This is a genomic window from Bacillus sp. LK2 (genome assembly GCF_001043575.1).
GTDB classification, from domain to species: domain Bacteria; phylum Bacillota; class Bacilli; order Bacillales; family Bacillaceae_G; genus Bacillus_A; species Bacillus_A paramycoides.
This window is the reverse complement of sequence record NZ_LDUK01000013.1, coordinates 57,672-104,695: the sequence shown is the minus strand read 5'-3', so window position 1 is coordinate 104,695 and position 47,024 is coordinate 57,672. Positions and strand designations below refer to the sequence as shown.

Annotated in this window: 50 protein-coding genes and 4 pseudogenes (1 of these 54 only partly in view); 15 read left to right on the top strand and 39 right to left on the bottom strand. The window is 36.1% G+C overall.

Annotated features, from left to right (window positions below; genetic code table 11):
• Window positions 1-109 precede the first annotated feature (109 nt).
• From VK90_RS09230 to VK90_RS09205, 6 genes and pseudogenes are all read right to left on the bottom strand, one after another.
• Window positions 110-1,303, bottom strand: a complete 1,194-nt coding sequence (locus VK90_RS09230; protein WP_048372226.1) for an IS110 family transposase — start codon at window positions 1,301-1,303, stop codon at window positions 110-112.
• 282 nt (window positions 1,304-1,585) lie between these two features.
• Window positions 1,586-2,014 (bottom strand): annotated as a pseudogene (locus VK90_RS09225) (MaoC/PaaZ C-terminal domain-containing protein); the annotation flags it as partial.
• A gap of 216 nt (window positions 2,015-2,230) precedes the next feature.
• Window positions 2,231-3,169: a malate dehydrogenase gene (mdh, locus tag VK90_RS09220; RefSeq protein ID WP_002173715.1), complete on the bottom strand. Its 939-nt coding sequence runs from the start codon at window positions 3,167-3,169 to the stop codon at window positions 2,231-2,233.
• A gap of 19 nt (window positions 3,170-3,188) precedes the next feature.
• A complete protein-coding gene (gene icd / locus VK90_RS09215) occupies window positions 3,189-4,481 on the bottom strand; it encodes an NADP-dependent isocitrate dehydrogenase (RefSeq protein WP_002173716.1) in 1,293 nt (430 codons plus the stop codon).
• Window positions 4,482-4,641: 160 nt separating this feature from the next.
• A complete protein-coding gene (gene citZ / locus VK90_RS09210; protein ID WP_116500351.1) occupies window positions 4,642-5,790 on the bottom strand; it encodes a citrate synthase in 1,149 nt (382 codons plus the stop codon).
• A 387-nt stretch (window positions 5,791-6,177) separates the two neighbouring features.
• Window positions 6,178-6,639: a DUF441 domain-containing protein gene (locus VK90_RS09205; protein WP_002173718.1), complete on the bottom strand. Its 462-nt coding sequence runs from the start codon at window positions 6,637-6,639 to the stop codon at window positions 6,178-6,180.
• A gap of 423 nt (window positions 6,640-7,062) precedes the next feature.
• On the opposite strand from VK90_RS09205, the gene ytvI reads away from it, so the two are divergent.
• Window positions 7,063-8,181, top strand: coding sequence for a sporulation integral membrane protein YtvI (ytvI, locus tag VK90_RS09200; protein ID WP_002173719.1), 1,119 nt, complete (start codon window positions 7,063-7,065; stop codon window positions 8,179-8,181).
• Window positions 8,182-8,672: 491 nt separating this feature from the next.
• Here ytvI and VK90_RS09195 read toward each other — a convergent pair whose 3' ends face one another.
• The 8 genes from VK90_RS09195 to dnaE all read right to left on the bottom strand — a co-directional run bounded on the left by VK90_RS09195 (window position 8,673) and on the right by dnaE (window position 19,549).
• Window positions 8,673-9,062 (bottom strand): FxsA family protein, encoded by a 390-nt coding sequence (locus VK90_RS09195; protein WP_048372222.1) that lies wholly within the window; start codon window positions 9,060-9,062, stop codon window positions 8,673-8,675.
• Window positions 9,063-9,305: 243 nt separating this feature from the next.
• Entirely contained in the window at window positions 9,306-11,063 is a 1,758-nt protein-coding gene (pyk, locus tag VK90_RS09190; RefSeq protein WP_048372220.1) for a pyruvate kinase, read from the bottom strand.
• A 53-nt stretch (window positions 11,064-11,116) separates the two neighbouring features.
• Entirely contained in the window at window positions 11,117-12,076 is a 960-nt protein-coding gene (pfkA, locus tag VK90_RS09185; protein WP_002173722.1) for a 6-phosphofructokinase, read from the bottom strand.
• A gap of 128 nt (window positions 12,077-12,204) precedes the next feature.
• Complete coding sequence (gene accA, locus VK90_RS09180; protein WP_048372219.1) at window positions 12,205-13,179, bottom strand: acetyl-CoA carboxylase carboxyl transferase subunit alpha; 975 nt, start codon at window positions 13,177-13,179, stop codon at window positions 12,205-12,207.
• Window positions 13,167-14,036 carry an acetyl-CoA carboxylase, carboxyltransferase subunit beta gene (gene accD / locus VK90_RS09175; protein ID WP_002173724.1) on the bottom strand — a complete coding sequence of 290 codons (870 nt, stop codon included), beginning with the start codon at window positions 14,034-14,036 and terminating at the stop codon, window positions 13,167-13,169. The genes accA and accD overlap by 13 nt, the downstream gene beginning before the upstream one ends.
• Window positions 14,037-14,221: 185 nt before the next feature.
• Window positions 14,222-14,866, bottom strand: a complete 645-nt coding sequence (locus VK90_RS09170; RefSeq protein WP_002173725.1) for a FadR/GntR family transcriptional regulator — start codon at window positions 14,864-14,866, stop codon at window positions 14,222-14,224.
• 14 nt (window positions 14,867-14,880) lie between these two features.
• The gene (locus VK90_RS09165) at window positions 14,881-16,089 is read right to left on the bottom strand and encodes an NAD(P)-dependent malic enzyme (RefSeq protein WP_178938881.1); all 1,209 of its coding nucleotides are present in this window, start codon (window positions 16,087-16,089) and stop codon (window positions 14,881-14,883) included.
• A 133-nt stretch (window positions 16,090-16,222) separates the two neighbouring features.
• Window positions 16,223-19,549: a DNA polymerase III subunit alpha gene (dnaE, locus tag VK90_RS09160; protein WP_048372215.1), complete on the bottom strand. Its 3,327-nt coding sequence runs from the start codon at window positions 19,547-19,549 to the stop codon at window positions 16,223-16,225.
• A gap of 42 nt (window positions 19,550-19,591) precedes the next feature.
• On the opposite strand from dnaE, the gene VK90_RS09155 reads away from it, so the two are divergent.
• Window positions 19,592-20,005 (top strand): YtrH family sporulation protein, encoded by a 414-nt coding sequence (locus tag VK90_RS09155; RefSeq protein WP_002034291.1) that lies wholly within the window; start codon window positions 19,592-19,594, stop codon window positions 20,003-20,005.
• Entirely contained in the window at window positions 20,002-20,505 is a 504-nt protein-coding gene (gene ytrI, locus VK90_RS09150) for a sporulation membrane protein YtrI (RefSeq protein ID WP_002173728.1), read from the top strand. The genes VK90_RS09155 and ytrI overlap by 4 nt, the downstream gene beginning before the upstream one ends.
• A 57-nt stretch (window positions 20,506-20,562) precedes the next feature.
• On the opposite strand, the gene VK90_RS09145 is transcribed toward ytrI, so the two are convergent.
• A complete protein-coding gene (locus VK90_RS09145) occupies window positions 20,563-21,495 on the bottom strand; it encodes a DHH family phosphoesterase (RefSeq protein WP_048372212.1) in 933 nt (310 codons plus the stop codon).
• 315 nt (window positions 21,496-21,810) lie between these two features.
• On the opposite strand from VK90_RS09145, the gene VK90_RS09140 reads away from it, so the two are divergent.
• On the top strand, window positions 21,811-22,116 hold the full coding sequence (locus VK90_RS09140; RefSeq protein WP_002173730.1) for a YtpI family protein: 306 nt from the start codon (window positions 21,811-21,813) through the stop codon (window positions 22,114-22,116).
• Between the two features lie 7 nt (window positions 22,117-22,123).
• Here VK90_RS09140 and VK90_RS09135 read toward each other — a convergent pair whose 3' ends face one another.
• From VK90_RS09135 to VK90_RS09125, 3 genes are all read right to left on the bottom strand, one after another.
• The gene (locus tag VK90_RS09135; RefSeq protein ID WP_025147574.1) at window positions 22,124-22,387 is read right to left on the bottom strand and encodes a DUF3949 domain-containing protein; all 264 of its coding nucleotides are present in this window, start codon (window positions 22,385-22,387) and stop codon (window positions 22,124-22,126) included.
• Window positions 22,388-22,476: 89 nt separating this feature from the next.
• A complete protein-coding gene (locus VK90_RS09130; protein WP_048372211.1) occupies window positions 22,477-23,418 on the bottom strand; it encodes a phosphotransferase enzyme family protein in 942 nt (313 codons plus the stop codon).
• A 119-nt stretch (window positions 23,419-23,537) separates the two neighbouring features.
• Window positions 23,538-24,851 (bottom strand): CBS domain-containing protein, encoded by a 1,314-nt coding sequence (locus tag VK90_RS09125; protein ID WP_002173733.1) that lies wholly within the window; start codon window positions 24,849-24,851, stop codon window positions 23,538-23,540.
• Between the two features lie 244 nt (window positions 24,852-25,095).
• Between VK90_RS09125 and VK90_RS30220 the strand changes: the two genes are divergently transcribed.
• Window positions 25,096-25,257 (top strand): hypothetical protein, encoded by a 162-nt coding sequence (locus VK90_RS30220; RefSeq protein ID WP_053081396.1) that lies wholly within the window; start codon window positions 25,096-25,098, stop codon window positions 25,255-25,257.
• Between the two features lie 40 nt (window positions 25,258-25,297).
• Here the strand turns inward: VK90_RS30220 and VK90_RS09120 are convergent, their stop codons facing one another.
• Window positions 25,298-25,981, bottom strand: coding sequence for a metal-dependent hydrolase (locus VK90_RS09120; protein ID WP_025147575.1), 684 nt, complete (start codon window positions 25,979-25,981; stop codon window positions 25,298-25,300).
• A gap of 149 nt (window positions 25,982-26,130) precedes the next feature.
• Between VK90_RS09120 and pepQ the strand changes: the two genes are divergently transcribed.
• Entirely contained in the window at window positions 26,131-27,228 is a 1,098-nt protein-coding gene (pepQ, locus tag VK90_RS09115) for a Xaa-Pro dipeptidase (protein WP_048372208.1), read from the top strand.
• Window positions 27,229-27,258: 30 nt separating this feature from the next.
• Here the strand turns inward: pepQ and VK90_RS09110 are convergent.
• Window positions 27,259-27,621 (bottom strand): annotated as a pseudogene (locus VK90_RS09110) (DUF3221 domain-containing protein).
• 105 nt (window positions 27,622-27,726) lie between these two features.
• On the opposite strand from VK90_RS09110, the gene VK90_RS09105 reads away from it, so the two are divergent.
• Window positions 27,727-28,554: a DUF2785 domain-containing protein gene (locus tag VK90_RS09105; protein WP_048372206.1), complete on the top strand. Its 828-nt coding sequence runs from the start codon at window positions 27,727-27,729 to the stop codon at window positions 28,552-28,554.
• Window positions 28,555-28,566: 12 nt separating this feature from the next.
• On the opposite strand, the gene VK90_RS09100 is transcribed toward VK90_RS09105, so the two are convergent.
• The 6 genes and pseudogenes from VK90_RS09100 to VK90_RS09075 form a co-directional block, all read right to left on the bottom strand.
• On the bottom strand, window positions 28,567-28,773 hold the full coding sequence (locus VK90_RS09100; RefSeq protein WP_002173739.1) for a hypothetical protein: 207 nt from the start codon (window positions 28,771-28,773) through the stop codon (window positions 28,567-28,569).
• Window positions 28,774-28,836: 63 nt separating this feature from the next.
• Window positions 28,837-29,136, bottom strand: a complete 300-nt coding sequence (locus tag VK90_RS09095) for an anti sigma factor C-terminal domain-containing protein (protein ID WP_082147855.1) — start codon at window positions 29,134-29,136, stop codon at window positions 28,837-28,839.
• A 235-nt stretch (window positions 29,137-29,371) separates the two neighbouring features.
• Window positions 29,372-29,827, bottom strand: coding sequence for a GNAT family N-acetyltransferase (locus tag VK90_RS09090; protein ID WP_048372204.1), 456 nt, complete (start codon window positions 29,825-29,827; stop codon window positions 29,372-29,374).
• 70 nt (window positions 29,828-29,897) lie between these two features.
• The gene (locus tag VK90_RS09085) at window positions 29,898-30,245 is read right to left on the bottom strand and encodes a DUF6176 family protein (RefSeq protein WP_048372201.1); all 348 of its coding nucleotides are present in this window, start codon (window positions 30,243-30,245) and stop codon (window positions 29,898-29,900) included.
• A 2-nt stretch (window positions 30,246-30,247) separates the two neighbouring features.
• Window positions 30,248-31,042: pseudogene (locus tag VK90_RS09080) on the bottom strand (GNAT family N-acetyltransferase).
• Entirely contained in the window at window positions 31,039-31,371 is a 333-nt protein-coding gene (locus VK90_RS09075) for a cupin domain-containing protein (protein WP_048372196.1), read from the bottom strand. Before VK90_RS09075 ends, VK90_RS09080 begins: the two are co-directional and overlap by 4 nt.
• A 143-nt stretch (window positions 31,372-31,514) precedes the next feature.
• Between VK90_RS09075 and VK90_RS09070 the strand changes: the two genes are divergently transcribed.
• Window positions 31,515-31,784, top strand: coding sequence for a helix-turn-helix transcriptional regulator (locus VK90_RS09070; protein ID WP_033795369.1), 270 nt, complete (start codon window positions 31,515-31,517; stop codon window positions 31,782-31,784).
• A complete protein-coding gene (locus VK90_RS09065; RefSeq protein ID WP_048372193.1) occupies window positions 31,774-32,199 on the top strand; it encodes a hypothetical protein in 426 nt (141 codons plus the stop codon). The genes VK90_RS09070 and VK90_RS09065 overlap by 11 nt, the downstream gene beginning before the upstream one ends.
• A 50-nt stretch (window positions 32,200-32,249) precedes the next feature.
• Here the strand turns inward: VK90_RS09065 and ald are convergent, their stop codons facing one another.
• Both ald and VK90_RS09055 read right to left on the bottom strand, forming a co-directional pair.
• Window positions 32,250-33,383, bottom strand: coding sequence for an alanine dehydrogenase (ald, locus tag VK90_RS09060; protein WP_048372191.1), 1,134 nt, complete (start codon window positions 33,381-33,383; stop codon window positions 32,250-32,252).
• Between the two features lie 195 nt (window positions 33,384-33,578).
• Entirely contained in the window at window positions 33,579-34,373 is a 795-nt protein-coding gene (locus VK90_RS09055) for an SDR family oxidoreductase (protein ID WP_029952849.1), read from the bottom strand.
• Between the two features lie 147 nt (window positions 34,374-34,520).
• Here VK90_RS09055 and VK90_RS09050 point away from each other — a divergent pair, with 147 nt between their 5' ends.
• Entirely contained in the window at window positions 34,521-34,979 is a 459-nt protein-coding gene (locus VK90_RS09050) for a universal stress protein (protein ID WP_048372188.1), read from the top strand.
• A 240-nt stretch (window positions 34,980-35,219) separates the two neighbouring features.
• On the opposite strand, the pseudogene VK90_RS28365 reads toward VK90_RS09050, so the two are convergent.
• A pseudogene (locus tag VK90_RS28365) lies at window positions 35,220-35,438 on the bottom strand (hypothetical protein); the annotation flags it as partial.
• Window positions 35,439-35,533: 95 nt separating this feature from the next.
• Here VK90_RS28365 and VK90_RS09040 point away from each other — a divergent pair.
• Together VK90_RS09040 and VK90_RS09035 are read left to right on the top strand one after the other, a co-directional pair.
• Window positions 35,534-35,713 (top strand): hypothetical protein, encoded by a 180-nt coding sequence (locus VK90_RS09040; protein ID WP_002173750.1) that lies wholly within the window; start codon window positions 35,534-35,536, stop codon window positions 35,711-35,713.
• A gap of 100 nt (window positions 35,714-35,813) precedes the next feature.
• The gene (locus tag VK90_RS09035; protein ID WP_048372184.1) at window positions 35,814-36,380 is read left to right on the top strand and encodes a DinB family protein; all 567 of its coding nucleotides are present in this window, start codon (window positions 35,814-35,816) and stop codon (window positions 36,378-36,380) included.
• Between the two features lie 37 nt (window positions 36,381-36,417).
• Here the strand turns inward: VK90_RS09035 and VK90_RS09030 are convergent, their stop codons facing one another.
• From VK90_RS09030 to VK90_RS09020, 3 genes are all read right to left on the bottom strand, one after another.
• Window positions 36,418-36,771 (bottom strand): DUF3139 domain-containing protein, encoded by a 354-nt coding sequence (locus VK90_RS09030; protein ID WP_048372182.1) that lies wholly within the window; start codon window positions 36,769-36,771, stop codon window positions 36,418-36,420.
• A gap of 97 nt (window positions 36,772-36,868) precedes the next feature.
• Entirely contained in the window at window positions 36,869-38,257 is a 1,389-nt protein-coding gene (argH, locus tag VK90_RS09025; protein WP_002173753.1) for an argininosuccinate lyase, read from the bottom strand.
• A complete protein-coding gene (locus VK90_RS09020; RefSeq protein ID WP_002173754.1) occupies window positions 38,254-39,459 on the bottom strand; it encodes an argininosuccinate synthase in 1,206 nt (401 codons plus the stop codon). The genes argH and VK90_RS09020 overlap by 4 nt, the downstream gene beginning before the upstream one ends.
• A 166-nt stretch (window positions 39,460-39,625) precedes the next feature.
• Here VK90_RS09020 and VK90_RS09015 point away from each other — a divergent pair, with 166 nt between their 5' ends.
• Window positions 39,626-39,943, top strand: a complete 318-nt coding sequence (locus VK90_RS09015; RefSeq protein WP_048372179.1) for a hypothetical protein — start codon at window positions 39,626-39,628, stop codon at window positions 39,941-39,943.
• Window positions 39,944-39,971: 28 nt separating this feature from the next.
• Here VK90_RS09015 and VK90_RS09010 read toward each other — a convergent pair whose 3' ends face one another.
• Window positions 39,972-40,166, bottom strand: a complete 195-nt coding sequence (locus VK90_RS09010) for a hypothetical protein (RefSeq protein WP_048372177.1) — start codon at window positions 40,164-40,166, stop codon at window positions 39,972-39,974.
• Between the two features lie 854 nt (window positions 40,167-41,020).
• Here VK90_RS09010 and VK90_RS09005 point away from each other — a divergent pair.
• The gene (locus tag VK90_RS09005) at window positions 41,021-41,683 is read left to right on the top strand and encodes a YitT family protein (RefSeq protein WP_048372175.1); all 663 of its coding nucleotides are present in this window, start codon (window positions 41,021-41,023) and stop codon (window positions 41,681-41,683) included.
• A 31-nt stretch (window positions 41,684-41,714) separates the two neighbouring features.
• On the opposite strand, the gene VK90_RS09000 is transcribed toward VK90_RS09005, so the two are convergent.
• A complete protein-coding gene (locus VK90_RS09000) occupies window positions 41,715-42,548 on the bottom strand; it encodes an EcsC family protein (RefSeq protein ID WP_048372173.1) in 834 nt (277 codons plus the stop codon).
• A 151-nt stretch (window positions 42,549-42,699) separates the two neighbouring features.
• Between VK90_RS09000 and VK90_RS08995 the strand changes: the two genes are divergently transcribed.
• A complete protein-coding gene (locus tag VK90_RS08995; protein WP_048372171.1) occupies window positions 42,700-43,134 on the top strand; it encodes an NUDIX hydrolase in 435 nt (144 codons plus the stop codon).
• A 25-nt stretch (window positions 43,135-43,159) separates the two neighbouring features.
• Here VK90_RS08995 and ackA read toward each other — a convergent pair whose 3' ends face one another.
• The 5 genes from ackA to VK90_RS08970 form a co-directional block, all read right to left on the bottom strand.
• Window positions 43,160-44,353: an acetate kinase gene (gene ackA / locus VK90_RS08990; RefSeq protein ID WP_048372169.1), complete on the bottom strand. Its 1,194-nt coding sequence runs from the start codon at window positions 44,351-44,353 to the stop codon at window positions 43,160-43,162.
• 299 nt (window positions 44,354-44,652) lie between these two features.
• Complete coding sequence (locus VK90_RS08985; RefSeq protein WP_048372166.1) at window positions 44,653-45,639, bottom strand: class I SAM-dependent methyltransferase; 987 nt, start codon at window positions 45,637-45,639, stop codon at window positions 44,653-44,655.
• Window positions 45,640-45,850: 211 nt separating this feature from the next.
• Window positions 45,851-46,351: a thiol peroxidase gene (gene tpx / locus VK90_RS08980; protein WP_042980312.1), complete on the bottom strand. Its 501-nt coding sequence runs from the start codon at window positions 46,349-46,351 to the stop codon at window positions 45,851-45,853.
• A gap of 133 nt (window positions 46,352-46,484) precedes the next feature.
• Complete coding sequence (gene ytfJ, locus VK90_RS08975) at window positions 46,485-46,880, bottom strand: GerW family sporulation protein (protein ID WP_000350005.1); 396 nt, start codon at window positions 46,878-46,880, stop codon at window positions 46,485-46,487.
• Window positions 46,881-46,892: 12 nt separating this feature from the next.
• On the bottom strand, window positions 46,893-47,024 hold the final stretch of the coding sequence (locus VK90_RS08970) for a DUF2953 domain-containing protein (RefSeq protein WP_025147596.1). Its footprint extends 507 nt past the window's final position; only the last 132 of its 639 coding nucleotides appear in the window; its start codon lies off the right edge, out of view; its stop codon occupies window positions 46,893-46,895.

The window sequence follows — 47,024 nt, the reverse complement described above, 5'->3', positions numbered from 1 at the left end:
AAAGACCAACTATGAAATGTCAAGCGTGAAATACAATATAAATGAAGAGTGGTTACCCTAAAAAAGGGTAACTTAAATAAACCTTGAGAAGTCTCAAAAAATAAAAAAGTTATCTCTGGACTGGGAATGGAGGGATTTTATAGGGTTTATTACTCTTTAGAATGGCATAGACAATATAACACAACTTCCTAGCTACAGCTCCTATACAAACATAATAGTGTTTTCCTTGATTTCGTTTCTTTTCATAAAAAGCTTTTAATACAGGGTCATGTTTATAAGCAGTAATAGCCGCTTGAAATAATGCTCTACGTAGATGGGAGGAGCCACGTTTGGACATAGACATACCAGTTGATTCGTATTGACCTGATTGAGAAATAGTGGCATCAATACCGGCATAAGCCACAAGTTTAGAAGGCTTGTCAAAGCGGCCTATATCCCCAATCTCGCTTAATATAGTGGCACCTAATATAGGACCAATACCCGGAATAGTAGTGATTGGCGTATCTAAGTCACTTAATAGTTGAGACATTTGATTCTCACATTCTCTCAACTGAGTTTCAATAAAGCGGATTTGCTCCATCAACATTTTTAATTGGAATGAGAAAGCATCTTTACAAAAGGTGACACCAAATGAGTTTGAGGCTAATTCCATCAGTTGATTGGCTGTTTTTTTTCCAAGTCGGCAACGACTTGCTTGCTCAATTATTAGTGTCAAATCATCAATAGACAGTCTTTCATAATCGCTAGGAGATGTATATTCAATTAGGAGCTGTGAAGACGTTTTGCCAAAGACATTAGAGAAAATACTTTGATATTCTGGAAAGGTTTGATCTAACACGACAAGCGCCTTACGTTTTAAATCACTTATATTACGTACAAGAGAATTACGAAACCGGCTTAGTTGTTTTAAAGCGAACATTTTCTCGTCTACGAGTGGAGTTTCAAGGAAGCGGCCAAATCGTATGACATCGGCAATCATAGTGGCGTCAATGGCATCTGTTTTTCTCTTTCTAATTTCTGTTCCCTTTCGCCATGCATTGGTTTGGAGTGGGTTCAGTACAATCACAGAAAAACCATGATCTAGTAGAAAAGAATAGACAGCTATCCAATAGTGACCGGTGGCCTCCATCCCGATTGACAGTTCTGTCGGAGAACTAATGTATCGGTAAAGCCAAGTTAATAAAGCTTGTCCACCTTCTTTATGATTGTGGAAAGGAAATGGCTTGGTAATAGGTTTCCCAGTGGAATCAATGATGGAAGCATAGTGCTTGTGTTTGGCAATATCAATACCTAAGTAGAACATAGTATACACCCCTATTTTGATGATTTTTAGATAGTGTTATCCTCCCCTGAACTAATAAGCGCTACTACCTCGTAAGAGATACGAAGAATGACCAATGGTCATCAACATCCAACTCATTCGTAAACTACTTATTAGACAGAGGTACCAATCTTTCAATCGAATACAAGGATTCAAGGTGGTGATCGGCAACACTCTATCTACAAATATAAGTATCTCATAAAGCTGGATACTCTTGGGTTTATAGGTGAATCCCATTCCTAAAAAACCTAACTTAATCATACGAGGTGGTGTTACTGTTAATGAACCTTTTACAACTTTCTCTTCTTGTTCATCATAAGCTGATACAAGCATATCAATTGTATGTTCCTCCTCAGAAACAGCCACAACTTCAAAGTGGATTTGTAACGTTTCATAATGGTGAACAGGCTTCACGAACGTAAGGTCCTTCCTAATAATATGACTACCTGGACCTGGCAAATATTTCGTAACCGCCGTTGTAATCATCCCTGTTAGCATAATGCTTGGTACAATCGGCTTTTCATACGGAGTTTGGGATGCGTAATCATGCTGAATATATAATGGATTGGCATCATTCGTTAACCCTAAATACAATAACAAATCTTTATCCTCAATTTTTTCAGTGATAGATAGTTTCTCTCCTACTGTAATTTCATCCATTCTACGACCAATTTGAACTTTTTTCTTTAACATGTTACAACCCCCTCCGATTTTTTCACCTTATTATCCTACTAAAAGCGATACCTTATCCGAAAATTACTATGATGAGGGCAATGTATAGTATAAGTCTATAGTTTCATTATAGGATCCTACAAATGATAGCGTTTTCATATTATTTTAAAAAAACAATTCAGTAAATAGTAGAAAAAGATTCGGGGCCCCGAATCTTTTTCCGCCTATATTTAATTATTAAACAAGAACTTTCATAACGTTACGTACAGATTCTACAGAGCGATCTAACGCTTCTCTTTCATCTTCAAGAAGTTCTAATTCAATAATTTTTTCAATTCCGTTACCACCTAGAATTACTGGTACCCCTAAGTAAAGGTCACTATAACCATATTCACCTTCAAGGTACGCAATAGCTGGTAATACACGGCGTTGATCTTTCAAGATTGCTTCTGTCATTTCAACTAAAGATGCTGCTGGCGCATAATATGCACTACCGTTTCCTAATAAGCCTACAATCTCACCGCCACCTTTACGTGTACGTTCTACGATTGCTTCTAAACGCTCTTTCGGAATCAATGTTTCTAACGGTATACCACCTGCATATGAGTAGCGCACAAGAGGTACCATATCATCACCATGTCCCCCAAGAACAAATCCTGTAATATCTTTAACAGATAGATTTAATTCTTGCGCAATGAATGTACGGAAACGAGCTGTATCTAATACACCTGATTGACCAATAACACGCTCTTTCGGGAACCCAGCCTCTTTAAATACAGAATATGTCATTGCATCAACTGGATTTGTTAACACAACAATAATCGCATTTGGTGAATGTTTTGCAATGTCGCGCGTAATACTTTTCATAATTTTAGAGTTTGTTGCTACTAAGTCATCACGGCTCATACCAGGCTTACGCGCAATACCTGCTGTAATAACGACAACGTCAGAATCAGCAGTATCTGCGTAATCAGATGTACCAATAATGTTAGCATCAAAACCTTGTACTGGGCTCGCTTCTAACATATCTAACGCTTTCCCTTTTGTTGGATTTTCCAGCTGTGGAATGTCCACTAATACAACATCTGCAAGTTCTTTTTGTGCTAATAAGAATGCTGTTGTTGCTCCTGTAAATCCTGCACCGATGACTGAAACCTTTTTGCGTTTGATTGTCATAATTTACCCCCCGCTTTAATTATGCGTTTTTGATTATCGCTACATCCATGTTTTTAATAAGTTCATTAGCAAACTCAGAACATTTCACTTCTGTTGCACCTTCCATTAAGCGTGCGAAATCATATGTTACTACTTTTGATGCAATTGTTTTCTCAACTGAAGCAGTTACTAATTTCGCAGCTTCGTTCCATCCTAAGTGCTCTAATAATAATACACCAGAAAGAAGAACAGAAGATGGATTTACTTTATCTAAACCTGCATATTTCGGAGCTGTACCATGTGTAGCTTCAAAAATAGCATGTCCAGTAACATAGTTAATATTTGCACCAGGTGCAATACCAATGCCACCTACTTGTGCAGCAAGTGCATCAGAGATATAGTCTCCGTTTAAGTTCATTGTTGCAACAACATCGAACTCACGAGGACGAGTTAAAATTTGTTGTAAGAAGATATCTGCAATAGAATCTTTTACGATGATTTTTCCAGCAGATTCTGCTTCAGCCATCGCTTTATTCGCTGCATCCTTACCATCTTTCTCAACAATACGGTCATATTCAGCCCAAGTAAATACTTTATCGCCAAATTCTTGTTCCGCTACTTCATAACCCCAGTTTTTGAAAGCACCTTCTGTAAATTTCATAATGTTTCCTTTATGAACTAATGTAACAGAAGAGCGTTTTTCGTTAATTGCATATTGAATTGCAGCACGAACAAGACGCTTTGTCCCTTCTTCTGAAATAGGCTTAATACCAATCCCTGAAGTTTCTGGGAAGCGAATTTTATTAACGCCCATTGCTTCTTTTAAGAAAGCAAGAACTTTTTCTGCTTCTGGAGATCCTTGTGCATATTCAATCCCAGCATAAATGTCTTCTGTATTTTCACGGAAAATAACCATATCAGTATCTTCCGGACGTTTTACAGGTGAAGGAACACCTTCAAAGTAACGAACTGGACGTAGACATACATATAAATCTAATTCTTGACGAAGTGCTACGTTTAGAGAACGAATACCACCACCAACCGGAGTTGTAAGTGGACCTTTAATCGCGATTAAATACTCACGAATTTCATTTAATGTCTCTTCTGGTAACCACTCGCCTGTTTGGTTGAATGCTTTTTCCCCTGCAAGCACTTCTTTCCAAACGATCTTCTTCTCACCATCATAAGCTTTTTCAACTGCTGCTTCTAGTACGCGAGATGCAGCTGCCCAAATATCAGGACCAATTCCATCTCCTTCGATAAATGGAATAATCGGATTGTTTGGTACATTCATAACACCATTAGTTACAGTAATTTTTTCACCTGTTGTCAATGTGATAACCCCCATGTTTGAAATTTCATATGTATGAAACTGAGGGAGTAACCCCTCAGTTCAAACCGTTAGTCAAATTAAAATATTCTAATCATTACATCTTCCCAAAAAAGTCAGACTTTTGAAAGCGTATTTTCACTATCAAAATAGTGTTTTTAGCTTATCGTTGCGCTAGTGGAACATACACTTGGTGTGTCGGTCCATTATAATCAGCACGCGGACGGATTAAACGGTTATTTTCATATTGTTCTAGAATATGAGCTAACCAGCCTGACATACGGCTAATTGCAAAGATAGGTGTAAATAAATCATGGTCAATTCCTAAACAATGGTATACAGAAGCTGAATAGAAATCAACATTTGGTGGAAGACCTTTTTCTTTTGTTACAATGTCTTCAATTTTGATAGACATATTATACCATTTCTCTTCTCCTAAAAGCACGCATAATCTCTTAGACATTTCACGTAAATGTTTCGCGCGTGGATCACCATGCTCATACACACGATGGCCAAATCCCATAATTTTCACTTTATTTTGAAGAGCATTATGAATATATGATTCTACATTTTCTTCTTCGCCAATTTCAGTTAACATCTTCATTACATTTTCATTTGCCCCGCCGTGAAGAGGACCTTTTAACGCACCGATCGCTGCTGTAATACCAGAATATACATCCGACAGCGTAGCAACACAAACACGTGCAGTAAATGTAGAAGCGTTTAACTCATGATCTGCATGGAGTACAAGTGCTTTGTCAAAAGCCTCAATTTCAACTTCATTTGGCTCACGATTATTTAACATGTACAAGAAGTTTGCAGCTAATGATAAATCTTTTCTTGGCTCAACAACATCTAAACCTTTGCGAATTCTTGCATAAGCCGCAACTAAAGTCCCCACTTGCGCCTGTAATTTAACCGCTTTCAAATAATTGGACTTTTCATCCATTATTTCAGCGCTCTCATCATATAATGATAGCATGGAAATTGCAGTTCGTAAAACAGACATCGGGTGCGCAATATTTAAATCTACTTGTTTTAAATATGTTAAAATCTCACCTGGAACTTTATAGTATTGAGACACAGTTTCACTAAATTCCGCTAGTTCTTTTTCGTTAGGAAGCTTGCGGTGCCATAATAAGTACACTACTTCTTCAAATGTAGCATTCTCAGCTAAATCATCAATATTATACCCAACATAAGTTAATGTATCATCAATAATAGAGCTCACAGATGATGTTGTTGCTACTACCCCTTCTAAACCTCGAATAACAGTCATGACATTCTCTCCTTTTCCTGAAAATTCTCCCAATCTTGCTCCTTATATCTATTTGCTCCCCTTATAAATTATGAACGCTCGTTCACTCTTTAGGCAAGCAAAATGCACGATCATGCAAATTTATTGCGATGTTCCCCTCTTATTGTCCATTGCTTACATGGAAAGCATGAGCGTGAATGTCTCCCCGAATCCTCACGCTCAGAACAACAAGTTAGTGAGGAAAATTAATTCCGAAGAGTTTTATGATAAAAACAACATAAAACAATATCATTATAAAATTGTTTTATGTTGTTTTTATTTTATCTGGTGTAAAGTCTTTGCTGTTATGTAACTTTTCAAAGTTTCTAATCCTATTATAAACAATTATCTGACTTTTGTGAACAGAAAGAATTCAAAAATTTTATATTACTATAAAATTCTTCATTTAAACATTTGTATAATACTCATAACTGCATAGGCAATTCCAGCCCCAATTAATGGACCTACAGCGACCCCATTAAATAAAGCGACAGCTATAATTGTCCCAAAAACAAGCGCAGTTGTAATATGAGGGTCAGTCGTTAATAATTGCACTCCACCTTTCGCCAACAAAGCAACCGCTATCCCTGAAGCTAAGGCAATCCATGCATAATACGATTTCGCCGCTTCTCCAAGTTGTTTAAAGCCTATCTCACCAGTCGCAATTGGTACAAGCACCGCAATTGTAATAACCGTCACACCGAGGTTAATTCCCTTCGTTTGTAAATAAGGAAAAACCTTGTCTCCTAAAAACGTAAACTTCAATAAAAATAACACACCAACAGCTACAGTAAGCGATTGGTTTTTAGCAATTAGTCCTATAATAAATAGTATGAATAAAAATAACGTTGACTGACTAATCATGATTGCACTTCCTTTCTGAAAATAATGAACTTGTTTCCAAACAAAAATACCTTTAAACCTATCGTTATACATGCTATATCGATGCGCATTTATCAATTATAATAAAGCAACAAATTAATTTTTATATGCGTTTCAAAATTACAAACAAGACTTTAACCAGAAAAAAACTAAAGCATGCATACACCGGCTGTCTCTCCTTTCTTTTCTAATAAGAAACAGGTAAAATAAAAAGGAGAGAAAATGAAGTTTTTACCATATGGTAGAAGCATCACCAACAAGCTTTTACAGTCATTATTCCACTGCAAAAGCAGGCTAAATCCATCATTCCACTATAACATAAAGTGAAACTTTGATCAGTGAATCTCACTAGTTATAAGTTGAACGAATTAGGATAATCCAAATTGGAATGGGAGGTATACATCTTTGAACCGAAACTTACTATATATGATATTACGACTCATATTTGTCATTGTAGCAACGGTAGTTGGGTTCTATGCCTTACTTTACATGTCAGGCCTTATTTACCCTTTTATTATCGCTTTTGCATTCGCTTATTTGATTAATCCTGTCGTCAATTTCCTTAATCAAAAACTACAATTTCCTCGTGCGTTATCGGTACTCGTTAGCTTAATTCTCGTGTTCGGAGCTATCGTCGGACTTGTTACATACCTTGTAACTGAAGCAATATCTGCCACAACATACTTACTACAAATTGTTACAGTGAAGTTTCCAGATATCGTTGCATTCGCCCAAGAATTTGCACTTAATCATATTATGCCTCTCTATGATGATTTAATTTCTAAATTTAATCATCTCGGAGAACCGCAGCGATACACTATTACACAAAATATTCAAAACTTAGGTACCGAAGCAACGACACAAATGAAAGAACTTTTAACCGCCATCATAAGCGGATTAACAAATTTCATTAGTGCATTACCAACAACTTTAACTGTCCTTGTATTCGTCTTATTAGCCACTTTCTTCATTAGTTACGATTGGCATCGTCTTGCTCATAAAGCAAGAAAACTCCTACCCAATCGTGTACATGGATACGGAAAAACTATCTTTGTCGATTTAAGAAAAGCTTTGTTCGGTTTTGTTAAAGCGCAACTTACACTCGTATCTATGACAACTATCATTGTACTAATCGGTCTTTTAATATTACGCGTGCCATACGCAATTACTATCGCGATTATTACAGGAGTTGTAGATTTACTCCCGTATTTAGGAACAGGAGCTGTCTTCGTTCCTTGGGTTATATACGTATTTTTCACAGGCGACACTGCATTCGCCATCGGTCTTCTCATCCTATACATCGTCGTGATTGTCCAAAGACAAATCATGGAGCCGAAAGTACTTTCATCTAATATTGGACTTGATCCATTAGCGACACTCATCGCTCTATTTGTCGGCTTTAAGCTCTTTGGTTTTTTAGGATTAATCATCGGTCCAGTCACATTAGTACTACTTAATACATTACACAAAGCTCATGTATTCCATGACTTATGGAAATTCATCAAAGGCTCACCATCAAAATAATATTTTCTAATTCATACACAATAAAAAAATTAACTGTAATCAGTGGGAATTTCCCACTGATTATTCACTGTACTTTTTTGTACTAACTACATCCGAAAGAGAATTTCCTAAAAAAGGATAATTCTCTTATTTTTTGCATAAAAAACGCATGTTTTAGGTTAAAATTACATTTTTATTCTATTTATCCTATAATTATTACTTACATTTATTACTTTTTATGTAAATGAATAAATATACAAAATGAGGTAGGGGACCCTTTTAATCAGTAGTTTTCCTCCCCTCACCTATCTTCTTTACACTAATCAAACCTCGACAGAGGAAAGAACATTCCCTAAAGTAAACATTTAATTTACAAGAACCACTCTCTATCCCTATTGATTATCAGCTGACAACAATCTAACTTTCACAAAAAACTCATATTCCAACTGAAGTCTAAGCAGCCATAATTAACAAACAAAAAAAATAAAGCGTGGATCATAATGATCCACGCTTTATTTTTGAACAATAATAGTAGTTCTCTTTCTAAATTTCCAATCAATCCACTTCATAACAAGCGGTTTTAATAAAGCCCTCGTCGCAGGAACAACAAAGATAAAACCAAGTATATCCGTTACGTATCCCGGTAACACCAAAAGAATACCTCCTACGAATATAAAAATACCATCTAGAACCGCATCACCCGGCATTTCTCCTCTATTTAACCTAAATTGAATCTCTCTAAGCACTTTAAACCCTTGTCGTTTCGCCAAATACACACCTACAATACCCGTAAATATAATCATAGCGAACGTAGACCATAAACCTATTACATGACTCGACACAATTAATACCGTAATCTCAATCGCCGGTATTAAAATAAGCAAGCATAGTAACCACTTCATAACTCCACACTCCTTCATATTTCATTCAAAAAGCTCAAATATCGCCTCTCCCTCATCACATCTATCATGGCTTTATAAGCCTCTCACAACGCTCATATAAGCTCTATAAAAGATAAATAACCTTCGGCCATTAAACATTATAACAAACGTTTTCCAAAGCGATTTCAGGTATTTAAAGCTATCTCTACCCTTTTTTGTGTAAAAAAAAGAGAAGGACTCCGCTCCTTCTCTCCGTATTACTTCTTATAGCACTTCCGCATGTCCATTATAAACAATTCCGCGTGCTGCATCAACTGTTACTTCTTGGCCATTTTTTAAAGTTGTTGTTACGCCGTTTACACCAACGATAACAGGAATACCGATTGATACACCTACAACAGCTGCATGGCTTGTTAAGCCACCTTCTTCAACTACTAGAGCAGCAGCTTTTTCAATTGCAGGAATCATATCTTTATCAGTGCTTGTAGTAACAAGGATATCACCTTTGTTTACGTTCGCTACAGCTTCAGCAGCTGTTTTCGCTACAACTACTTTACCTTTTGCAGCTTTACGACCGATACCTTGCCCTTTAGCAACTTCTTCACCAACAACGTGGATTTTCATTAAGTTTGTTGTACCAGTTTCAGCAACTGGAACACCAGCAGTGATTACTACAGTATCTCCAAGTCCAATTAGACCTGCATCCATACCTGTTTGAATTGCAGTATCTAACATTTCGTCAGTAGAAGCTGCACGTTTTCCAGCCATAAACGCTTGAACACCCCAAACAAGTGCAAGACGACGTCCTACTTGCTCGTCAGATGTTACAGCTACGATTGGAGATTTCGGACGGTATTTAGAGATCATTTTCGCAGTATATCCACTTTCTGTTGGAGCTACGATTGCAGCTACATCAAGAGCAAGTGCTGTGTGCGCAACAGATTGACTAATTGCATCTGTAATTGTTGGAGTGAACTCTTTAATACGTTTTTTGAACATATCTTCATATTGTAATGATTTTTCAACACGTACTGCAATGTTAGCCATCATTGTTACAGCTTCTACAGGATATTGACCCGCAGCAGTTTCACCTGAAAGCATGATTGCATCTGTACCATCGAAGATTGCGTTTGCTACGTCACTTGCTTCCGCACGAGTTGGACGTGGGTTACGTTGCATAGAATCTAACATTTGCGTTGCAGTAATAACTGGTTTGCCTAATACGTTACATTTTTTGATTAGACGTTTTTGCACTAATGGTACTTCTTCTGGTGGAATTTCTACACCCATATCACCACGAGCTACCATTAAACCGTCAGAAACTTCTAAGATTGAATCGATATTGTCGATACCTTCTTGGTTTTCGATTTTTGGTACGATTTGGATATACTGAGCGTTATGCTCTTCTAATAATTCACGGATTTCTAATACGTCAGATGCTTTACGTACGAAAGATGCTGCGATGAAATCAACTTTTTGTTCGATACCGAAAACGATATCTTTAACGTCTTTTTCAGTGATACCAGGAAGCTTAATGCTTACGTTTGGTACGTTAACACCTTTTTTATTTTTTACAGTTCCGCTGTTTAATACTTTTGTACGGATATTTCCGTCAGCTTTCTCGATTACTTCTAGTTCGATAAGACCGTCATCGATTAGAATGCGAGAACCTGGGTCTACATCATCATAAAGACCAGCATAAGATACAGAGAACTTCTCTGCAGTTCCTAATACTTGTTCAGTAGAAAGAATTACTTCTGCACCTGTTACAAGCTCAGCTTGTCCGTCTACGAAGTCATGTGTACGGATTTCTGGGCCTTTTGTATCAAGTAAAATACCAACTGTTTTACCAGTTTTCTTTGAAGCTTCACGAATGTTTTTAATACGAGCTCCATGCTCTTCATGGCTACCGTGAGAGAAGTTTAAACGAGCAACGTTCATACCCGCTTCGATTAATTGCTCTAATTTCTCAATACTTTCACTAGCAGGACCTATAGTACATACAATTTTAGTTTTACGCATATTGCACCTCCGAAAATTATGAAACCGTTCCCAAATATCTGACATTAAGTCAATTAGATGGATAATTCTTTAGATAATTGATACATATCTTTATCGATTGTATGCTTTTGAGCTAACGCTTCGATAATGTCATGATCAACAAGTTTATTGTTTTGAATACCAACACAACGTCCGCCATTACCAGCAATTAATAATTCAACTGCTCTTGCACCAAGACGACTTGCTAATACACGGTCTTGTGCACTTGGTGATCCACCACGTTGTACGTGACCTAATACAGTTACACGAGTATCAAAGTTTGTTGCTTCTTCAATGTGCTTACCGATGTCAATTGCACTTCCAACACCTTCAGCTACAACGATAATACTGTGCTTTTTACCACGTTCACTACCGCGTTTCAGACGAGCGATAACATCATCCATGTCATACTTTTCTTCTGGGATTAAGATAGTTTCTGCACCATCAGCTAAACCAGCCCATAATGCGATATCTCCAGCGTGACGTCCCATTACTTCAATAACATATGTACGTTCATGAGATGTAGCTGTATCACGGATTTTATCAATTGCATCAATAACAGTATTTAAAGCTGTATCGAAACCAATTGTGAAGTCTGTTCCAGGGATATCATTGTCGATTGTACCTGGTACACCTACACATGGGAATCCTTGCTCAGTTAATTTTTTTGCGCCTTGGTAAGAACCATCTCCACCAATAACAACAAGTCCTTCAATACCATGTTTCTTTAATTGCTCGATTCCTTTAAGTCGTACTTCTGGGTCTTTAAACTCAGGACATCTTGCTGTATATAATTTTGTACCACCACGGTGGATAATATCGCCAACAGAACCAAGTTCTAATTTTTCAATATGACCAGAAATTAAACCAGCGTATCCATGGTAAATACCATATACTTCAATATCATGGAAAATCGCTTTACGAACAACTGCACGAATGGCAGCATTCATACCAGGTGAATCTCCACCACTTGTTAATACACCAATACGTTTCATTTGTACTCACCTCATAAAGATTATTTGCCTTATAATAAAATAACACGAAAAAATATAAAAACACAATGGAGAAGATGTGTCTTTTCATAATAAAAACGTGCATTCGCGAAGAGGAACGCACGCTTTTATTATTTTATCCAAATGGAAGCGTTTGAAAACGAAACTTGCCCAATTTTCATATATTTTTCATAACGTTTTTCGATTAATTCATCTTTCGAAATTCCGCTTAATTGTTCAAAAGTTTTTCTAAGCATTAAATCTATATTTTCTGATTGTTTCAAAACATTACGATGCGCCCCGCCTCGCGCCTCTGGAATAATTTCGTCAATTACACCTAATTCTTTCAAATCTAATGCTGTAATTCTCATCGCTTCTGCAGCCTCTTTCGCTTTTCCAGCGTCTTTCCAAAGAATTGCTGCCGCACCCTCTGGTGTAATAACAGAATAAGTGGAATTTTCTAGCATATGAATGTAATCTCCTACTCCAAGACCTAGCGCACCACCACTACCACCTTCACCGATAACAATACAAATAACAGGTACAGTTAAACCGGCCATTTCAAATAAATTACGGGCAATAGCTTCACTTTGACCACGCTCTTCAGCTGCTTTACCAGGATAAGCTCCCTTCGTATCAATGAAACAAATAATTGGACGATTGAACTTTTCCGCTTGTTTCATTAAACGCAGTGCTTTTCGATATCCTTCTGGATGAGGCATCCCAAAATTACGACGAATATTTTCTTTCGTATCTTTTCCGCGTTGATGCCCAATTACAGTTACAGGCATTCCCTTATATTTCGCAATGCCGCCGACAATCGCTGCATCATCGCCAAATAGGCGATCTCCATGACATTCAAAAAAATCAGTAAATAAGTGCTCAATATAATCGAGCGTTGTCGGTCGTTCTGCATGACGAGCAATTTGAACACGGTCCCATACTTTCATATTGCCGTATATATCTTCCTCTAAATGTTCTAGCTTGTCTTCCAAAATACGAATCTCCTCACTGAAGTCCATCTGGCTGTTTTTCGTATAGTCTTTCAGTTCACGAATCTTATTTCTTAGCTCTACAACTGGTTTCTCAAATTCTAGCTCTGCCATACAGCCATTTCCCCTCCTTGATGAACTTCTAAAATCTTACGGAGTGATTCTCTCATATCATCACGATGCACAACCGCATCTAATTGACCGTGCTCTAGTAAAAATTCTGCCGTTTGGAAATCTTCCGGCAGTTTCTCACGCACTGTTTGTTCAATTACACGTCTACCAGCAAATCCGATAAGTGCACCTGGCTCTGCAAGATTATAATCACCAAGTGAAGCGAAACTCGCTGAAACCCCGCCCGTCGTCGGGTGAGTCATAACAGAAATAAATAACCCTCCTGCATTACTATGCTTTTTCAAAGCTACGCTTGTTTTCGCCATTTGCATTAAACTTAATATCCCTTCTTGCATACGGGCACCACCCGACGCAGTAAAGATAATAAATGGAACTTGTAAGTCGTATGCCTTTTCAACTGCACGGGCAATTTTTTCTCCTACAACAGAGCCCATACTGCCCATTCGAAAACGAGAATCCATTACTGCAACAACAACAAGCATGTCATCAATTGTTCCTTCACCAGTTACAACCGCTTCATTCAATTCAGTCTTCTTACGATCGTTTTCTAGTTTCTCTTCATATCCTGGAAACTCAAGTGGATTTAATGAAACCATCTCTTTGTCATACTCACGAAATGAACCTTCGTCCAATATACTGTCAAGACGTTCCCATGCATTCATTGGATGATGATATCCACAATTTACGCATACTTTTAAATTCTTAAGAAGCTCTTTCGTATACATGATTTTTTTACATTTCGGACATTTTGTCATAACGCCATCTGGTACATCTTTTCGTACTTGTTCTGAAGGTATTGCAGCGTACTTTTTCTTTTTCACGAATAAATCTCTTAGCACAATTTGACCCCCTTCGTTGAGAGCTAAGGTTAGCGTAAGAAGAAAATGGGGCTAACACCAAAGTTTGATGTTAGCCTTATCTTCTCAATCTGTCTAATAACCTCTCTCTTTACGTTTAACTTTAACCGCTATGCGGTAGAATGTTTGTCATAACGTGTCATGGTCATTTCGACAAATTTTATACATTACGAGTGAAACTGTATATTCTCTACTAATTCATCGTAAATTTTTAACGCATCATTTTCTTGTTTCACTTCCAAAGTAGCATACAGCTTTCTATACAATTCGATAGAATCTCCTGAAACTTCACAAGAAAGAGTTGCAACGTAATCATTTACGATCATCCAAATGCGATATAGTAAATAATTATCGACTTGTTCAATAAGTGTTTTAAAGAACGTTTGATGAAGCATCGGAATTGAACTTGCGTTTTCTTCAAGCACTTGGTGTAATTTACTTAGCACTTTAGAAAACGCTTCTTTCGGTAAATTACATACAATTCGAATCATATCTTTCTCAAGCAATCGTTTTGTTTGTAATAAATCACGAATTGTTTTCTCATCTTGCAGTAGAAACGGAGCAATTAATTGTACAAGACCGTTATCGTAAAAGTTTCGAATAAACGTCCCCTCACCGCGTCTTGTTTCAATTAACCCTACCAATTCTAAAGCACGCAATGCTTCTCTTACAGAGGAACGTCCAACGTTTAGACGTGAACTTAACTCACGCTCAGACGGCAAACGATCCCCCGCTACTAAACCATCCTCTTCCATAATGGAACGGATTTTTTTTACAATTTCGAGATATACTTTTGTATTTGATGATGTCAATGGAAATTCCTCGCTTATTCTTTACCAATCAGCGCTAATTGTTTTGTTTTCTCAGCGACTTCATTTGGATCTACTTGACGGCGAGCTACTCCTGTCTCCATTGCTGCTTTCGCAACGTAAGCCGCTACTTGAGGCGCTACACGCGCGTCAAACGGCGCTGGAATGATATGATCTGCATTCAACTCATCCTCTGATACAAGCTCTGCAATGGCTTTTACAGCTGCCATCTTCATTTCTTCATTAATTTGTGTCGCATGTACATCAAGTGCACCGCGGAAAATACCAGGGAACGCTAGTACATTATTTACTTGGTTCGGGAAGTCAGAACGACCTGTTCCAACAACAGCTGCGCCCGCTGCTTTTGCCAATTCTGGCATAATTTCTGGAACCGGATTCGCCATTGCGAAAATAATCGCATCGTCATTCATTGTACGAACCATCTCCTCCGTTAATGCACCTTCTGCAGATACACCAATGAATACGTCCGCACCTTTTACAACGTCAGCTAAAGAACCTTCTATACGATTCTTATTTGTATATTTTGCAACTTCATCCTTCACGGGATTCATACCGACAGGACGACCTTCATAAATCGCACCTTTACGGTCACACATAATAACGTCACGTACACCATAGCGATATAAAAGTTTAATGATTGCAATACCTGCTGCACCTGCGCCATTTGCGACAACTTTAATGTCAGACATTTTCTTCCCAACTAATTTCAGCGCGTTCACAAGGCCTGCTACTGTTACGATAGCTGTTCCGTGTTGATCATCATGGAAGATAGGAATATTTGTCTCTTTTTTCAAACGTTCTTCAATAATGAAGCAATTTGGTGCTGCGATATCTTCTAAGTTTACACCACCAAAAGTTGGTTCCATTAATTTTACAGTTTCAACAATTTTATCTACATCGTTTGTATTTAAGGCAATTGGGAATGCATCTACACCAGCAAAGCTCTTGAATAATACAGCTTTACCTTCCATTACTGGAAGAGATGCTTCAGGTCCAATGTTACCAAGACCAAGTACAGCTGTTCCATCTGTCACAACTGCTACCATATTTCCCTTCATTGTATATTCATATACCTTACTTTTATCGTCATAAATTTCTTTACAAGGCTCTGCTACCCCTGGAGAATATGCAAGACTTAAATCTTTTGCATTTTCTACTTTTACTTTTGATACAGTTTCTAATTTTCCTTGATGCACTTTATGCATGTGAAGTGCTTCTTCACGAAGTGTTGACAAACTATCCACTCTCCTCAAATTATTCTTGCTGATATCAATTTCTCCAAGTGGTCTGACCACGAACACTACTACTATAATAATCGAAGTGTAGGGAAATTGTCCATTATATTTTCACAACGACATTTTCGTCACCGACAATTTCACGAAGTGCTCCTAAACATTCTTCACTTGGATGAATTGATAAACTTCGAGATAATTGTACCATTTTATGTTCCTTTTCATAATAAATTAGTACTTTCGCAAAACCTGAATAGTCAAACAATGTTTTTGTAACTTGATTTACAAGCTTTTTTTCATACTGAGACGGCAACTTCACGTAAACAGACGCTTCTTTCATCTCTTCATAAACATCCATTTCTTCTAGCGGATATAGTCCATTCACAATCCATTGTAACTTATGATTTCTTTGCTCAATCGTGCCATCAACTAAAACAATTTCTCCTTCTTGTAGCCTGTTTGAAAAATGTATATATGTTTCCGGGAAAAGAACAGCTTCCATTTCATCATTTTGATCACAGAATGTAATAAACGCCATCTTTTGCAACTTTTTCGTACGAATAACTTTCACACTTGTTATATATACGATTGCCCTTTGTACTTTTTTCTTATGTCGCATCGCCTGAGCAAGAGATGGAATTTCTAATTCTTTTCCTAACTTCACATACTGCGCTGTCGGATAGCTAGATAGATAAAAACCGAGTGCTTCCTTCTCTTTATTTAACTGTTCAATAAAGGATAGCTCTTCTCCTTGTACGTATTTTGATTTCGGAACAGCATCTCCTAAATCACGTGCAAGGTTTGCGTACTCTAACGCCCCTTTAAGACTTTTCCATAAAGTCGTCCTCGAAACACCAAAATCGTCAAAACATCCAGACCAGACGAAAGCCTCTAAATTTCGCTCTGTGACAAACTTTGATGGCATACGAAGACAAAATTCAAATAAATCTTCGAACATTTTGTTCTCTCGTTCTTCCAATAACGCAGTCACTGTAGCCATTCCGATATTCCGAATCGAAAGTAAACTATAACGAATCGCATTTCCTTCTATTTGGAAATTGTAACCACTTCTCTGAAGAGACGGCGGTAAGACGTGAAAACCTTTCCGCTTCGTTTCTCGTATATACTGCACAATCTTATCTTCATTACCAATTGCACTTGATAATAATGCTGTCATAAATTCCAGCGTATAATTGGCTTTTAAGTATGCAAGCTGATATCCGATCATACTGTAAGCTACAGCGTGACTTCGGTTAAAACCGTAATTCGCAAATCTTACAATTAAATCATAAATTTGTTCTGATGATGTCTCGTCGTATCCATTTTTCAAACAACCTTGAACAAAATGTTTACGTTCTTGATCTAAAATATCACGATTCTTTTTACTCACTGCACGGCGCAGTAAATCCGCTTCTCCGAGCGAAAATCCAGCTAACTTCGATGCGATTTGCATAATTTGTTCTTGGTATACAATTACGCCGTATGTTCGTTCTAAAATCGGCTTTAAATCTGGATGTAAATATTCAATTCCTCTTTTTCCATGCTTCGATTCAATAAAGGTTGGAATTTGTTCCATCGGTCCTGGTCTGTATAACGAGTTAACAGCGACTATGTCTTCAAATTCATTCGGTTTTAACCCGCGAAGTACATTTCGCATACCACCTGATTCAAGCTGGAACACACCTGTTGTATCCCCTCTCCCTAACAATTGAAACGTCTTTTCATCTTGAAGAGGTAGATTTCTTATATCAATTTGTTCCCCCGTTTTTTTAACGATAAACTTCATAATATTTTCAAGTAACGTTAAATTACGTAAACCTAAAAAGTCCATCTTTAACAGGCCAAGTTCTTCTAATACATCAGCTGGATATTGCGTAACATAAACATCGTTATGCCCTTCTTGAATTGCTACACTTCCCGTTAACGGTTCTTGGCTCATAATAACGCCAGCTGCATGAATAGACGTATGCCGCGGTAATCCCTCTACACGTTTTGCAATTTCAAACACACGCTCATGCAAAAGATTCCCTTGTATAAACTCACGGAGTGATTGTGATTCCTCATATGCATCTTTTAATGTTATACCAAGCTTTGATGGAATAAGTTTTGAAAATATGTCAATATCTCTTGGCGGTAGCCCCATTACACGAGCAATGTCTCTAATTGCAGCTTTTGCTGCAAGGGTTCCGAACGTTACAATTTGTGCAACACGAAGCTGACCATATTTATCTTTCACATATCGAATCATCTCATCACGTCTTATATCTGGAAAATCAATATCAATATCTGGAAGTGTCACACGTTCCGGATTTAAAAACCTTTCAAATAATAAGTCATATTCAATCGGATCAATATCTGTAATTTCCAATACATAAGAAACGAGCGAACCAGCTGCTGATCCACGTCCTGGTCCTGTTAAAATATGATTTTCATGTGCATATTTCATAAAGTCCCATACAATGAGGAAATAATCACTAAATCCCATGCGGGAAATAACATTTAATTCATGATCCAAACGCTTTATATGCACTTCTTTCGGCACGCCATATCGTTTCTGCAAGCCCTCTTCACAAACACGGCGCAAGTACATATCACTCGTCTCGTTAGATGGAATAGGAAACTTAGGTAGTTGATTTACCTGGAAAGGAATCTCCACTTGGCAACGCTCCGCGATTTTTATTGTGTTTTGAATCGCTTCCTCAGTATGAGAAAATAGTGCTTCCATTTCATCCGACGACTTTAAATAATACTGATCCGTTTTCATCCTCGGCCTATCTGGATCAGTCATTTTCGTTCCACCCTCAACAGATAATAAACATTCATGAACAAGTGCATCGCTTTGATTAATGTAGCGCACATCATTTGTTGCAACGACTGGAACGTTTACCTTATGAATAAATTCAGGCAGTTTTTCTTGCAAAAGCAGTTCATCTTGAATCGCGTGATACTGTAAACTTATATAAAAATTGCCGAACATATTTTGATACGCGCGGGCTACTTCTTCAGCCTGACTCTCTTTGTCTTCTAATAATAACTGTTCAATTTCCCCATCTTTCCCTGGTGAAATCGCAATTAATCCTTTCGCATAATGAGCAAGCCATTTCTTCGGAATACCCTCTTTTGACTTCGTCATAATACTGCTAGAAATCTTTAATAAATTTTGATAGCCTATTTCATTCTCAGCGAGTAAGACGAGTGGATAAGACCTTTCTTCCTCTTCACTAAAAATAGAGGCTGTTAAGCCGATAATAGGCTGTATACCATTTTTCTTGCATGCTTTATAAAACGGAATAACTCCATACATGACATTTTCATCCGTAATGGCCAGCGATGAAAATCCAAGCTCTTTCGCCCGAATGACAAGCTCATCAATTTTACAAGCACTCTTTAATAAACTAAAAACGGTTTGACATTGTAAATGCACAAACTTCACTGTTGTACCCTCTCTTTACCTATTTGACTACTTTTATTATAGGTGATGAGGAAAGCGGAAATCAAAACATACTTCTCATACTTTGTCCATATATATGAAGAAGAAAGGGGAATGACGATGGATGTAAGAGAACATACTTTTTTCTCTCTGCTTATTATTAGTTACTTTATTGCCTTTGGAGTTATACTTGGTGGTTCATTAATTGGTGGATTTGGTGCATTTCTCATCGGAAAACCAGCTCTAACTTATATTAATCAATTTGCCCAAAATTTAAGAATTTGGGCACTCGTTGCAGCAATTGGCGGAACGTTCGATACCTTTTATAGCTTTGAAAGAAGCTTCTTTGGCGGAGATATGAAAGATATCGTAAAACAAATTCTCCTTATTTTTTTCGCAACTGGTGGTATGCAAACTGGTCTTATTATTATTAAATGGCTTACACAGGAACATGTATGAGAGTACCAAGTGCCAATACAGCAAAAAGGTGGTATTTAGTTTTAGCTGGTGCTGCTGTTGGAGGGGTTTTGAGCTGGTTTATTTTTTTGTACATATACGGTGTTTTCCAGCAAGAACAAGCTAGTAAAATAGCAGAACAAAAAGAAATTATAGAAAAGCAAGAAGCAAAACTCCACGTCCTTCTCGAAGATCAAGAGAAATTGAATACGGAAAATAAGCGACTCTTAACAATTCAAGAAATCAAAATAAAAATTATAAATCGAGAAAAATATGACTTAGACAACCTTACACTCGAAAATATGACCACTTCTATCCATAACGATCTCCAACATCTTTTAACGAAAAACATTCAAAGCATCGCCAAAAATAAAGACCTCCTCAAAAAGGTAATCGAAAATAAAACGTACAAACATTACGATCGTATATATCGCTTTAAAGTAGACACAGTCTCTTTTGATACCGTACTTGAAATTAGTATTGATATAGAGAAAGAAAAATAAATGAAAAGAAGGAGGGCTTCTACGCCTCTCCTTCTTTTCGTTTTAACATATAAGCTCTTATTTACATAGCTCACGTAAATCAGCAAAAAGACGATCCGCTTCTTCCCAAGAAGATGCTTTTGCACCAGAAGCCATCGGATGTCCTCCACCGTTATATTGCATTGCTAATTTATTAATAACCGGTCCTTTTGAACGAAGACGAACACGAATAACATCGTCTTCCTCTAAAAATAGAACCCACGCCTTTAATCCATCAATATTACCAAGCGCTCCGACAACACCAGATGCTTCAGAAGGAAGTACATCAAACTTTTCTAATACCTCTTTCGTTAATTTAATGTACGCTGCTCCTTCTTCTACCATCGTAAAGTTTTGTAAAATATAACCGTTTAAACGAGCAATCTTTTCTTTTGTCTTATACATTTCGTTGTATAAATCCGTAAATTTAACTTCCATTTCGACAAGCTCACTTACGTAACGAAGCGTTTTTGCTGTTGTATTTGGGAATAAGAAGCGGCCTGTATCTCCAACAATCCCCGCTAAAATAAGGCGAGCTGCTTCCTTTGGAATCGTTAATCCTTTATCTTTTCCATAAGAATAAAACTCATAAATAAGCTCACTTGTAGAGCTTGCTGTCGTATCCACCCACGTAATATCTCCGTACGGATCTTCATTTGGATGATGATCAATTTTAATTAACATCTTTCCTTTTTTATAACGCTGATCACAAACACGCTCTTGATTTGCTGTATCACAAACGATAACAAGTGCATCTTCATATACACTATCTTCAATATCATCCATTACTCGTAAAAACGATAAAGAAGGCTCATTGTACCCAACCATATAAATATTTTTCTCTGGAAACGATTCTTGCAAAATTGTACCAAGTCCGCACTGAGAACCTAACGCATCTGGATCCGGACGCACATGACGATGAATAATAATTGTATCGAACTCTTTAATTGCTCCTAAAATTTGTTCATGCATATGTATAATCTCCTTTTCATTCAACTTCTTCACTTTATCCCGCATTAACGTGCAGTAAGACTCCCACCTCAAAATACATTGAAACCAATGAGACAAAGTTAAGCGGGAGTCGGGCTGCACGTAAAAGCCCGATTCGTTCAACTAATAATTAGTGTGGGGGGGAAATATCCCCACATTAATTAAAGTTTCACTTTATCCTCCATTATAGCGGAAAATATTTCATACATGCGAACAATTGCTTTATAATAAAAATTAGAAAGTTTAGATATCTCTTCATTCTCTACTATTTTATACAAAGCGATGGGAGTGTGCATTATGCCAGTATTAGTCTTCTGTATTATCGTCTCATTTATGTTGTATCTCTTCTATAAAACAAAATTCTTTCGTACAAACCGTCCAATGGAGAAAGGTTGGCTCTCAGGGAAATCCGCTATGGCACTCGGCTTATTCGTCCTATTCTTTGGGATAAACCAATTTTTTTTAGAGCTTTCGACTGCCCGCATCATCGTTGGTGTTTTGTTTATTTTATTTGGCACTGCGAGTACATTTAATGGATTCCGCCAATATAAACACTTTCTACCGTTAGCAGTAAAAGAAGCTGAATCTTATAAAACAACGTAAAAAAGCATCAATATTGTGATGCTTTTTTACGTCCCTTAATCTTCAAAATCATACTTGCAACAAACGCAGAAGGTATATTAAATAGATTGCCTTGTACGTGAAAATGTAATTGTTCTTCTTCAAAGGACATCTGTTTGTATAGTTCTTGCTGAGATAATCCTGTTCGTTTCTTTTTTTCATTTAATCCTTGTAAATATAAGTATTGAATTGGTATCATCACAAGAAAGTAAAAGAGTGCGATACCACCAAAAAAGAGTAATTCTGATGACATATTGCATCCCCCTTCCGACATCCATTATCTTACAATCCGATTATAACATAGTATATAATCTAAAAGAATTAATATTCTGTTATTTCTCATTATATAATTGTCTCTCCGCATAGCTCTTCTTCAACATACTGAATATATCGCCGAATAAAATTCCCAGGATTTTTTCTAATAGGTTCAATATCGAGTCTTAATGGTATTTTTCCTGCCATATAAAAAATTCTCGAAGCAGTTCCAAGTCGAATGGCTGCTTCCGAAACATTGTTCCCATATCCCATCATGAAATGTCCCCACAACTCTTCTAACTGTCCCGAAGCAATTAAATGTAATCTAGGAACACCAATATCAAACTCTTTATATCCAAATCCACACTCATCAAAATCGAGTAAATACCAATCCTCTTTGTCTACGAGAACATTCCCAAAATGCATATCTCCGTGAACGAATTGTTTTTCTCCCAGTTGAATTGAACTTGTAAGTTCTTGTATTCTTTCTGCGATTCTCATGCACTTATTCTTATCCGCACAAGAAAGAAATGAAGTGTTTAGTAATCGTTGCAAAGGCTCCTGAATCGTCTTTTGTTCACTATATATAGGCCTTTCATAACCTACCCAATCTTGCGGCACTCCTTTCAGTACGTTACTTGCTTTTTCATGTAAACTTCGCATTAATGATCCGAATTTTTCATAATCTATATTCTTTGGCTCTAAAATTTCACTTCCGTTTATAAACCTAAAAACGACAAAATACTGGATACTCCCCTCATCTCCAGTAACAGATGTGATGCAATCACCATTTTTATTTACAACTATCTCTGGTACTAACATTTGTTTTTGTAACTCTATTAACCAATGTATTTCAGCTACTATTTGCTTATGTGTATAACGTCCTTCTCTATACTGCCTAACAACAAATTTATTTTTATTTGATTCTATTATGTACGTTTGATTTTCTCCCCCATGTAATAATGAAGCTGCCGCAAAACCATCTAAATCATATTGCGCGTATAATTGCTTTCTTATATAAACGTCCATTTCTATCCCCCTAGTTCATATAATGAAACACAGTATTCTCTTTCGTCCCCCTCTCCTTTTCATCCCTTCTTTCAACAAAAAAGAGCGGAACAAATCGCTTTAATTTGTTCCGCTCTTTTTTATTTATCGATCAATTGCACCATAAGCAATGCTTTTCCAACAACATTACCTTCATGATGCACTTCTACATCAACCTTACCAAATTTACGCCCAATTTCTAATACTTTCGGATGAACTGATACAACATTATCAATTTGAACTGGCTTTACGAAATAAATGGTTAAGTTCTCAACAATTAAGTCACTCTTCTTCTGCGCACGAATGACGCGATTCGTTGCTTCTGTCACAATCGTTGCGAATACGCCGTAAGATAACGTCCCGATTGAATTGGTCATTTGTGGTGTCACTGAAAATTGGTATAGATGCTCATTTTTCGCTTCTTTCGGAGTCATAAATTGATTCGTTACAATATCATCAATTGTTTCACCAACTTGCGGTTGACGCTGAATCATTTGCAGCGCCTGAAGTACATCTTGGCGGCTAATAATTCCTTGTAATTTATTTCCTTCGTCAACAACAGGAAGTAACTCAATACCTTCCCACACCATCATACGTGCCGCAGCTGCGACAGACATTTTTCCATTTACCGTAATTGGATGCTTTGTCATTACTTTATCAATTGGTGTTTCTTTCACAACACCAATCATATCTTTGGAAGTTACGATACCTAACACCTTTTTATTTTCATCAACAATTGGATAACGTCCATGCATCGTCTCTTCATTATAGGCATGCCATTGCTGTACTGTATCACTTGGCTTTAAATATAACGTTTCTTCAATTGGTGTTAAAATATCTTCAACGAGTACAATTTCTTTCTTAATAAGCTGATCATAAATAGCACGGTTAATTAACGTTGCGACCGTAAATGTATCATAGCTACTCGAAATTATCGGTAGCTTTAACTCGTCTGCTAATTTCTTCACATGATCTTCCGTATCAAATCCACCCGTAATTAACACCGCAGCTCCAGCTTCTAATGCTAATTGATGTGCGTTCGTACGGTTACCGATAATAAGTAAGTTCCCTGCTTCTGTATAGCGCATCATCGCTTCTAATTTCATAGCCCCGATTACGAATTTATTTAATGTTTTATGTAGTCCGTCTCTGCCTCCAAGCACTTGACCATCGACAATGTTAACGACTTCTGCATATGTCAGTTTTTCAATATTCTCTTTCTTCTTTTGTTCAATTCGAATTGTTCCGACACGTTCAATTGTACTAACATATCCTTTATTTTCTGCATCTTTAATTGCTCTGTAAGCTGTCCCTTCACTTACACCTAAATCTTTCGCAATTTGCCTCACAGAAATTTTATGCCCTACTGGCAGGCTATTAATATGTTCTAAAATTTGATTATGTTTGGTAGCCAAATGGTTTCACCATACTTTCTTTTCCCTAAATTCTTCATGTGTTGTATTTTCAGTATACTATATTTTCAAAACTGTTACACTCTCTCTTTGTATATCTGTACTATTTTTTTTATAACAAAATGCTCCTTACATTACACCAATCATTCCATTACAACAATGTAATGGTATTGTCATCTCGTTCGATAGTTTGTCCACACGCTTCCATATACAATTAAGACAAGAAATGAAACAAAGGAGCGAATAAATGATGAAAAAATTTTTAGAGGTTGTAGGTGCTGTATTTTTAGCTTTCGTAGATGGAAAAAAGGTTGCAATTGAATTGAATGAAACACCCGAACAGCCACTCCCAAAAAGAAAAGAATCACCAAAACAAGCGCAAACTTTAAAAGCTGTGCTACACACGTAAAAAACCCTTCACTTGTTTGTTCAAATGAAGGGTTTCTTTTTTATAGTGTAATACTTTCTCCAGCTTCTAATACTTTCCCTGTACAATTTTGTAGTTTTTCTACAAATTGATAAGGGTCTTGTTCAATAACTGGGAACGTATTGTAATGCATCGGTACAACTGTTTTCGCACCTACCCATTTTGCAGCTAAAACAGCATCTTCTGGCCCCATTGTAAAATTATCACCAATTGGTAAAAATGCTAAATCAACGTTATTAAGTTCTCCAATTAACTTCATATCAGAGAATAAAGCAGTATCTCCTGCATGATATACAGTTTTCTCCTCTGCCGTAAACAAAATACCAGCTGGCATACCTGTATATGTAATTGTTTTATTTTCTTCATCAATATAACTAGAACCGTGGAATGCTTGCGTAAATTTCACTTTACCGAAGTTAAATTCGTGTGAACCTCCAATATGCATTGGATGTGTATTTACACCTTGCCATCCTAAAAATGTCGCTAGTTCAAACGGCGCCACAACAACCGCATTATTTTTTTTTGCTAGTGCTACTGTATCGCCGACATGATCACCGTGTCCGTGCGATAAAATAATCGCATCAACTTTTACATCTTCTGCTTTTAAATCTGTTTTCGGATTCCCCGTTAAAAATGGGTCAATTAAAATAACCTTTCCATTCGTTTCAATCTTTACAACTGAATGCCCGTGATAAGATACTTTCATCATTTCATTCCTCCCCTATTCACATTCACACTTTTTATTCTACATGATTTCTTAATTCCCTGTCTTTTCTAACATCTATTTACTTGTCATAACGCTTTCATCCGATGTAAAGTTATATTTGTAATTAAATATCTCGGGGGTGCCTATCGATGAATGCTAGATTAGAAAATTTAATGCAATGGCTAAAAGAAAAAAACGTAGAAGCTGCGTTCTTAACTTCTACACCAAACGTTTTCTACATGACGAACTTCCACTGCGAACCACATGAAAGACTACTTGGTATGTTTGTATTCCAAGAAAAAGAACCTATTTTAATTTGTCCTAAAATGGAAGAAGGCCAAGCGCGTAACGCTGGCTGGGCACATGAAATTATCGGATTTACTGATACTGACAAACCATGGGATATGATTGCAAAAGCAATTAAAGATCGTGGTATTGATGCAAATGCAGTTGCAATTGAAAAAGAACATTTAAACGTAGAGCGCTACGAAGAGTTAACGAAATTATTCCCGAAAGCGGCTTTCAAATCAGCTGAAGAGAAAGTTCGTGAGCTTCGCCTAATTAAAGATGAAAAAGAACTTTCTATTTTACGTGAAGCAGCTAAAATGGCAGACTATGCTGTTGAAGTTGGTGTAAATGCAATTAAAGAAAACCGCAGCGAGCTAGAAGTATTAGCAATTATTGAGCATGAATTAAAAACAAAAGGCATCCATAAAATGTCATTCGATACAATGGTATTAGCAGGTGCAAACTCTGCTCTTCCACACGGTATTCCAGGTGCAAACAAAATGAAACGCGGCGATTTCGTACTATTTGATTTAGGTGTAATTATTGAAGGTTACTGCTCTGACATTACACGTACAGTAGCGTTTGGTGATATTTCTGAAGAACAAACTCGCATTTACAACACTGTACTTGCTGGACAACTACAAGCAGTTGAAGCATGTAAACCAGGCGTTACACTTGGCGCAATCGACAACGCTGCTCGCTCTGTCATCGCAGATGCAGGTTACGGAGACTTCTTCCCACACCGCCTTGGTCACGGACTTGGAATTAGCGTACACGAATATCCAGATGTAAAAGAAGGCAACGATTCTCTATTAAAAGAAGGTATGGTCTTCACAATCGAACCAGGTATTTACGTACCAAACGTAGGTGGCGTTCGTATTGAAGATGATATTTACATCACAAAAGACGGATCAGAAATTTTAACGAAATTCCCGAAAGAATTACAATTTGTGAAATAATAAAAAAGGTAGCGTGATCGCTACCTTTTTCTATTTCTCTACTATTTCAAGTTTCTCTACAATCATTTTTGCTGGATAACTTTCAAGTACTTGAGAAGACCATACTTTTATTTTATCCCCTGTTTTTAATTAATCATAGGCGCTTTTATCATTCAGCCTCAAAATTGTATCTGATGGATGTTCTTTATTTATTTGTTGTTCTATATAATTTTGCAACTCTGCTTTTGTTTTAAAAGTTTTATCACTGTCAAAAAATACCGTGTCATTTCTTAATATGACATACCCTTCTTTAGGTTCTTCTTTTACTCCTACTTGCTCTACTGTTTTCGTAGTACACGCTGATAATATTATTAGAAATAAAATACTAATGAAGAAGAACGTGGCTTTCCTCATAACGATCCCCCCCATATCGAGTCATTCAAAAGAACTTATTTCTTGTCTATTTCTTCCTCCCATTATACTATTAATATACAGAATCTTCTAAAATAGGAGGGTTATATGTTACAACAACAGTTAGAAGAAATTCGTAATAATAATTACATAATCAACAACACACTTCATATTGATTCTTTAAGTTCAAGTATGCTTCAACATATCGGTGTTACCGATAGCTATTTAAGAGACAAACTCATTTACTCTACTTTTTATCATCTAATCAAGAAGGACTATATTTCACACACCCACTTACAGAAACTATTATCAGAAAGCATCAGTGAAAAATATTTATTTTATAAAGTTCACTTAGATGACGATGACGCTGTATTTACCCGAGCATTTACGACATTATTAATTGCGCTCATTATTGATGCTGATACAAAACATAATTTCTTATCACAGTCTGATATTTTAAATGTAAAAGATAAATTAATTCTATATATGACCAAAGAACATGACTTACGAGGATATGTTCAAGACCGTGGCTGGGCACATAGTATCGCTCATGTTTCAGATACATTTGAAGCGCTTGTTAATAATCCTAAACTGGGAACTTCACATTACGGAGAAATACTAACAACTTTATTAAATAAAGTTTGTGTCCATTCCATCTATTACAAGTATGAAGAAGATGAACGTATCGTTTGTCCAATTGTCGCAATGCTGCAAAATGGTCTAGAGGAAGAAGTACTCATATTAGCCCTTCGTGATCTAGTAGCTCAATTGCAAGTTCAAAAACCGACACTACATATTAACTCGTACGAATTTCTATTCGGAAATATAAAATCTTTCTTACGTAGCTTATTTTTCAGATTACGTACAATGTCTATATGTAAAGAAACTGAATACGAAATTGAAAAATTACTACAGGGGCTTCGCCAATATTATTAAAAAAGAAGGCTCTTAAAAAGTGCCTTCTTCTATCTCACTAATATTTATTTGAAATTTCACGATCCAAACTGAGAAGAGGTGGACAAGAAACGCAATCACCATACATGCTCCACTTAAAAAAGTTAATATAGGATGCGAATACACGTGCCCTAAACCATAGGATATCCCCACGAAAAACATTGTTATGTAAATATAAATTGCTCCATGTATTTGCCTCATATAAACCTCCTTTTCCCATATTATAACATAAATTTTCTGATTATTCACATTAATTAGTTGTAATCAATATTTCTCAACTGTAACACCTCTTACAGCCGCCTTAATATATGGCGCACCTTGTAAACTTTGTAAATCCTCTATTTTTCCGGTTACGACTACACCGTATATTGGTAAGTCTTTTGGTTTTGTGTTTTTTATTTCCTTATAAGTATTGTTCAAAATAATCACTTGGTATACCTTCACTTTTTTTGCTAAAGACTTCATTTGGTACAGAAACCCTTTTGAGTTTATTGTTAAATCGTTTTCCACACCTTCTTTTACTTTTGCATAACTCCCTTCAAATCCAAAAACATTTATAGACATTTCAACATTTAATTTTGCGCCACTTTTAGGATTTTTTAACTCTACATAAGCAATAAAGCTTTATACAACGTATCTTGCACAATATCTTCTGCTTCTTTTCTAAAAAAATTTTCATAATAAAAAGCACATCTGTTTTAATGTGCATCTCACATATATTTTAATTTTTCAACATACAAATCAATTTTTTTGAAACAAAAACTTCCACTCATTTAAAAGATATATTCTTATAATATCGTTATGGTTTAGTTGTCATAATAATTGAACGTGGATAAAATCCCAGCTTTTGATAAAACGATACAGCTTCATTTCCGTACACTACTGTTAATTCAATGTCATCTATTTGTTGTTCTTTAAACCATTCCACTGCACTATTCATTAATTTCAAACCGAATCCGTTTCTTCGATATTTTTCATCAACAAATAGAACCTCAATCTTCCCGCTTATTTTTTTACTATATGCTATACAAAATCCTAATATATTATCTGTTTCTGAATCAATTAATAATTCAATTCTGTATTCCCCATACTTTGAATTCCTTTTATACTCTTCAATACGTTCCTCAAATGTAATTCTTGGATAATCACCAGAAAAATATTTTGATTTACTGTTATGATATTCATGCAATTTATCTAAGGAGTCTCTTATTATCTCTATTTCATCGAGAGTGATATATTTATTACTAATTCTCATCCTACAGCATCTCCAATAATATATATTGCCGCAAAAAAGAAGACGGTTTTATCTTTTGCAAAATACTACTCTATTTTTCCATCGCTTCTTTCACAACATCTTGAATCATAACGACTTCCGTCTTCATATCGACAGCCGGATCATCCTCATCAATACATTCATACCAAAACGCTAAATGCTTTTTATCAATTTCATGATGAGAATTTTCGACAAGAGTACCACCTTCTCCTTGCACAGAATACCAATATAAGTACTCTTCTCCATCTCTTATTTCCCGGAAAATTGTCTCTACATACATTTTTTCGTCGTTTAATGTCAAAAGCACTTCTTTCATATTGTCATTAAGAAGCTGCATCCATTCATCTACACGATGACTTTTATCTTTCTTCACCTTAAATCTCGTTAATTCCACATTCATTTTTATTCCCCCATCTTCTTACGCACAAATAGATCATATTCTACTGGATTATGAAAACCTATTTTACTAGCTAACTTTTGCGAAGGAATATTATCCACATTACAATCCCAGCACGGTTTAATATCATTTTGTATACAATGCTCAATGAAACTTTTTGCAACAACTTTAGCTAATCCTTTCCCTTGATATGCTTCATGCGTAGCAATATCAATTTCAGCAAAACCATTCCCGCTAAATATTGAGACGCATTCAGCTACGATTATCCCATCTTGTTCTATACAAAAACCAAAGCCACTATTTAAAAATGCTTCTTTGGATCCCCAATACTCTTTGTAATAGTCCTCTGTAAATTCATTACTTCTTTCTATATTGCTTTTATCAATACGCTTAACTTCATATGTATTTTTGTTAAAATCTTGTTTTCTTTCTTCAAGAACTTCTCTTTGAAATTGAAATGTCATTCTTGGAATTTTTCGGAGTACATTACTAAAATGCTCTTCAATCATCATTTCCCACTCTTTACTCGAAGTGAACAGTGTCAATCGGTTCTCTGTTTTTTCAATAGCTGTTTCAATACATGAAACTAACTCTTCGTTAAAACTTCGGTCATAAGTGTCGCCAAATAAATAATAAATGCTGTTAGCTGTAACGATTAGTCCTGCTGTTAATTGCTTATTTATAAAAATCTCACCATCTATGATTTAATCACAAACTGCATACGCAAAAGTTGTTGTTCGTTGATTCCCTTCTAAAAGTGGAATTACTTTATCGTATTCTTCAATCTCTAACCTTCTCATACGACCTCCACAATTACTGTATCGGCCTCTACATTTTCAAAACAAAGATTTACCGTTCTCTTCAATGCTCTCGTTCTATGAATTGTACCTGCTGGAATTAACATAGAATCATTCGGTTTTAAAACTGCTGTCTCTCTATCTTGAAAATCGATCAGTAATTCTCCCTCTAACACAATGAATAATTCATCCGAATTAGAATGATAGTGCCAATCATATTCACCAGTAAATACAGCAATTCGTAAACAATGACTATTTACATTTGAAACGACGAAGTTCTTATGTTGTTCTTTAATATCTTTTGTTAACTCTAATAGATTTACTGTTTCCATAGTTCTCCCCACCCAATCCCCTCTATCGACTTTCACTTTCCGTTTAATTCCAAATTATCACAAAAATATACATTGCAACAAGCAATATCTCTCGTAAAGTTTTATTTACTTTTTGTAAAGCTTTATTTACATTTTACCTAAAAATGGATATAATAAATGTAACAAATTTACAAAAAGGAGACTTTGTATATTTGATACAAAATAAAGTAAAACAATTCCGCGTCGTTAGAGACATCACTCAAGAGCAATTAGCTTCCGCTGTTAATATCACTCGTCAATCCCTCATCGCCATCGAGAAAAATAAATACAACCCAAGTTTAGAATTAGCATTGAAATTATGTGAGTTTTTCGGCTGTAAAGTAGAGGATTTATTCCAATTAGATAAGACTGGGGAGGAAAAAAATGAAAAGTAATTTTATCCAAGGGTTTGCTTCGCATCTTACTATTTTAGTGTTAGGATCGGCCTTTCTTTATTTCAATAGTAGTGATGAAGAAAATGTTCGTTCTGCTCTTCTATTCGCTGGCACGTACATACTCTTATCTTTACTACTATTACTAGTTAAACGCATATTTTTTACGAAAAAAAAGAAAACAGCGAAACAGTATCCATTACCTGAGACAGATGAAAGAATTGAAAAGATGGGCTTAAAATTTATGGCCCAAGTTTTCGGTCTCTCTCACTTAATTGGTTCTGCTATACTGTTTATTTTATATATCACCAACGAAAATTCGACGATACGAGTAGAGTATGCCCTATATTACTTGTTTGGAATTCTTTTCTTCACAATGATGTTCGGCTTGAAAATTGTGAAGAAATTAGATAATTAGTTTAAACAAAAAGACCCTTCCTACAAAGGAAAGGTCTTTTTTTATTTCTATTATGATAAAGCAGGAGCTTTTTCAAGAAGCTCTTTTACATCAGCGTATTGTAAGCCGTGCGCTTCTGCAACTGCTTCGAATGTTACATATCCATCTAATGTATTAATACCTTTTAGTAATGCAGAGTTGCCTAAGCAAGCGTCTTTGTAGCCTTTGTTAGCAATTTGTACTGCATATGGTACTGTTACGTTTGTTAATGCAAGAGTTGATGTGCGTGGAACCGCACCTGGCATGTTTGCAACTGCATAGTGAACAACACCATGTTTTTCATAAGTTGGATTGTCGTGAGTTGTAATACGGTCAGTTGTTTCGAAAATACCACCTTGGTCAATCGCGATATCTACAACGACAGAACCTGGTTCCATTGATTTAATCATTTCTTCTGTTACAAGTTTTGGTGCTTTTGCACCTGGAATTAATACTGCACCGATTACAAGATCAGATTCTCTTACAGCTTCTGCAATATTGTATGGGTTAGACATTAACGTTTTTACTTGATTACCAAAAATATCATCTAATTGACGAAGACGTTCTGCACTCAAGTCAATAATTGTTACATCTGCACCTAAACCAACTGCAATTTTTGCTGCGTTTGTACCAGCTTGACCACCGCCGACAATTGTTACTTTACCGCGTTTAACCCCTGGAACACCTGCAAGTAAAATACCTTTACCGCCTTTGTTTTTCTCAAGGAATTGTGCACCGATTTGCGCAGCCATACGGCCTGCAACTTCACTCATTGGTGCAAGTAATGGTAAAGAACGATTCTCTAATTGTACTGTTTCGTATGCAATTGATACAACTTTGTTATCAATTAATGCTTTTGTTAATTCTGGCTCTGGAGCTAAATGTAAGTATGTGAATAAAATTAAACCTTCGCGGAAATAACCGTATTCACTTTCAACTGGCTCTTTTACCTTCATAACCATATCTTGATTCCATGCTTCTTCAGCAGTTTCAACAAGTTTCGCACCAGCTTGTACGTATTCTTCATCTGTAAAGCCTGATCCTATACCTGATCCTTTTTGAACAAAAACTTCATGACCATTTTGTACTAAATGTACAGCTCCCGCTGGCGTCATTGCCACACGGTTTTCATTGTTTTTAATTTCTGTTGGAATACCGATACGCATTATTAGTTCCCCCTTGAGTTATGAAATGACCCCTGAATCATTTTTTAAAGCGCTTTCTACGCTCTTATATTTTAACATAATATCTCAATATTTTACAAAAAATAATACAAGTTTTCCGATAGAATTTCTTTCACATAAAAGGACAGTATGATTCTTATATATGAAAATCACCTGTCCAATTACTACAACTACTCATTATTTAAGATGTTTATGGATAACATCAACCGCACCTGTTACTTCAATAATTGTACCGGTAATCATATCCGAATCTTCCTCACATAAAAACGAAATAGTTCTTGCGATATCTTCACCTGTTCCGGATCTACCAATTGGTGTATTACTATCTTTTAGCTTTCTTGCTTCTTGAATCGTCGCTTCTTTCATTTCACCAATTATATCACCAGGACAAACCATGTTCGCAGTAATACCATATTCCGCTTCTTCGTAAGCTACTGTTTTCGTTAATGAAACAAGCCCTACTTTCGCAGCTGCAAAGGCTGAACGATAAATCCATCCAGGTGCGCTATCTGCTCCTTGAAAACCGTAGTTAATAATACGACCAAAGTTCTGTTTTCTCATAATCGGCACGACAAGTTTTAATAAATGAAACACCGCTGTTAAATTACCTTGGATCATTTCATTCCATTCGTCTTCTTCGTAATCGACTAATTTTTTCCGCTCAAATACATACGGACCAGCATTATTAATCAAAAAGTCAATTTTGCCAAAACGGCTCATCGCTTCTTCTACTATTTTATGTAAATCTTCCTTTTTCGTGACGTCAGCTTGCACGAACTGTAGACGTTCTTCCATATTTTTATAAGTTTCTTTCATTATCTCCATAGCACATATATCACTATGATACGTTACTGTTACCGAATATCCTTTAGCCAATAACTTTTCTGTTACTTGCTTTCCTAAACCTTTCGTACCGGCTGTAATGAGCGCGTGTCTCACAAAACTGCCTCCTTTTAAATTGCTATACTTCATATGTAACAAGTTCTCGCTCCAATTACAACTAAAATGAATTGAAACAAAGTTTTCAAAATTCTGTAACGTTTTAACAAGCACATTACCATAATTTGTTTTATAATTAAGTTGTAAAAGGTTATAAAAATGAATTGGGAGGAATCTACTATGAATAATACATATACAAATATTTTAATTGCAGTGGACGGTTCCAAAGAAGCAGAAAAAGCCTTTAAGAAAGCAATTCAAGTCGCAAAACGAAACAATGCAACATTAACAATTGCTCATATCGTTGATGTGAAAGCATATTCCGCAGTAGAGGCTTATAGCCGCGCAATTGCTGAGCGTGCAAATCTCTTTGCTGAAGACTTATTAGAAGACTACAAAAAGACTGCGATTGAAGCTGGTCTTGAAAAAGTCGAAACTGTATTAGAATTTGGTAATCCAAAATCTAAAATCTCAAAAGAAATTGCCCCAACACATAAAGTGGATTTAATTATGTGCGGTGCAACTGGTTTAAATGCTGTAGAACGTTTCCTAATTGGTAGCGTCTCTGAACATATTATTCGCTATGCGAAATGCGATGTCCTTGTTGTTCGTGGGGATGAAGAACAAGGTGAGCTTTAATTTATAAAGTGAAACTTTAATCAGTGGGGGTTGTCCATCCCCCACTGATTATTAGTTGAACCAATCGGGCGTTTACGGGCAGTTGATCTCCCACCTAACTCCCTCGCATTCGCCGAATTTTGAGGTGGGAGTCTTACTGCCCGTTAATGCGGGATAAATAAAACACCAAGTCCACATGGGCTTGGTGTTTTTCATTTCACATATTTTACTATAAATACAAGACAAGCTCCAATGAACGTTTCTATTTTTCCGTTCTATTTCTTTTTTATCTTTTACTTCTTGTACTTCCTTTTTGCTCGAAATCCATAAAGAAATACAGCAATCTACTACAAATAAAGTAAAGATAAATATTGCTATATGTATTGTTGTTACATTCTCAAATGAAAATATTTCTGGGAATGCAACGTGTAATACAATTAGCGTGTACAAAATTAACCCTATAAAATAAATACGTCTCATCTTCCATTCCTTTCTTATTTCCTAACATTAGGTTAACATACATTTTTTAGAAATAGACGGACAAAATATATGTGTTTAAAAAAGGAGGATGCTTTATGGAAGATTATGAACGAATCATTTTAGATGTGAACGGAAAAGAAATCGAGATGTTAAATACAATTCGCTCACACTTTAAAGAAAAGCATGGGGTTGAACTAAGTCACGGAGCGCTACTTCGAGATTTGATGGATATTGAGTATATTCGAATTACGGAAGATCGACATAAGTATGATTAATCGATGGATAATTAAGCCTAGAACATATTGTTCTAGGCTTAATTATATTCACACGTAAAATGTTATAATTAGGAAAAACATGTATGGAGGATGCTCTACTATGAAATCTGAAAATATCTCAAAACACTTTCACACATTACATGTACAAAGAAACCAGTTCCTTCCTAAACTTCATTCACTTTCACAAGAACAACTATGGTATAAGAAAGAAGACGCAAAATGGTCTATTGGCGAGCACTTTTATCACTTATATTTAATTACAAGGATGCTAAAAGTAGCGATTAAATTCTCTTTCGCTCTTATCCCCTATGCCAAACTAAGAAGAAATACCCCATTTGCAACTGAAATACATGACATTTATGCCGAATATAAAGAAAAGCATGGCAAAGGAATGAAAGCCCCTTGGATTTTAATCCCTTCAAAAAAAGTCTATTACTCTATGAATGTAAATGAATTAGAAGAATTACTTTCACGTGAAACAAATGAAATAAAAAAACTAGTTCAAAATATAGAAGAAAATATTGCAGGACATATCGTATTTTTAGATCCAATTGCTCACTATCCTAACCTTATTCAATCTATTCAACTATTAGCAATACATGAGAAGCATCATTTTATCATTATGAAAAATGACTATAAAACGCTCGATGCACCTCTAAAAATATAACAGACTGCTAATATTACTTTTTAGCAGTCTCTCTTATCTATTTAAGTTCCTGATGCTTCCCACCCATACCACCTGGCGCATTGCTATCTTGGTGTACAGTTAGTTCATTTGTTTTAGCATCTTTCGAAACTCTATATGTATACGATTCATTTGGTTCATCTTTAAACTGTACATTCATACCGTAAGAACCGTTTTTACTATAAAAGGCCGGTTTTATGTATGAAATATCACTTTCTTTATATCCTTTTTCTTGCAGATGCCACATCGTTGCAATAATCGCTTCTTCTCGCTTCTCTTGTTCACCAACAATCATATATTTGTCCAAAAGAAATACTTTAACATTTGCAAGTAAGCTAATTAATAGTACAACGATAAATATTGTTCTTTTCATAGATTCCCCTCAATTATTATTTTTTACTATATCATAACTTGAATACTAAAAAAAAAGAAAGTACGCCACCCTTTAACAGAATGGCGTACTTTCCAACTTAATTTTTAATAACCTCTTTAGTTAAACTCTTCGCTTTCTCCAAAGCTTTTTCAATTTGTTCAAAGCCTGTTCCACCAGCACTGTTACGGCGCTTTACAGCTGCATACGGTGAAAGAACTTCATATAAATCTTCCTCAAATAACGGACTCATTTCTTTATATGTTTCAAGTGGTACATCTAATAAATAGATTCCTTTTTGTGTGCAATGTAGAACTAACTTCCCAACAATTTCATGAGCTTGACGGAATGGCAGTCCCTTGCTTGCTAAATAGTCAGCAATTTCTGTTGCGTTAGAGAAATCTTGCGTCACAGCTTGCCCCATTTTTTCTTTGTTTACAGTCATCGTTTCAAGCATGCCCGCCATAATATGAAGGCATCCTTCTACTGTTTTCACTGTATCAAACATTCCTTCTTTATCTTCTTGTAAGTCTTTATTGTAAGCAAGCGGCAATCCTTTCATTACAGTAAGTAAGCTAAATAAATTGCCATATACTCTGCCTGTTTTACCGCGAATGAGCTCAGCCATATCGGGATTTTTCTTTTGCGGCATAATACTACTTCCTGTCGCGTATTGGTCGCTCATTTCAATAAATTGAAACTCTTGACTACTCCATAAAATAAGTTCTTCGCAAAAGCGTGATAAGTGCATCATGAGCATAGATGAGTTACTTAAAAACTCCAGTATGAAATCACGATCACTTACCGCATCTAAACTATTTTCATAGATTCCATTAAATCCAAGAAGCTCCGCACTATATTCTCGGTCAATCGGGAATGTTGTACCAGCTAGCGCTCCTGCTCCTAATGGTGAAATGTTAATACGCTTTAACGAATCTTCATAACGATTCACATCGCGCTCTAACATCCAAAAGTAAGCAAGAATATGGTGAGCAAATGAAATCGGCTGTGCACGTTGCAAGTGCGTATATCCAGGCATAATTGTTTCAATGTTATTTTCCGCTTGATGAACAAGAACAGTTTGCAATTGTTTGGTAGCTTTTATAATATGTTCTACTTTTTCTTTTAAATATAAGTGCATATCTGTCGCCACTTGATCGTTACGACTTCGGCCTGTATGAAGTTTTCCTCCTACTTCGCCAATTTGTTCAATTAACATTTTTTCAATGTTTAAGTGAATATCTTCTGCTTCTACCGAGAATTGGAGTTTATTCTCTTTTGCTTCTTTTAATAAATACTGAAGCCCTATCTTTATTCTCTCTGCTTCTTCTTTCGTAACGATGCCTTGTTTTGCTAGCATTGTTACGTGTGCAATACTCCCATTTATATCTTGATTTACTAATTGTTGGTCGAAGGAGATGGATGCTCCAAACTCTTCAACCCATGCTTCCGCTTCTTCTGTAAAACGTCCGCCCCAAAGTTTGCTCACGCTTCCACCTTCTTTTGATTCACTTGACTATATACTTTCGTAGGTAAACCGAATAATGAAATGAATCCAACTGCTGCATCATGATTAAATTCATCATCGACAGTATACGTTGCTAATTTTTCATCGTATAAAGAGTATTCAGACTTACGCCCTTCTACAATTGCATGACCTTTAAATAATTTCACACGCACTGTACCTGTTACATGTTTTTGCGTTTCTTGTAAGAAAGCATTGAGTGCTTGTTTTAAAGGTGAGAACCATAAGCCGTTATAAATTAATTCTGTTAGTTTTTGCTCAATCATCGGTTTGAAATGAGCAACCTCTTTCACAAGTGTTAAATCTTCAAGTTCTTTATGCGCTGTTATTAATGTCATTGCTGCTGGGCATTCATATACTTCACGAGATTTAATACCGACAAGGCGATTTTCTACATGGTCGATACGTCCCACGCCATGTTTTCCAGCAAGTGCATTTAACGTTTTAATTAATTCTGAAAGTGAATATGCAGTGCCGTTTAAAGTCGTCGGTACTCCTGCTTCAAATCCGATTTCTACAAACTCTGGTTTATTCGGTGTATCTTCTAATGCCAATGTCATCTCGTATGCATCTTCTGGTGGCGCTGCCCATGGATCTTCTAAAATTCCACATTCGTTGCTGCGTCCCCATAAATTTTGATCGATTGAAAATGGGCTATCTAAATTAATTGGAATTGGTACATCATTTTCTTTTGCATATGCAATTTCTTCTTCACGTGACCATTTCCATTCACGTACAGGCGCAATCACTTCTAAATATGGATTCAATGCTTGAATAGAAACTTCAAAACGAACTTGGTCATTTCCTTTCCCTGTACATCCGTGTGCAACTGCAGTTGCACCTTCTTGTTCTGCGATTTCTACTAATTTCTTCGCAATAAGTGGACGAGACAATGCCGAAACGAGAGGATATTTCCCTTCATACAACGTATGGGCCTGTAATGCCATCAATGCATATTCATTCGCGAATTCTTCTTGAACATCAATCATATACGATTTAATTGCTCCTACTGAAAGTGCTTTTTCTTTTACAAATGCTAAGTCTTTACCTTCCCCTAAATCTAAACAAAGCGCGATAATATCATAATTCTTCTCTTGTAACCATTTAATTGCAACGGAAGTATCAAGACCTCCGGAATATGCTAACACAACTTTTTTCTTCTCCATTTTGCATCCCCCTAAAGAATAAATATTCATTTTCTTTTATAATAATTCAAACTTTAACACCTTTTATAAAATGTATCAAGGGGCATTTTCAATTTTTTTCAAACAATTTCGTCGAACTTCTTTCTGTTTTTATGTACAATATAAGCAGGAAAATGGGGGTGAACTTATGGAAAAGTATTTCTTATACGATGAACATCTAGGAATTGAAATTCCGCATTTACAAGAAGACTGGGAAGACATCCCCGAAAAAATGCAACATGCTATTTTACTAAGATGGGAACAAGTTCGCGGGAAAATTCCTGATCGCATAAAAGAACTCGAACACTATATTAATGCAAAACAACATCATTTAAATAACGAGGAAGACTTCGAAATTTCTTGCAAACTTAATTCAGAAATTGCCGATCTCGCTTCCATCATTAATGATCTTTGGCTTTGGTATCGTCTTACCCAAAATGTATCTGAGGGAAAAGCACACCAATGAAAAAAGCATGCCCCTCAATTACTTTGGGTCATGCTTTTTTGTCGTAACACGATTTACAATATATTTCTTGCGCTGTTTTTGCTAAACATACATCAAACGGGCCAACTAATATACTTCTTTCTTTCGGCAACTTCACAAAAGCAACAAGCTCTTCTTCGTATTCAATCTTTTTCTGACATGAAACACATTGTAATTCTTTTCTTTTAAACATGTCTTTTAGCATATCTCCACTCTCCCTTTCATCTATCTATATCAATATAATCTCATAACAATTAAAATTTGTAAAAAAATGACACATCCCAAAGTGAATTATTCATATACTATGTACAAAAGAAGGCCTCAAACTTATGCGAGCTTTCATTATTATCGCTTTAACTTTTTTAAGTGTGATTAGCTGGGATGCATTTTTTAAAGATAAAAGTGATAAGAACAATACCACTGAATAAAAACCCATCTTTTCTTACTTATTGGACAAACTTTAAAAACTGTCCAATCTTACGGAATAGCTTAGGCTTTTCTACAAAAATATTTAAACATAACAATTTTTGTAGATTCCCTCCGTTTATTGTCGGTTTCCATCCGCATACATTTTTTGAAAGTATGATATAATAATATAAATCTTGAAGGAAGGGATTTTGATATCATGATCGCTCGAAGGAGCATGTGGCATCGTATTGACGAATCATACACGTAGCGTATTTTTCAGCTCAGATACTTTAGTCTAGCGAAAAAAATACGAGAGTGGGGAAATTATGATTGCCCGAAGGATAATTTGGCAAAAAAAAGACTCTTCTTACACATAGCGTTTTGTTTAGGACTTAATTGTTACTAGCTAAACAAAACAAAGAAGAGCAGGATTGCTAAATGACGAATCCTACTCCACGTTTTGTTTAGTCGTTTTAAGACTTAAACTAAAACGAAGGTAGGGAGAATTGATGGACGAGAGGATTATTCGTTATTTCTTCAGCGACATATAGCGTAGTTAGTTTTTTCGTAAACTAACTGAAAGCTACATGTGAGCTCGTAGTTAGTTTACAACACAAAAAGGACTACTAACTACGGAAAGAAGGAATAACGATGAGGAACATCCAAAGTCGACAAATTATTAAAGAAATTTTTATGGTTTTAATCGGTTCATTTATTTTAGCAGCAGCGCTATATCACATTCACTTCCAAAACCACTTAACAGAAGGTGGCTTTGTAGGTATTGCACTATTCATCCAAAATTTTTATGATATTTCACCATCTATTTCAACTGTAATAATGGACATCCCAATTATTTTACTATGCGCTTCATTTTTAGGTAGAAAAATGGTTGGCTATTCATTCTTAGGTTCAATTTCATTCGGAGTATTTTATTCCCTTATGGAAAATTATTCTCCTTTTACGGTAGACTTATCAAATAATTTATTTATAGCTGCAATAGTTGGCGGTGCGTTAGCTGGTATTGGACTCGGTTTTATATTGCGATTTGGCGGTGCAACCGGTGGAGACGATATTTTGACAATTGTATTAAGTAAACGAACTCGTTTTACAATTGGGCAAATTTTCTTCGTCTTTGACGCGATTGTTCTTGCGCTTTCATTATATTATTTAAATTGGACAGAAATCGCTTTTACTATTCTTTCGATTGCCGTGCAGGCAAAAACATTGGATTTAATTTACTATCCAAAAGCAGAAAAGAAAGCAGAAAAGAAACCAGTATCTATTCCAATGTCCAAAAAACATGCGACAAACTAAAAAGCGAAAGGCTTCGGCCTCTCGCTTTTTTTCATGCTCTCTTTTCTTTTTCTAATATGTAGCGTACTTGATAAAACTTATTTGCAAATTCAGTAACATTCCTCGTTAAGCGATAGTTCACTGTAGAGCCAATTGCCATTCCGAGTACAGGAATACCTTGGAATAATTTACGACGAAGAGCATAAATCGAAAATGTCTTCAAAATTTGTTTTAACACAACCTCAGTAGAAGCTGGCTTTAACACTTCTTCGTCTCCTTCATAAAAGAATGAATCTTCTTGCTCGAGTTCTCTCAGTAAATTGTACCATGCATATTGCTGAAGTCTTGCTGGTAATAATGCTGCATGGAATACTTTCAACGCGAGCATCATTTCATACGGCTTGTTCGCATCATGCCCAAATGATGTCGCAATAAGTTGTACAGCCTTCACATTTAATGCAATCATAACCGGAAAATCAGCCGTTAATAATAATAGACCGCCAGCACCTGTTGCCCCGCCTTGTACGAATGAATATAGACGATGGCGTGCTGTTTGCTGCTCTGCTATGTATGTTAATTGATCAATAGATAACGCCTTCAAATCTTCAAGTTGCTCAATTGATTCATCAAATAATCTCGATGTTCCTAAAATACGATTACGTGCATCTAACTGTGATTGCGAACTTTGAATGAGTGCATGCAAATGAAAGAGCCATCCATCTGCTTTCGCAAAGAAATCTTTTCGTTTTTTCTCAGGCAGTTTCGTAATTGTAGTATGCAACCACTTATCAAACATTTTTTGAAAATCAGTCGCTTCTTGCTCTACTAATTGCCCTTCCCACTCTTTTATATTTTCTAAAATGGCTTGTTCTCGCTTCGATCGCATCGCAACAACCACCTCGTTCGATTTTTTTCTATTGTAACATATTTCCGCTTATTCTTTACAATTAGCTCAACCAATTGAATAAAAAGGTGATTTTCTCCATATTTCAAATTATAATTATCCACATATTAATGAATAAGGGGCGATCACATACATGTATCCACGTGCAAAGGCCTTCGGTATTGTAATACGGGATAATTTCCTTCTCGTACAAGAGTATAGCACGGCCGATGAAACCTATTACCGACCTCTTGGTGGATCAATTGAACTCGGAGAAAAATCGGCTGAAACAGTCATTCGGGAGTTTAAAGAAGAACTTCATACAGAAGTGGAAATTATCGATTATTTAGGTTGCTTGGAAAACATTTTTCATGCAGATGATGAAATTGCTCATGAGATTATTCAACTATATACAATCCGCCTTTTAAATACATCACTACATACAACAGAAATATTCCCCATATATGATGAACAAACATCTTCCTATGCAAAATGGATCCCCATCACTGCATTCATTCAGAAGGAAAAAGTGCTATATCCGGATGGAATCATAAAATATATCCAAAAGAAAAAAGACGAAATCCTTTAGGATCTCGTCTTTTTTCATGCATATATTAGCCAATATTTCCAAGACGTAATACGTCACGAGCGATCATAACTTCTTCGTCAGTTGGAATTACGATAATTTTTACTGGAGAGTGTGGGAAGCTGATGAATGCTTCTTCACCAAATACGTTATTACGTTTTGCATCGAAGTATACGCCCATGTACTCAAGGCCTTCTAATACGCGCTCACGAATAACTGCACTGTTTTCACCGATACCAGCTGTGAAGATGATTGCGTCTACACCTTTCATACGAGCTGTGTAAGAACCGATGTATTTGTGGATACGGCTTACGAATACATCAAGTGCTACTTTCGCACGGTGGTCGCCTTCTTCTTCTTTAGAAATGATGTCACGTAGGTCACTAGAGTAACCAGTAAGACCTAACATACCACTCTTCTTGTTTAATACGTTAACTACTTCTTCTACTGTTTGGCCTGTTTTTTCCATGATGTATGGAATTAACGCAGGGTCAATGTTACCAGAACGTGTACCCATTGTTACACCAGCAAGTGGAGTGAAGCCCATAGAAGTATCGATAGACTTACCGCCTTCTACTGCTGCGATACTTGCACCGTTACCTAAGTGACAAGAAAGTAGGCTTAAGCTTTCAAGTGGACGACCTAATAATTCAGCTGCACGCTCAGTTACATATTTATGAGAAGTTCCGTGGAAACCGTATTTACGGATGCCGAATTTCTCATAGTACTCATATGGTAAGCTGTATAGGAATGCAGATTCCGGCATTGTTTGGTGGAATGCTGTATCGAATACTGCTACTGCTGGTACGTTTGGTAATACTTCTTGGAACGCTTTAATACCAACAAGGTTTGCTGGGTTGTGAAGTGGTGCTAAATCGCTTAATTCTTCGATATCAGCTAATACTTCATCATTAATTAAAACAGAATCAGCAAATTTTTCGCCGCCGTGTACAACACGGTGACCGATACCGCCAATCTCATCAAGAGATTTTACGATTCCGTTTTCAGTTAATTTGTTAAGAAGCATATTAACTGCTACTGCGTGATCTGGAATATTTGTAATTTCTTTTTGCTTTTCGCCATTTACAGTAATTGTGAAGACACTATCTTCTAAACCGATACGTTCTACTAAACCTTTTGTTAATACTGTTTCACTTGGCATTTCAAATAATTGGAATTTTAAGGAAGAGCTTCCTGCGTTAATCGCGATGATTTTTGACATCTAGTCTTTCGCCCCTTTTTCTCTTGGTAGTTGTGTGGATCATTCCACAAACCGCTCGATTTTATCTAATTAAATTCACTCACTATGAAAACGTTTCATCATCAGTAAATTTTATACTCACGATTTTAATTTAAACATCGTCCGACATATATTTCAAGTGAAAAAATTGTAACACCAAGAAAAAAAATATATTACAGATTTCAAAAAAATTCAGTTAAATCTTGTATACATTAAAAAATATTATATATCATATACAACTGTACTATATTAAATACTAACCCTGTTACATATATACTGTATTATTTATGTGCTGCAAACCAAGTATTTAATTGATCCATAATATCCTCCATAGCCTTCATGTTAGAGAATTTAGGTAATTCCACTAGTAGTGCCTGTTTCGGCATTGTTACACTCTGGCCTTTCTTTTGGAGAACAAATATACTTTTTGCATTTTTCTCGTTTTTAAACATGGAAACAGGTAGCTGTAACAACCCTTGAATAAAACATGTTTCTTTAATAAACGCATGTAGTTTTGGCGCCTGATCACTTTCAAAAATGAAGTTTGGTACTAAGAAGAATAAATACCCGCCTTCTTTCGTATGTTTCACACTTTGTTCAATAAATAAGTGATGCGCATATGACATTCCTTCATCTGCTTTTAATGCATATTCACTTGCACCGATTTCATTTGGATAGTAACCAATTGGTAAATCTGAAACAACTGCATCAACCGGATCGATATAAAGTGGTGCTAGTCCATCTTGATGGAAGAATTCGATTGCATGCTTTTGTAAATTCGCATTTACTAAAGCAAGTTTGATTAGCACTTCATCCACTTCTACACCAAATCCACTCATTGCTAGTTCTTCTTTGGCACTATTAAACACTGTAGTCATTAAGTTACCTGTTCCAATTGCAGGGTCTAAAACAGTAATTTCTTTTTGACCTTGCATAAATTTATGGAATAAGTAGCTCATGAACATTCCAACTGCATCAGGCGTCATTTCGTGATTCGCTTGCACGCCTTCTTTCATTCCTTTTAAAATGGCTAGCTGAAATGCTTTACGAATTTCTTCACCTTTATATGTTTCTTCATTAAACGTACTATATTCACGATTCAACCTTTCAATTGTTGATTCGGATAATTCCTCTTGTAAAATCGCTCCTTCAAACAAGTTATCCCCTGTTTCTACAAGCGCCTCTAAATATGTTACATCTAATTCTTTACGTAAAACTACCGTAGAAGAATCAAAAATAGAAAATAATGTTTCTACTGTCTGACTCACGTACATTCCTCCTTCTCTCATTTACACATAACTTATATCATACCACAAAGTGATTTTTTCCAAAAAGAAAAAGCGACCTCTTGTAAAGAGCTCCCCTTCAAGTTGTTTATGATGTAACGTCTTTTCTCATATATTGGTTCAGTTAACAATACATGAGAAAAGACGACCTCTTCTAAAGTAAAACTTTAGTTAGAGGTCGTCTTCTTTTACATTACTTCGCAGCTTTTGCTGCTTCTAATGCTGCTTCATAGTTTGGATGGCTTGTACCTTCGCTTACGTATTCTACGTAAACTACTTTGTCATTGCTATCTACTACGAATACTGCACGAGCAAGTAAACGAAGTTCTTTCATTACTAAGCCGTAAGCTTCACCGAATGAAAGGTCACGGTGGTCAGAAAGTGTCGCAACATTTTCTAAACCGTTAGCTGCACACCAGCGTTTTTGAGCGAATGGTAAATCAACGCTAATTGTTAATACTTTCGCATTTTCAATACCTGCTGCATCTTGGTTAAAACGACGAGTTTGTGCATCACATACACCTGTGTCGATTGAAGGTACAACACTAATTAATTTCACTTCACCTTTGTATGTTTCTAAACTTACTGGAGATAAGTCATTTGCTAATACTTGGAAGTTTGGCGCTTGGTCGCCAACTTTAACTTCTGTTCCAACTAAAGTAATTGGGTTACCTTTAAAAGTTACGTTTGCCACTTAAAAATCCTCCCTTATTTAAACAAAATATGTACAATGTAAATGATAGTTTGTCCCTATCGATAATGCAAATAAAATCGCTTCATTTACAAAAAAATAAAGAAGCTAATCCATTGATTAGCTTCTTTACTCATTAAATTTGAAATTCTGGATCATCTTCTTTTCGTTTATCCATCATTTCTTTCACTTTATCAACAGCTTGTGGCGCTAATTCAATTATTTTGTCAATAACATGTGTTTGTTTATCTAAATGTAAAACTTTCACACCTTCTCCATTTATAACGAGAAAGGCAACTGGATTAATGGAAACTCCACCACCGCTACCTCCTCCAAATGGATGACGACCAGAATGTTCTACTTTTCCAAATTCACTTCCACCAGCAGCAAATCCAAAACTTACTTTTGAAACGGTAAGAATTACACTTCCATCTGCCGCTTTAATTGGATCACCAACAATTGTATTTACATCAGTCATTTGTTTTAAATGCTGCATTGCGGTTGTCATTAAACCTTGAATTGGATGGTCCATTCTATATCCCCCCTATGCTTGAACAGATTTATCTGCCATACCAGACTTTTGCTTTCTCATAAACATGAGTAGTTTTACCCCTGTTTTCACAGTACGAAATATATGAAAGGAAGCCGTTAATTCACATCTTGATGCAAATCCCTT

Coding starts and splice junctions, on each gene's coding strand:
- VK90_RS09230 (WP_048372226.1), bottom strand. CDS start 1,303: ATGTTCTACTTAGGTATTGATATTGCCAAACACAAGCACTATGCTTCC.
- mdh (WP_002173715.1), bottom strand. CDS start 3,169: ATGACAATCAAACGCAAAAAGGTTTCAGTCATCGGTGCAGGATTTACA.
- VK90_RS09205 (WP_002173718.1), bottom strand. CDS start 6,639: ATGATTAGTCAGTCAACGTTATTTTTATTCATACTATTTATTATAGGA.
- VK90_RS09195 (WP_048372222.1), bottom strand. CDS start 9,062: ATGAAGTGGTTACTATGCTTGCTTATTTTAATACCGGCGATTGAGATT.
- pyk (WP_048372220.1), bottom strand. CDS start 11,063: ATGCGTAAAACTAAAATTGTATGTACTATAGGTCCTGCTAGTGAAAGT.
- pfkA (WP_002173722.1), bottom strand. CDS start 12,076: ATGAAACGTATTGGTGTATTAACAAGTGGTGGAGATTCACCTGGTATG.
- accA (WP_048372219.1), bottom strand. CDS start 13,179: ATGGCAGAGCTAGAATTTGAGAAACCAGTTGTAGAGCTAAGAAATAAG.
- VK90_RS09165 (WP_178938881.1), bottom strand. CDS start 16,089: ATGCATAAAGTGCATCAAGGAAAATTAGAAACTGTATCAAAAGTAAAA.
- ytrI (WP_002173728.1), top strand. CDS start 20,002: ATGAGAGTACCAAGTGCCAATACAGCAAAAAGGTGGTATTTAGTTTTA.
- VK90_RS09145 (WP_048372212.1), bottom strand. CDS start 21,495: ATGCATGAACAAATTTTAGGAGCAATTAAAGAGTTCGATACAATTATT.
- VK90_RS09140 (WP_002173730.1), top strand. CDS start 21,811: ATGCCAGTATTAGTCTTCTGTATTATCGTCTCATTTATGTTGTATCTC.
- VK90_RS09135 (WP_025147574.1), bottom strand. CDS start 22,387: ATGTCATCAGAATTACTCTTTTTTGGTGGTATCGCACTCTTTTACTTT.
- VK90_RS09130 (WP_048372211.1), bottom strand. CDS start 23,418: ATGGACGTTTATATAAGAAAGCAATTATACGCGCAATATGATTTAGAT.
- VK90_RS30220 (WP_053081396.1), top strand. CDS start 25,096: ATGATGAAAAAATTTTTAGAGGTTGTAGGTGCTGTATTTTTAGCTTTC.
- VK90_RS09120 (WP_025147575.1), bottom strand. CDS start 25,981: ATGAAAGTATCTTATCACGGGCATTCAGTTGTAAAGATTGAAACGAAT.
- pepQ (WP_048372208.1), top strand. CDS start 26,131: ATGAATGCTAGATTAGAAAATTTAATGCAATGGCTAAAAGAAAAAAAC.
- VK90_RS09105 (WP_048372206.1), top strand. CDS start 27,727: ATGTTACAACAACAGTTAGAAGAAATTCGTAATAATAATTACATAATC.
- VK90_RS09100 (WP_002173739.1), bottom strand. CDS start 28,773: ATGAGGCAAATACATGGAGCAATTTATATTTACATAACAATGTTTTTC.
- VK90_RS09095 (WP_082147855.1), bottom strand. CDS start 29,136: ATGTCTATAAATGTTTTTGGATTTGAAGGGAGTTATGCAAAAGTAAAA.
- VK90_RS09090 (WP_048372204.1), bottom strand. CDS start 29,827: ATGAGAATTAGTAATAAATATATCACTCTCGATGAAATAGAGATAATA.
- VK90_RS09085 (WP_048372201.1), bottom strand. CDS start 30,245: ATGAATGTGGAATTAACGAGATTTAAGGTGAAGAAAGATAAAAGTCAT.
- VK90_RS09075 (WP_048372196.1), bottom strand. CDS start 31,371: ATGGAAACAGTAAATCTATTAGAGTTAACAAAAGATATTAAAGAACAA.
- VK90_RS09070 (WP_033795369.1), top strand. CDS start 31,515: ATGGATATAATAAATGTAACAAATTTACAAAAAGGAGACTTTGTATAT.
- VK90_RS09065 (WP_048372193.1), top strand. CDS start 31,774: ATGAAAAGTAATTTTATCCAAGGGTTTGCTTCGCATCTTACTATTTTA.
- ald (WP_048372191.1), bottom strand. CDS start 33,383: ATGCGTATCGGTATTCCAACAGAAATTAAAAACAATGAAAACCGTGTG.
- VK90_RS09055 (WP_029952849.1), bottom strand. CDS start 34,373: ATGAAGTATAGCAATTTAAAAGGAGGCAGTTTTGTGAGACACGCGCTC.
- VK90_RS09050 (WP_048372188.1), top strand. CDS start 34,521: ATGAATAATACATATACAAATATTTTAATTGCAGTGGACGGTTCCAAA.
- VK90_RS09040 (WP_002173750.1), top strand. CDS start 35,534: ATGGAAGATTATGAACGAATCATTTTAGATGTGAACGGAAAAGAAATC.
- VK90_RS09035 (WP_048372184.1), top strand. CDS start 35,814: ATGAAATCTGAAAATATCTCAAAACACTTTCACACATTACATGTACAA.
- VK90_RS09030 (WP_048372182.1), bottom strand. CDS start 36,771: ATGAAAAGAACAATATTTATCGTTGTACTATTAATTAGCTTACTTGCA.
- VK90_RS09020 (WP_002173754.1), bottom strand. CDS start 39,459: ATGGAGAAGAAAAAAGTTGTGTTAGCATATTCCGGAGGTCTTGATACT.
- VK90_RS09015 (WP_048372179.1), top strand. CDS start 39,626: ATGGAAAAGTATTTCTTATACGATGAACATCTAGGAATTGAAATTCCG.
- VK90_RS09010 (WP_048372177.1), bottom strand. CDS start 40,166: ATGCTAAAAGACATGTTTAAAAGAAAAGAATTACAATGTGTTTCATGT.
- VK90_RS09005 (WP_048372175.1), top strand. CDS start 41,021: ATGAGGAACATCCAAAGTCGACAAATTATTAAAGAAATTTTTATGGTT.
- VK90_RS09000 (WP_048372173.1), bottom strand. CDS start 42,548: ATGCGATCGAAGCGAGAACAAGCCATTTTAGAAAATATAAAAGAGTGG.
- VK90_RS08995 (WP_048372171.1), top strand. CDS start 42,700: ATGTATCCACGTGCAAAGGCCTTCGGTATTGTAATACGGGATAATTTC.
- ackA (WP_048372169.1), bottom strand. CDS start 44,353: ATGTCAAAAATCATCGCGATTAACGCAGGAAGCTCTTCCTTAAAATTC.
- ytfJ (WP_000350005.1), bottom strand. CDS start 46,880: ATGGACCATCCAATTCAAGGTTTAATGACAACCGCAATGCAGCATTTA.